The organism is Pseudomonas sp. XWY-1 (assembly GCF_002953115.1).
Lineage (GTDB): Bacteria > Pseudomonadota > Gammaproteobacteria > Pseudomonadales > Pseudomonadaceae > Aquipseudomonas > Aquipseudomonas alloputida.
Genome location: NZ_CP026332.1, coordinates 1,644,343 through 1,700,457, shown reverse-complemented (window position 1 = coordinate 1,700,457; position 56,115 = coordinate 1,644,343). Strand labels below are relative to the sequence as shown.

General features: G+C 62.3%; 55 protein-coding genes and 4 pseudogenes (2 of these 59 cut by a window edge). 22 read left to right on the top strand and 37 right to left on the bottom strand.

Features of this window, described 5'->3' with window-relative positions; translation table 11 throughout:
- From PRJ_RS08240 to PRJ_RS08220, 5 genes are all read left to right on the top strand, one after another.
- Positions 1–210 carry the 3' portion of an ureidoglycolate lyase gene (locus PRJ_RS08240; protein WP_003254333.1) on the top strand. It extends 294 nt beyond the left edge of the window, so the window shows 210 of its 504 coding nt (coding positions 295–504); its start codon lies beyond the left edge, outside the window; it ends in the stop codon at positions 208–210.
- Positions 211–254: 44 nt separating this feature from the next.
- Positions 255–1,583, top strand: a complete 1,329-nt coding sequence (locus PRJ_RS08235; protein WP_104961075.1) for a urate hydroxylase PuuD — start codon at positions 255–257, stop codon at positions 1,581–1,583.
- A gap of 185 nt (positions 1,584–1,768) precedes the next feature.
- Entirely contained in the window at positions 1,769–3,124 is a 1,356-nt protein-coding gene (locus tag PRJ_RS08230) for a nucleobase:cation symporter-2 family protein (RefSeq protein WP_010955033.1), read from the top strand.
- Positions 3,125–3,263: 139 nt separating this feature from the next.
- Positions 3,264–4,049, top strand: coding sequence for an outer membrane protein OmpK (locus PRJ_RS08225; RefSeq protein ID WP_003254337.1), 786 nt, complete (start codon positions 3,264–3,266; stop codon positions 4,047–4,049).
- A gap of 352 nt (positions 4,050–4,401) precedes the next feature.
- Positions 4,402–5,184 (top strand): outer membrane protein OmpK, encoded by a 783-nt coding sequence (locus tag PRJ_RS08220; protein ID WP_003254339.1) that lies wholly within the window; start codon positions 4,402–4,404, stop codon positions 5,182–5,184.
- Between the two features lie 137 nt (positions 5,185–5,321).
- Here the strand turns inward: PRJ_RS08220 and PRJ_RS08215 are convergent, their stop codons facing one another.
- A complete protein-coding gene (locus PRJ_RS08215; RefSeq protein WP_020192148.1) occupies positions 5,322–6,236 on the bottom strand; it encodes a DUF808 domain-containing protein in 915 nt (304 codons plus the stop codon).
- Between the two features lie 132 nt (positions 6,237–6,368).
- Here PRJ_RS08215 and PRJ_RS08210 point away from each other — a divergent pair, with 132 nt between their 5' ends.
- Positions 6,369–6,980, top strand: a complete 612-nt coding sequence (locus tag PRJ_RS08210; protein ID WP_010955036.1) for a TetR/AcrR family transcriptional regulator — start codon at positions 6,369–6,371, stop codon at positions 6,978–6,980.
- 120 nt (positions 6,981–7,100) lie between these two features.
- Here the strand turns inward: PRJ_RS08210 and PRJ_RS08205 are convergent, their stop codons facing one another.
- Positions 7,101–7,541, bottom strand: a complete 441-nt coding sequence (locus PRJ_RS08205) for a heme-binding protein (protein ID WP_010955037.1) — start codon at positions 7,539–7,541, stop codon at positions 7,101–7,103.
- Positions 7,542–7,798: 257 nt separating this feature from the next.
- Between PRJ_RS08205 and gcl the strand changes: the two genes are divergently transcribed.
- From gcl to PRJ_RS08170, 6 genes are all read left to right on the top strand, one after another.
- Complete coding sequence (gcl, locus tag PRJ_RS08200) at positions 7,799–9,574, top strand: glyoxylate carboligase (protein WP_014590196.1); 1,776 nt, start codon at positions 7,799–7,801, stop codon at positions 9,572–9,574.
- A 54-nt stretch (positions 9,575–9,628) separates the two neighbouring features.
- Positions 9,629–10,411 (top strand): hydroxypyruvate isomerase, encoded by a 783-nt coding sequence (hyi, locus tag PRJ_RS08195; RefSeq protein ID WP_010955039.1) that lies wholly within the window; start codon positions 9,629–9,631, stop codon positions 10,409–10,411.
- 152 nt (positions 10,412–10,563) lie between these two features.
- On the top strand, positions 10,564–11,457 hold the full coding sequence (locus PRJ_RS08185) for a 2-hydroxy-3-oxopropionate reductase (RefSeq protein WP_010955040.1): 894 nt from the start codon (positions 10,564–10,566) through the stop codon (positions 11,455–11,457).
- Positions 11,458–11,700: 243 nt separating this feature from the next.
- Complete coding sequence (locus PRJ_RS08180; RefSeq protein WP_003254348.1) at positions 11,701–12,975, top strand: glycerate kinase; 1,275 nt, start codon at positions 11,701–11,703, stop codon at positions 12,973–12,975.
- Positions 12,972–14,387 (top strand): pyruvate kinase, encoded by a 1,416-nt coding sequence (gene pyk / locus PRJ_RS08175; protein WP_104961073.1) that lies wholly within the window; start codon positions 12,972–12,974, stop codon positions 14,385–14,387. Before PRJ_RS08180 ends, pyk begins: the two co-directional genes overlap by 4 nt.
- A gap of 206 nt (positions 14,388–14,593) precedes the next feature.
- Positions 14,594–15,469, top strand: a complete 876-nt coding sequence (locus PRJ_RS08170) for an urea transporter (protein WP_104961072.1) — start codon at positions 14,594–14,596, stop codon at positions 15,467–15,469.
- A 433-nt stretch (positions 15,470–15,902) separates the two neighbouring features.
- Here the strand turns inward: PRJ_RS08170 and PRJ_RS30320 are convergent.
- Positions 15,903–16,196 (bottom strand): annotated as a pseudogene (locus PRJ_RS30320) (RHS repeat-associated core domain-containing protein); the annotation flags it as partial.
- Between the two features lie 140 nt (positions 16,197–16,336).
- Between PRJ_RS30320 and PRJ_RS08160 the strand changes: the two are divergent.
- Together PRJ_RS08160 and PRJ_RS08155 are read left to right on the top strand one after the other, a co-directional pair.
- A pseudogene (locus PRJ_RS08160) lies at positions 16,337–16,592 on the top strand (hypothetical protein); the annotation flags it as partial.
- Between the two features lie 217 nt (positions 16,593–16,809).
- Positions 16,810–16,965, top strand: a pseudogene (locus PRJ_RS08155) (urea transporter); the annotation flags it as partial.
- A 564-nt stretch (positions 16,966–17,529) separates the two neighbouring features.
- Here PRJ_RS08155 and PRJ_RS30315 read toward each other — a convergent pair.
- A pseudogene (locus PRJ_RS30315) lies at positions 17,530–17,823 on the bottom strand (RHS repeat-associated core domain-containing protein); the annotation flags it as partial.
- A 154-nt stretch (positions 17,824–17,977) separates the two neighbouring features.
- Here PRJ_RS30315 and PRJ_RS08145 point away from each other — a divergent pair.
- Both PRJ_RS08145 and PRJ_RS08140 read left to right on the top strand, forming a co-directional pair.
- Positions 17,978–18,799, top strand: a complete 822-nt coding sequence (locus PRJ_RS08145; RefSeq protein WP_104961071.1) for an ion transporter — start codon at positions 17,978–17,980, stop codon at positions 18,797–18,799.
- A gap of 210 nt (positions 18,800–19,009) precedes the next feature.
- Complete coding sequence (locus tag PRJ_RS08140) at positions 19,010–20,008, top strand: sulfate ABC transporter substrate-binding protein (RefSeq protein WP_020193435.1); 999 nt, start codon at positions 19,010–19,012, stop codon at positions 20,006–20,008.
- A gap of 13 nt (positions 20,009–20,021) precedes the next feature.
- Here PRJ_RS08140 and PRJ_RS08135 read toward each other — a convergent pair whose 3' ends face one another.
- Both PRJ_RS08135 and PRJ_RS08130 read right to left on the bottom strand, forming a co-directional pair.
- Complete coding sequence (locus PRJ_RS08135; protein WP_371928137.1) at positions 20,022–20,948, bottom strand: class I SAM-dependent methyltransferase; 927 nt, start codon at positions 20,946–20,948, stop codon at positions 20,022–20,024.
- Between the two features lie 31 nt (positions 20,949–20,979).
- Positions 20,980–21,903 (bottom strand): DMT family transporter, encoded by a 924-nt coding sequence (locus tag PRJ_RS08130; RefSeq protein ID WP_104961070.1) that lies wholly within the window; start codon positions 21,901–21,903, stop codon positions 20,980–20,982.
- A 133-nt stretch (positions 21,904–22,036) separates the two neighbouring features.
- Here PRJ_RS08130 and PRJ_RS08125 point away from each other — a divergent pair, with 133 nt between their 5' ends.
- From PRJ_RS08125 to PRJ_RS08115, 3 genes are all read left to right on the top strand, one after another.
- Positions 22,037–22,474, top strand: a complete 438-nt coding sequence (locus PRJ_RS08125; protein ID WP_064493259.1) for an Lrp/AsnC family transcriptional regulator — start codon at positions 22,037–22,039, stop codon at positions 22,472–22,474.
- Positions 22,475–22,970: 496 nt separating this feature from the next.
- Positions 22,971–24,503, top strand: a complete 1,533-nt coding sequence (locus PRJ_RS08120) for an NCS1 family nucleobase:cation symporter-1 (RefSeq protein WP_047604158.1) — start codon at positions 22,971–22,973, stop codon at positions 24,501–24,503.
- 16 nt (positions 24,504–24,519) lie between these two features.
- Positions 24,520–25,248: an aspartate/glutamate racemase family protein gene (locus PRJ_RS08115; RefSeq protein ID WP_010955048.1), complete on the top strand. Its 729-nt coding sequence runs from the start codon at positions 24,520–24,522 to the stop codon at positions 25,246–25,248.
- A gap of 118 nt (positions 25,249–25,366) precedes the next feature.
- Here PRJ_RS08115 and PRJ_RS08110 read toward each other — a convergent pair whose 3' ends face one another.
- The 17 genes from PRJ_RS08110 to ccmA form a co-directional block, all read right to left on the bottom strand.
- Entirely contained in the window at positions 25,367–26,560 is a 1,194-nt protein-coding gene (locus tag PRJ_RS08110; RefSeq protein ID WP_104961069.1) for a D-amino acid dehydrogenase, read from the bottom strand.
- 44 nt (positions 26,561–26,604) lie between these two features.
- Entirely contained in the window at positions 26,605–27,267 is a 663-nt protein-coding gene (locus PRJ_RS08105) for a histidine phosphatase family protein (RefSeq protein WP_010955050.1), read from the bottom strand.
- 234 nt (positions 27,268–27,501) lie between these two features.
- Complete coding sequence (locus PRJ_RS08100; RefSeq protein ID WP_104961068.1) at positions 27,502–27,840, bottom strand: FKBP-type peptidyl-prolyl cis-trans isomerase; 339 nt, start codon at positions 27,838–27,840, stop codon at positions 27,502–27,504.
- Between the two features lie 127 nt (positions 27,841–27,967).
- Positions 27,968–28,375 (bottom strand): GFA family protein, encoded by a 408-nt coding sequence (locus PRJ_RS08095; RefSeq protein ID WP_004577113.1) that lies wholly within the window; start codon positions 28,373–28,375, stop codon positions 27,968–27,970.
- 67 nt (positions 28,376–28,442) lie between these two features.
- Positions 28,443–29,231, bottom strand: a complete 789-nt coding sequence (locus tag PRJ_RS08090) for a PhzF family phenazine biosynthesis protein (protein WP_104961067.1) — start codon at positions 29,229–29,231, stop codon at positions 28,443–28,445.
- A gap of 50 nt (positions 29,232–29,281) precedes the next feature.
- A complete protein-coding gene (locus PRJ_RS08085; RefSeq protein ID WP_104961066.1) occupies positions 29,282–30,220 on the bottom strand; it encodes a 2-hydroxyacid dehydrogenase in 939 nt (312 codons plus the stop codon).
- A 38-nt stretch (positions 30,221–30,258) separates the two neighbouring features.
- Positions 30,259–30,453: a hypothetical protein gene (locus PRJ_RS30310; RefSeq protein ID WP_256597945.1), complete on the bottom strand. Its 195-nt coding sequence runs from the start codon at positions 30,451–30,453 to the stop codon at positions 30,259–30,261.
- 654 nt (positions 30,454–31,107) lie between these two features.
- Positions 31,108–31,524, bottom strand: coding sequence for a hypothetical protein (locus PRJ_RS08070; RefSeq protein WP_104961065.1), 417 nt, complete (start codon positions 31,522–31,524; stop codon positions 31,108–31,110).
- A 12-nt stretch (positions 31,525–31,536) separates the two neighbouring features.
- Positions 31,537–32,733, bottom strand: coding sequence for a c-type cytochrome biogenesis protein CcmI (gene ccmI / locus PRJ_RS08065; RefSeq protein ID WP_104961064.1), 1,197 nt, complete (start codon positions 32,731–32,733; stop codon positions 31,537–31,539).
- Positions 32,726–33,202: a cytochrome c-type biogenesis protein gene (locus PRJ_RS08060; RefSeq protein ID WP_003254376.1), complete on the bottom strand. Its 477-nt coding sequence runs from the start codon at positions 33,200–33,202 to the stop codon at positions 32,726–32,728. The genes ccmI and PRJ_RS08060 overlap by 8 nt, the downstream gene beginning before the upstream one ends.
- Entirely contained in the window at positions 33,199–33,735 is a 537-nt protein-coding gene (locus PRJ_RS08055) for a DsbE family thiol:disulfide interchange protein (protein WP_014590171.1), read from the bottom strand. Before PRJ_RS08055 ends, PRJ_RS08060 begins: the two co-directional genes overlap by 4 nt.
- On the bottom strand, positions 33,732–35,720 hold the full coding sequence (locus PRJ_RS08050; RefSeq protein ID WP_104961063.1) for a heme lyase CcmF/NrfE family subunit: 1,989 nt from the start codon (positions 35,718–35,720) through the stop codon (positions 33,732–33,734). Before PRJ_RS08050 ends, PRJ_RS08055 begins: the two co-directional genes overlap by 4 nt.
- Positions 35,717–36,172, bottom strand: a complete 456-nt coding sequence (gene ccmE / locus PRJ_RS08045; RefSeq protein WP_014590169.1) for a cytochrome c maturation protein CcmE — start codon at positions 36,170–36,172, stop codon at positions 35,717–35,719. Before ccmE ends, PRJ_RS08050 begins: the two co-directional genes overlap by 4 nt.
- A complete protein-coding gene (gene ccmD, locus PRJ_RS08040; RefSeq protein ID WP_003254380.1) occupies positions 36,169–36,345 on the bottom strand; it encodes a heme exporter protein CcmD in 177 nt (58 codons plus the stop codon). Before ccmD ends, ccmE begins: the two co-directional genes overlap by 4 nt.
- On the bottom strand, positions 36,342–37,109 hold the full coding sequence (locus PRJ_RS08035; RefSeq protein WP_010955058.1) for a heme ABC transporter permease: 768 nt from the start codon (positions 37,107–37,109) through the stop codon (positions 36,342–36,344). The genes ccmD and PRJ_RS08035 overlap by 4 nt, the downstream gene beginning before the upstream one ends.
- A gap of 46 nt (positions 37,110–37,155) precedes the next feature.
- Entirely contained in the window at positions 37,156–37,824 is a 669-nt protein-coding gene (gene ccmB, locus PRJ_RS08030; RefSeq protein WP_012051653.1) for a heme exporter protein CcmB, read from the bottom strand.
- On the bottom strand, positions 37,821–38,453 hold the full coding sequence (gene ccmA / locus PRJ_RS08025; RefSeq protein ID WP_104961062.1) for a cytochrome c biogenesis heme-transporting ATPase CcmA: 633 nt from the start codon (positions 38,451–38,453) through the stop codon (positions 37,821–37,823). The genes ccmB and ccmA overlap by 4 nt, the downstream gene beginning before the upstream one ends.
- Positions 38,454–38,689: 236 nt before the next feature.
- On the opposite strand from ccmA, the gene PRJ_RS08020 reads away from it, so the two are divergent.
- From PRJ_RS08020 to PRJ_RS08010, 3 genes are all read left to right on the top strand, one after another.
- A complete protein-coding gene (locus PRJ_RS08020; protein WP_064491602.1) occupies positions 38,690–40,246 on the top strand; it encodes a flagellar hook-length control protein FliK in 1,557 nt (518 codons plus the stop codon).
- Positions 40,243–40,581 (top strand): EscU/YscU/HrcU family type III secretion system export apparatus switch protein, encoded by a 339-nt coding sequence (locus PRJ_RS08015; RefSeq protein ID WP_020190265.1) that lies wholly within the window; start codon positions 40,243–40,245, stop codon positions 40,579–40,581. Before PRJ_RS08020 ends, PRJ_RS08015 begins: the two co-directional genes overlap by 4 nt.
- Before the next feature lie 68 nt (positions 40,582–40,649).
- The gene (locus tag PRJ_RS08010) at positions 40,650–43,361 is read left to right on the top strand and encodes a dermonecrotic toxin domain-containing protein (protein WP_104961061.1); all 2,712 of its coding nucleotides are present in this window, start codon (positions 40,650–40,652) and stop codon (positions 43,359–43,361) included.
- A 106-nt stretch (positions 43,362–43,467) separates the two neighbouring features.
- Here the strand turns inward: PRJ_RS08010 and PRJ_RS08005 are convergent, their stop codons facing one another.
- The 14 genes from PRJ_RS08005 to flhA form a co-directional block, all read right to left on the bottom strand.
- A complete protein-coding gene (locus tag PRJ_RS08005) occupies positions 43,468–43,863 on the bottom strand; it encodes a DUF2802 domain-containing protein (RefSeq protein ID WP_010955062.1) in 396 nt (131 codons plus the stop codon).
- Between the two features lies 1 nt (position 43,864).
- Positions 43,865–44,344: a chemotaxis protein CheW gene (locus PRJ_RS08000; RefSeq protein ID WP_003254393.1), complete on the bottom strand. Its 480-nt coding sequence runs from the start codon at positions 44,342–44,344 to the stop codon at positions 43,865–43,867.
- A 41-nt stretch (positions 44,345–44,385) separates the two neighbouring features.
- Positions 44,386–45,279 carry a CheW domain-containing protein gene (locus tag PRJ_RS07995; protein ID WP_020191816.1) on the bottom strand — a complete coding sequence of 298 codons (894 nt, stop codon included), beginning with the start codon at positions 45,277–45,279 and terminating at the stop codon, positions 44,386–44,388.
- A complete protein-coding gene (locus PRJ_RS07990) occupies positions 45,279–46,067 on the bottom strand; it encodes a ParA family protein (protein WP_104961060.1) in 789 nt (262 codons plus the stop codon). The genes PRJ_RS07995 and PRJ_RS07990 overlap by 1 nt, the downstream gene beginning before the upstream one ends.
- Positions 46,068–46,290: 223 nt before the next feature.
- A complete protein-coding gene (motD, locus tag PRJ_RS07980; protein WP_104886510.1) occupies positions 46,291–47,148 on the bottom strand; it encodes a flagellar motor protein MotD in 858 nt (285 codons plus the stop codon).
- A 3-nt stretch (positions 47,149–47,151) separates the two neighbouring features.
- Complete coding sequence (locus PRJ_RS07975) at positions 47,152–47,892, bottom strand: flagellar motor protein (protein WP_104961059.1); 741 nt, start codon at positions 47,890–47,892, stop codon at positions 47,152–47,154.
- A complete protein-coding gene (locus tag PRJ_RS07970; protein WP_010955067.1) occupies positions 47,892–49,004 on the bottom strand; it encodes a chemotaxis response regulator protein-glutamate methylesterase in 1,113 nt (370 codons plus the stop codon). Before PRJ_RS07970 ends, PRJ_RS07975 begins: the two co-directional genes overlap by 1 nt.
- A gap of 46 nt (positions 49,005–49,050) precedes the next feature.
- Positions 49,051–51,294 carry a chemotaxis protein CheA gene (locus PRJ_RS07965; RefSeq protein WP_104961058.1) on the bottom strand — a complete coding sequence of 748 codons (2,244 nt, stop codon included), beginning with the start codon at positions 51,292–51,294 and terminating at the stop codon, positions 49,051–49,053.
- 12 nt (positions 51,295–51,306) lie between these two features.
- Entirely contained in the window at positions 51,307–52,095 is a 789-nt protein-coding gene (locus tag PRJ_RS07960) for a protein phosphatase CheZ (protein WP_010955069.1), read from the bottom strand.
- A 23-nt stretch (positions 52,096–52,118) separates the two neighbouring features.
- On the bottom strand, positions 52,119–52,493 hold the full coding sequence (locus tag PRJ_RS07955; protein ID WP_010955070.1) for a chemotaxis response regulator CheY: 375 nt from the start codon (positions 52,491–52,493) through the stop codon (positions 52,119–52,121).
- 106 nt (positions 52,494–52,599) lie between these two features.
- Positions 52,600–53,340, bottom strand: coding sequence for an RNA polymerase sigma factor FliA (gene fliA, locus PRJ_RS07950; protein WP_003254406.1), 741 nt, complete (start codon positions 53,338–53,340; stop codon positions 52,600–52,602).
- Positions 53,337–54,170, bottom strand: coding sequence for a flagellar synthesis regulator FleN (fleN, locus tag PRJ_RS07945; RefSeq protein ID WP_003254408.1), 834 nt, complete (start codon positions 54,168–54,170; stop codon positions 53,337–53,339). The genes fliA and fleN overlap by 4 nt, the downstream gene beginning before the upstream one ends.
- 93 nt (positions 54,171–54,263) lie before the next feature.
- Positions 54,264–55,571, bottom strand: a complete 1,308-nt coding sequence (gene flhF / locus PRJ_RS07940; RefSeq protein ID WP_104961057.1) for a flagellar biosynthesis protein FlhF — start codon at positions 55,569–55,571, stop codon at positions 54,264–54,266.
- Between the two features lie 11 nt (positions 55,572–55,582).
- On the bottom strand, positions 55,583–56,115 hold the final stretch of the coding sequence (flhA, locus tag PRJ_RS07935; RefSeq protein ID WP_104961056.1) for a flagellar biosynthesis protein FlhA. It continues 1,597 nt past the right edge of the window; the window shows 533 of its 2,130 coding nt (coding positions 1,598–2,130); its start codon lies off the right edge, out of view; it ends in the stop codon at positions 55,583–55,585.

The window sequence follows — 56,115 nt, the reverse complement described above, 5'->3', positions numbered from 1 at the left end:
GGCGATGCACCTGTATCAGGCTTGGTCCGAGCCTTCCGCAGTAATGGCAGGCAGGGCGTTAATTACCATCGCGGCGTCTGGCACCACCCGGTGCTGACGATCGAAAAGCGGGATGATTTCCTGGTGGTTGATCGCAGTGGTTCTGGCAACAACTGCGATGAGCATTACTTCACCGAGGAACAGATGCTGATCCTCAATCCCCACCAATAAGAAAAGGTCAGTCATCTTCTCGGTGACTGGCAGAGGTACATACTGTGGAAGCACACCTTCACGAATGGCTGAACCTGAGCATTCGCTGGGTTCACATGATCACCGGCGTCGCCTGGATCGGTGCATCGTTCTACTTCGTCTGGCTGGAGAACCACCTGAACCGAAGCAACCCGCGCGATGGGTTGTCAGGTGATCTCTGGGCGATTCACGGCGGTGGTATCTACCACCTGGAGAAATACAAGCTCGCCCCCCCGAAAATGCCCGAGAACCTGCACTGGTTCAAATGGGAAGCCTACTTCACCTGGATGTCCGGTATCGCCCTGCTGTGCGTGGTGTTCTACTGGAACCCGACCCTGTACCTGCTGGCACCGGGCAGCACCCTGAGCGGTGCCGAAGGCGTGGCCATCGGTATCGGCTCGCTGATCGCGGGCTGGTTCATCTACGACTTCCTGTGCGACTCGCCCCTGGGCAAGAAGCCAGCGCTGCTCGGTGGTGTGCTGTTCGTGCTGATCATCGCTGCCTGCTGGGGCTTCAGCCTGGTGTTCAGCGGCCGTGGTGCCTACCTGCACACCGGCGCGATCATCGGCACCATCATGGTCGGTAACGTGTTCCGCATCATCATGCCGGCCCAACGCCAGCTGGTGGCGGCGATCGAGAACAACCAGACGCCCGACCCGGTCCTGCCGGCCAAGGGCCTGCTGCGCTCGCGTCACAACAACTACTTCACCCTGCCGGTGCTGTTCATCATGATCAGCAACCATTTCCCGAGCACCTACGGTAGCCAGTACAACTGGCTGATCCTGGCCGGTATCGCAGTAGCCGCGGTTCTGATCCGCCACTACTTCAACACCCGCCACGACAGCAACAAGTACGCCTGGACCCTGCCCGTCGGCGCTCTGGCGATGATCTGCCTGGCCTACGTTACCGGCCCGAAACCGATGGCCGTAAGCCCTGAGCAAGCCGCAGCGAAGATCGAGTACCAACCGCTGCCGGCAACTGCGGTAGGCGGCAAGACCGCTGCCGAGCAGCGTGCCGAGGACGCCGCCAAGGCTGCCGAAGCACCCACCGCACCAGCGCAAGCACCGGCCCAGGCCGCTGCCCAGGCCAATGGTGGCGACTTCGACAAGATCCATAATGTCATCCAGGAACGCTGCACAGTGTGCCACTCGTCCAAGCCGACCAGCCCACTGTTCAGCACCGCCCCTGCCGGCGTGATGTTCGACACTCCGCAGCAGATCCAGGCCCAGGCCGCGCGCATTCAGGCGCAAGCGGTTGCCAGCCAGATCATGCCGCTGGGCAACATCACCCAGATGACCACCGAAGAGCGCAAGCTCGTCGGCGAATGGATCGCCAAAGGCGCCCAAGTCAACTGACAGCACCTCGCCAGGCAACCCGCCCCCAAGGGAATCACCTTCCCCTGTAGGAGCGGGCTTGCCCGCGAAGAGGCCGATAGCCCCAGCCTCAAGCTCCATGTGTTACGCAACAAGCAAGCATCGAGCGTGCAGGCATGAAGCCTGCCGCTTGGATCCGAGAATAAAAACAAAACTCGAGGTGCTGCATGTCCGAGTCACGCAAGGCGTATATCCCCATTGCGCCGCCGCGCGAACCCTTGCCCCTGTTCCAACTGATCCTGGTTGGCCTGCAACACGTTCTGCTGATGTACGGTGGCGCGATCGCCGTGCCGTTGATCATTGGCCAGGCCGCCGGGTTGTCCCGTGAAGAAGTCGCTTTCCTGATCAACGCCGACCTGCTGGTCGCTGGCGTCGCTACCATCATCCAGTCGTTCGGTATCGGCCCGGTGGGCATCCGCATGCCGGTGATGATGGGTGCCAGTTTCGCTGCCGTCGGCAGCATGGTGGCCATGGCCGGCATGCCCGGCGTGGGCCTGCAGGGGATCTTCGGCGCGACCATCGCTGCCGGGTTCTTCGGCATGCTGATCGCGCCGTTCATGTCCAAGGTTGTCCGCTTCTTCCCACCGCTGGTCACCGGTACGGTGATCACCTCGATTGGCCTGTCGCTGTTCCCGGTGGCTGTCAACTGGGCCGGTGGCGGCCATGAAGCAGAAACGTTCGGCTCGCCGATCTACCTGCTGGTGGCCGGCCTGGTACTGGCCGTGATCCTGCTGATCAACCGTTTCATGCGCGGTTTCTGGGTCAACGTGTCGGTACTGGTAGGCATGGGCCTTGGCTACATCCTGGCCGGTTCCATCGGCATGGTCGACCTGTCGGGCCTGAATGAAGCACCGTGGTTGCAGGTGGTCACCCCACTGCACTTCGGCATGCCGACTTTCAGCCTGGCGCCGATCCTGTCCATGTGCCTGGTAGTGGTGATTATCTTCGTCGAGTCCACCGGCATGTTCCTGGCCTTGGGCAAGGTGACTGATCGTGAAGTAACCCCTGGCATGCTGCGTCGCGGCCTGCTGTGCGATGCCGGTGCGTCGTTCATTGCGGGCTTCTTCAACACCTTCACCCACTCCTCGTTCGCCCAGAACATCGGCCTGGTGCAAATGACCGGGGTGCGCTGCCGCTACGTCACCATCGTGGCTGGTGCACTGCTGATCCTGCTCAGCCTGCTGCCCAAGGCGGCCTTCCTGATTGCCTCGATCCCGCCCGCAGTACTGGGCGGCGCGTCCATCGCCATGTTCGGCATGGTCACTGCCACCGGGATCAAGATTCTTCAGGAGGCGGACATCGGCGACCGCCGCAACCAGCTGTTGGTTGCCGTGAGCGTCGGCTTCGGGTTGATCCCCGTGGTGCGTCCGGAGTTCTTTGCCCAGATGCCACAGTGGATGGAGCCCATCACCCACAGCGGTATCGCCATGGCCACGGTCTGTGCCCTGGTGTTGAACGTACTGTTCAACATCCTTGGCGGTGCCGACCGCGCAATGCACAACGACGTCTGTCACCAGCATTGAGCCAAGGGGGGCGGTGCATGGCTGCCCCTCGTTCACCTCTGCAGTAACCGCTACGCCGTCGACCCGCCGGAATGGGTCGCCCGGGGCGCCTGCGCGCCAAAAAAACGCCAACAAAAACAATAAGTCCGGGAATCACAACATGAAGCGCATCACCACGTCCCTGTTGTTGGGCAGCAGCCTGCTGGCCACCCTACCCTCGCACGCAGGCGAATGGCTGCAATGGCACGGCGAAAGCCTGACCTACCTGTACGGCAAGGACTTCAAGGTCAACCCTGATATCCAGCAGACCATCACCTTCGAGCACGCCAACAAATGGAAGTACGGCGACACCTTCATGTTCGTCGACAAGATCTTCTACAACGGCAAGGCCGACCCCGGCAAAGGTGTGACCACCTACTACGGCGAGTTCAGCCCACGCCTGTCATTGGGCAAGATCTTCGACCGCAAGCTTGCCTTCGGTCCGATCAAGGACGTGCTGCTGGCCATGACCTACGAGCGCGGTGAAGGCGACAACGAGGCCTACCTGATCGGCCCCGGCTTCGACTTGAACATCCCCGGCTTCAACTATTTCACCCTCAATTTCTACGTGCGTAACACCGAAGGCAGCCGCCCCGGTGACAACGTCTGGCAGATTACCCCCGGCTGGTCGTACACCCTCCCCGTAGGCCGGTCAGACATTCTGATCGACGGTTACATGGACTGGGTTACCGACAACGACCAGACCCGTCGTGGCACCTATCACGCCAACCTGCACTTCAACCCGCAGGTCAAATACGACCTGGGCAAGGCGCTGAACCTGGGCGCCAAGCAGCTCTACGTCGGCTTTGAATACAGCTACTGGAAAGACAAGTACGGCATTGACAGCCGCGGCAACCTGGACAGCAACCAGAGCGTCGCCAGTGCGCTGATCAAGGTGCACTTCTAGGAAGTTGACCAAACGCACAAGTTTGAATCACCCCGCTCCAGGACGGAGCACTTGAGGCGCGGCGCGCAAGCCAGTAATCTGCGCGCCCCCTCGATCAGGGCAGAACGGATTCTGCCTGCGTTTACTGACCGCTCAGTCAATGAATTCGGGCGGTTGGCCAACGTGTTGCCAGCCTGAAATACCCTTTTCATCCGTTCAGAACGAAGTCGAGCAGGAAGGTTTTGCCAACCCGGAAAAGTTGGCCCAACCCTTGCCAAACAGCTGTGGCCTATCGAAAAAAGCTGACTCAAAAGACAAAAAAGCGCCGACACCGAGCGCTGACAACAGATCAATCAAGGGAGCGACACTCGCAATGCGTACTATCAAGAGCCTGATCCTTGCCGGCGGCCTGCTGGCCTGCGGCACCACCTTCGGCGGCGACCTGCTGCAATGGCAGAACAACAGCCTGACCTACCTATGGGGCAAGAACTTCAAGGTCAACCCGGCGATTCAGCAAACCGTCACCTTCGAGCACGCCGATGGCTGGAAGTACGGCGACAACTTCATTTTCGTCGACAAGATCTTCTACCAGGGCCAGAAAGACGCCGGCAACGGCCCGAACACCTACTACGGTGAGATCAGCCCACGCCTGTCGTTCGGCAAGATTTTCGACCAGAAGATCGAGTTTGGCCCGGTCAAGGACGTGCTGCTGGCAATGACCTACGAGTTTGGCGAGGGTGACACCGAGTCCTACCTGATCGGCCCGGGCTTCGACCTGGCCATCCCGGGCTTCGACTACTTCCAGCTGAACTTCTACAACCGCACCACCGACGGCAGCCGCGCCGGCGACAACGTGTGGCAGATCACCCCGGTGTGGTCGTACACCATTCCGGTCGGCGATTCCGACGTGCTGATCGACGGCTTCATGGACTGGGTGGTGGACAACGACGAGAACCGCCGCGGCACCTACCAGGCCAACCTGCACTTCAACCCGCAGATCAAGTACGACCTGGGCAAGGCATTGCACCTGGGTGAGAAACAGCTGTACGTGGGTGTGGAGTATGACTACTGGAAGAACAAGTACGGCATCAAGGACAGCGATGCCTTCACTACCGACCAGAACACCATGAGCTTCTTGGTCAAGGTTCACTTCTGACCTGAGTTAGCGGGGCCGCTTTGCGGCCCATTCGCGGGTAAACCCGCTCCTACAGGGGACGCGCCGGGTTCAAGGCAAACGCGGTACCTGGGGGGCGGGTTCACGCGCGAACCGGGGCAAAGCCCCGGCCAGGCGCCTCAATTGGCAGGTCTGAGCGCCCGCCACAACTTCCCCGCAGCACTGACCACCGCCAGCACCATGGCACCGGCCACAACCCCGACCCCAGCGTTGAGCAACGCCCCGGTAAGCGCCCCGCCACGCCCTTCGCTGAACGCCTCGATGGCATGATGCAGCGGCTCGATGCCATGCACCAGGATCCCACCGCCAACCAGGAACATCGCCGCAGTACCAATCACCGACAGGCTTTTCATCATGTACGGCGCCGCCCGCAGGATGCCGTTACCCACTGCCTGAGTCAGCCTGGAGGTTTTGCGGGCCATCCACAGCCCAAGGTCGTCAAGCTTGACGATCCCGCCTACCAACCCATACACACCAATGGTCATCACCACCGCAATGCCCGACAGCACGATGATCTGCTGGGTCAGCGGCGAGTCAGCCACGATACCCAAGGTAATGGCGATGATTTCCGCCGACAGGATGAAGTCGGTACGCACCGCCCCCTTGATCTTGGCTTTTTCAAAAGCCACCAGGTCAACGCTGGCATCGGCAACGGCCTCCTTGCGCGCCTCGTGCTGTGCCTCATCCTCTTCCTTGCTGTGCAAGAACTTGTGCGCCAGCTTCTCGAAACCCTCGAAGCACAGGAACGCGCCACCCAACATCAACAACGGCGTAACCGCCCAGGGTATGAACGCACTGATCAGCAACGCGGCCGGTACCAGGATCGCCTTGTTGACGAACGACCCCTTGGCCACCGCCCAGACGACCGGAAGTTCGCGATCGGCGCGCACGCCGGTGACCTGCTGGGCATTCAGCGCCAGGTCGTCACCCAGCACACCCGCTGTCTTTTTCGCCGCGACTTTGGTCATTAGCGAGACGTCATCCAGCAGCGTGGCGATGTCGTCGATCAGTACCAGTAGACTGCTTCCTGCCATGTTTGCTTGTATCCAAATAAGTCAATGTGCCGGATTCTAGCCCAAAGCCGCTGCCTTGAGCGCCCGTCGAGGCCGGTGCTACCATGCCCGATCCCCCTTAGAGGTGGCCAGACACGAGGAAGATCCCTGACCATGAGCACCATTCGCGAGCGCAACAAGGAATTGATCCTGCGCGCGGCCAGCGAGGAATTCGCCGACAAGGGCTTCGCCGCCACCAAGACCAGCGATATCGCGGCCAAGGCCGGCCTGCCCAAGCCGAACGTGTATTACTACTTCAAGTCCAAGGACAATCTCTACCGCGAGGTTCTGGAAAGCATCATCGCGCCGATCATGCAGGCATCCACGCCGTTCAATGCAGACGGCGACCCGAAGGAAGTGCTGAGTGCGTACATTCGTTCGAAGATTCGCATTTCGCGTGATCTGCCCCATGCGTCCAAGGTGTTCGCCAGCGAGATCATGCATGGCGCGCCGCACCTGTCTCCGAACCAGGTCGAGCAGTTGAACGAACAGGCCCGACACAACATCGAGTGCATCCAGCGCTGGATCGACCGCGGGCAGATCGCCCATGTGGACGCGCATCACCTGATGTTCAGCATCTGGGCAGCGACCCAGACCTATGCCGACTTCGACTGGCAGATTTCTGCGGTGACCGGCAAGGCCAAGTTGGCCGACAGTGATTATGACGCGGCGGCCGAGACCATCATTCGTATGGTCTTGAAAGGTTGTGAGCCTGAGGCAGCCTGAACCATCTCGAAGGGCCATTCGCGGGCAAGCCCGCTCCCAGAGGATCCACATGCCTGAAGGTTGTGGAGTCCCTGTAGGAGCGGGCTTGCCCGCGAATGGGCCAGAACAGGCAATAGAGATTTAGGCCGCTACCCCAGCATCTGCCCGCAACCCCACCTCCTCGATCGCACTGATCGCACACTGCTCGTCGATATCCGACGTATCGCCGCTGATCCCCACGGCACCCAGCACCTTGCCGTCCTGATCACGAATCAGCACCCCACCCGGCGCCGGCACCACCGGCCGCTCACCCATCCCGTTCAACGCGGCAAAAAAAGCCGGCCGCTGCTGCGCATCCAGCGCCAGCAAGCGCGAGCCCTTGCCCAGGGCAATCGCACCCCAGGCTTTGCCAGTGGCCACTTCAGGCCGAATCAGGCTCGCGCCATCCTCGCGCTGCAGCGCCAGCAGGTGCCCGCCGGCATCCAGCACCGCCACGGTCAGCGGCGCGGCATTGATCTTGCGGCCCGCCACCAGCGCGGCATTCACCAGGCTGACGGCGACTTTCAGGTTAAGAACGTTCATGGAAAGGTCCTCTTCTTGTTGTGAGAAGCCCTAAGGGCAGTTGAAAACCGATCGAACAAATAGAACACAACGAGAGATATTTTTGTATACAATATTTTGAAACGATCGTATGCGATGGCGCAAACCCTCGTTTTCACGGGCGCTCTGACGAAAGCCAGCTTAGCCGATGAAAACCCATTGACCTAAGCCGTCAGGCGTGAATACACTCTGTCGCAAAGCAAGTTGTATACAATTACAAAATCGATGAGGCACAAACCATGAGCAAAATGAGAGCAATCGATGCAGCCGTTCTGGTCATGCGCCGTGAAGGTGTAGATACCGCGTTCGGCATCCCGGGGGCTGCCATCAACCCGTTGTATTCGGCCCTGAAGAAAGTCGGTGGCATCGATCACGTCCTCGCTCGTCACGTCGAAGGTGCCTCGCACATGGCCGAGGGCTACACCCGCGCCAACCCGGGCAACATCGGTGTGTGCATCGGCACTTCCGGCCCTGCCGGCACCGACATGGTCACCGGCCTGTACAGTGCCTCGGCCGACTCCATCCCGATTCTGTGCATCACTGGCCAGGCGCCACGTGCCCGCCTGCACAAGGAAGACTTCCAGGCTGTCGACATCACCAACATCGTCAAGCCAGTAACCAAGTGGGCGACCACCGTTCTGGAGCCAGGCCAGGTGCCTTACGCCTTCCAGAAGGCCTTCTATGAAATGCGTACAGGCCGCCCAGGCCCGGTGCTGATCGACCTGCCGTTCGACGTGCAGATGGCCGAAATCGAATTCGACATCGACGCCTACGAACCGCTGCCCGTGCACAAACCGTCCGCCACACGCGTACAGGCCGAAAAAGCCCTGGCCCTGCTCAATGACGCCGAGCGCCCACTGCTGGTAGCCGGTGGCGGCATCATCAACGCCGACGCCAGCGACAAGCTGGTCGAATTCGCCGAACTGACCGGCGTACCCGTGATCCCGACCCTGATGGGCTGGGGCACCATCCCGGACGACCACGCCCAGATGGTCGGCATGGTCGGCCTGCAGACCTCGCACCGCTATGGCAACGCAACCCTGCTGAAATCCGACCTGGTATTCGGTATCGGTAACCGCTGGGCCAACCGCCACACCGGTTCCGTCGATGTCTACACCGAAGGCCGCAAGTTCGTGCACGTCGACATCGAACCGACCCAGATCGGCCGCGTGTTCACCCCGGACCTGGGCATCGTTTCCGATGCTGGCAAGGCACTGGACGTGTTCCTGGAAGTGGCCCGCGAGTGGAAAGCCGCCGGCAAGCTCAAGTGCCGCAAGGCCTGGCTGGAAGAGTGCCAGGAGCGCAAGTCGAGCCTGCAGCGCAAGACCCACTTCGACAACGTGCCGGTCAAGCCGCAGCGCGTCTACGAAGAAATGAACCAGGTGTTCGGCAAGGACACCTGCTACGTCAGCACCATCGGCCTGTCGCAGATTGCCGGCGCGCAGTTCCTGCATGTGTACAAGCCTCGCCACTGGATCAACTGCGGCCAGGCCGGCCCGCTGGGCTGGACCATCCCTGCTGCGCTGGGCGTGGTCAAAGCCGATCCGAAGCGCAAGGTTGTGGCGCTGTCGGGTGACTACGACTTCCAGTTCATGATCGAAGAGCTGGCGGTAGGCGCACAGTTCAACCTGCCGTACGTCCACGTGCTGGTGAACAACGCCTACCTGGGCCTGATCCGCCAGGCGCAGCGTGGCTTCGACATGGATTACTGTGTACAACTGGCGTTCGAGAACATCAACTCGACCGACGCTGCCACCTACGGTGTCGACCACGTCGCTGTGGTCGAAGGCCTGGGTTGCAAGGCCATCCGTGTGTTCGAGCCAGCAGAAATCGCCCCTGCCCTGCTCAAGGCTCAGAAGATGGCCGAAGAGTTCCGCGTGCCGGTGGTGGTTGAAGTGATTCTCGAGCGTGTGACCAACATTTCCATGGGCACCGAGATCAACGCGGTCAACGAGTTCGAAGACCTGGCCCTGGTCGGCAACGACGCGCCAACCGCCATCTCGCTGCTGGACTGATCGCCTGACGCCCCCAGGCACGCCCTGGGGGCCTTCATCGCAAGGAGACAACTCATGCCTCGCTTCGCTGCCAACCTGTCCATGCTGTTCACCGAACAGGACTTCCTGGCCCGCTTCAAGGCTGCCGCCGATGCTGGTTTCAGCGGCGTCGAATACCTGTTCCCGTACGACTTCAGCGCTGCCGACATCAAGCAGCAGCTGGAGGCCAACGGCCTGACCCAGGTGCTGTTCAACCTACCGGCCGGCGACTGGGCCAAAGGTGAGCGCGGTATCACCTGCCACCCCGACCGCATCGAAGAGTTCCGTGCCGGTGTCGACAAGGCCATCGAATACGCCAAGGTGCTGGGCAACACCCAGGTCAACGCCCTGGCCGGCATTCGCCCACAAGGCCCGGACTGCGCCACCGTGCGCAAGACCTTCGTCGAGAACCTGCGCTACGCCGCTGACAAGCTCAAGGGCGCCGGGATCCGCCTGGTCATGGAAATGATCAACACCCGCGACATCCCCGGCTTCTACCTGAACACCACCCAGCAGGCCCTGGAAATCCAGGCCGAAGTGGGCAGCGACAACCTGTTCCTGCAATACGACATCTACCACATGCAGATCATGGAAGGTGACCTGGCTCGCACCATGGAAGCCAACCTGAAGCTGATCAACCACATCCAGCTGGCCGACAACCCAGGCCGCAATGAACCAGGCACCGGCGAGATCAACTACCGCTTCCTGTTCGAACACCTGGACCGCATTGGCTACCAGGGCTGGGTGGGCGCGGAGTACAAGCCGCTGACCACCACCGAAGCGGGCCTGGGCTGGCTGAAAACCCACAACGCAATCTGAGGAACAACTCGGGACCCTGTGGGAGCGGGCTCGCCCGCGAACACCGGCAAAGCCGGTGCCATCCACCGAGTTGTCTGCTTCGCGGGCGAGCCCGCTCCCACAGGGGGCCAAAGCTTGCTTGAGATATCACAATTACAAAGAGGTAATTTCTCATGGCTAAAATCGGTTTCATCGGCACCGGCATCATGGGCAAGCCCATGGCTCAGAACCTGCAAAAGGCAGGTCACAGCCTGTTCATTTCCACCCACCACGACGCCGCGCCAGCCGACCTGATCGCTGCCGGTGCCGTGGCCCTGGCCAACCCGAAAGAGGTTGCCCAGGAAGCCGAATTCATCATCGTCATGGTCCCCGACACCCCGCAGGTCGAAAGCGTCCTGTTCGGTGAAAACGGCGTGGCCGAAGGCGTTGGCCCGAACAAGGTGGTGATCGACATGAGCTCGATCTCGCCAACCGCCACCAAAGCCTTCGCCGAGAAGATCAAGGCCACCGGCGCCGCCTACCTGGACGCCCCGGTGTCCGGTGGTGAAGTCGGTGCCAAGGCGGCGACCCTGAGCATCATGGTCGGTGGCTGCCCGAACGCCTTCGAGCGCACCCTGCCGCTGTTCGAAGCCATGGGCAAGAACATCACCCGCGTCGGTGGCAACGGTGACGGCCAGACCGCCAAGGTCGCCAACCAGATCATTGTCGCCCTGAACATCCAGGCCGTGGCCGAAGCCCTGCTGTTCGCCGCCAAGAACGGCGCCGACCCTGCCAAGGTGCGCGAAGCACTGATGGGCGGCTTTGCTTCGTCGAAAATCCTCGAAGTGCACGCCGAGCGCATGATCAAGGGCACCTTCGACCCAGGCTTCCGCATCAACCTGCACCAGAAGGACCTGAACCTGGCCCTGCAAGGCGCCAAGGAACTGGGCATCAACCTGCCCAACACCTCCAATGCCCAGCAAGTGTTCAACACCTGCCAGGCACTGGGCGGCGGCAACTGGGACCACTCGGCGCTGATCAAAGGCCTGGAGCACATGGCCAACTTCTCGATCCGCGACGACAAATAAGTTAAGTCGTTTTTAGCCTCACTGGCCTCTTCGCGGGTAAACCCGCTCCTACCAACGACCGCACAATCGCTCAGAGCTGTGCATTTAGGAGCGGGCTTGCCCGCGAAGAAGCCAACGCCGTTGAACCTGCGACCACAGGCCCAATGGTGGCATCGAGCAACACCCGCCCCTGGTTCGGCCTGCACGGAGGCAGTTCCAGGGGCGTTTTTGATTCTGCAGAACAACAATAATTGGGAGCCTGCCATGTCGGTCGATCCGCAAAAACTTCTCCGCGAGCTGTTCGACACAGCCATCGCCGCCGCCCACCCCCGTCAAGTCCTCGAACCCTACCTGCCCGCCGATCGCAGCGGCCGGGTTATCGTCATCGGCGCCGGCAAGGCCGCAGCCGCCATGGCCGAAGTGGTCGAGAAAAGCTGGCAGGGCGAAGTCTCCGGCCTGGTCGTGACCCGTTACGGCCACGGCGCCAACTGCCAGAAGATCGAGGTGGTCGAAGCCGCCCACCCGGTCCCGGACGCTGCCGGCCTGGCTGTGGCCAAGCGCGTGCTGGAACTGGTCAGCAACCTCAACGAAGAAGACCGCGTCATCTTCCTGCTGTCTGGCGGTGGCTCGGCGCTGCTGGCCCTGCCTGCCGAAGGCCTGACCCTGGCCGACAAGCAGCAGATCAACAAGGCACTGCTGAAATCCGGCGCCACCATCGGCGAGATGAACTGCGTGCGCAAGCACCTCTCGGCGATCAAGGGCGGGCGCCTGGCCAAGGCCTGCTGGCCGGCCACGGTCTACACCTATGCCATTTCCGATGTACCGGGCGACCTCGCCACGGTAATCGCCTCCGGCCCCACCGTGGCCGACCCGAGCACCTCGGCCGACGCCCTGGCCATCCTCAAACGCTACAACATCGAAGCGCCCAAAGCGGTCATCGACTGGCTGAACAACCCGGCCTCGGAAACCGTCAAGGCCGATGACCCGGCCCTGGCCCGCAGCCACTTCCAGTTGATCGCCAAACCCCAGCAGTCGCTGGAGGCTGCCGCGGTCAAAGCCCGTCAGGCCGGTTTCAGCCCGCTGATCCTCGGCGACCTGGAAGGTGAATCGCGCGAAGTGGCCAAGGTGCATGCCGGTATCGCCCGGCAAATCGTTCAGCACGGCCAGCCGCTCAAAGCGCCCTGCGTGATCCTGTCGGGTGGCGAAACCACCGTGACCGTGCGCGGCAATGGCCGTGGCGGGCGTAACGCCGAGTTCCTGCTCAGCCTCACCGAAAGCCTGAAAGGCCTGCCGGGCGTGTACGCCCTGGCCGGTGACACCGACGGCATCGATGGCTCGGAAGAAAACGCCGGTGCCTTCATGACCCCGGCCAGCTACGCCAGCGCCGAAGCCTTGGGCCTGTCGGCCAGCGACGAGCTGGACAACAACAACGGCTACGGCTACTTCGCCGCGCTGGATGCGCTGATCGTCACCGAACCGACCCGCACCAACGTCAACGACTTCCGCGCCATCCTGATCCTCGAGACTGCCCAATCATGACGCCTGATAAAAAAGTAAAGATCCTCGCCACCCTTGGCCCTGCGATCAACGGCATCGACGATATCCGCCAGCTGGTCGAAGCCGGGGTGAACATCTTCCGCCTCAACTTCAGCCATGGCGAGCATGCCGACCACGCCCTGCGCTACCAGTGGATCCGCGAAGTCGAGCAACAGCTGAACTACCCGCTGGGCATCCTCATGGACCTGCAAGGACCGAAGCTGCGCGTTGGCCGCTTCGCCGAAGGCAAGGTGCAGTTGCAGCGCGGGCAGTCCCTGCGCCTGGACCTGGACAAAACCCCGGGCGACAGCCGCCGGGTCAACCTGCCGCACCCCGAAATCATTGCCGCCCTCGAACCCGGCATGGACCTGCTGCTGGACGACGGCAAGCTGCGCCTGCGCGTGACCGCCAAGCACAGCGACGCCATCGACACCGAGGTGCTGAACGGTGGCGAGCTTTCCGACCGCAAGGGCGTCAACGTACCGCAAGCGGTGCTCGACCTCTCCCCGCTCACCGAAAAAGACCGCCGCGACCTGGCCTTTGGCCTGGAGCTTGGCGTGGACTGGGTCGCCCTGTCGTTCGTCCAGCGCCCTGAAGATATCGTCGAAGCGCGCCAGCTGATCGGTGACCGCGCCTACCTGATGGCCAAGATCGAGAAGCCATCGGCCGTCGAGCAACTGCAAGCCATCGCCGAACTGGCAGACGCGATCATGGTGGCCCGTGGTGACCTAGGCGTGGAAGTACCGGCCGAAAGCGTGCCGCAGATCCAGAAGCGCATCATCGGCACCTGCCGCCAGCTGGGCAAACCCGTGGTGGTGGCCACGCAGATGCTCGAGTCGATGCGTTTCTCGCCAGCGCCAACCCGTGCCGAAGTCACCGACGTGGCCAACGCGGTGGCCGAAGGTGCCGATGCAGTGATGCTGTCGGCCGAAACCGCCTCGGGTGATTACCCGCTCGAAGCCGTGCAGATGATGAGCAAGATCATCCGCCAGGTGGAGAACGGCCCGGACTACCAGGCCCAGCTCGACGTCGGCCGGCCAAAGGCCGAAGCGACCGTGTCGGATGCCATCAGCTGCGCCATCCGCCGCATCAGCGGCATCCTGCCGGTGGCGGTGCTGGTCAACTACAGCGAGTCGGGTGCCTCGACCCTGCGCGCGGCACGCGAGCGGCCACGGGCACCGATCCTCAACCTGACGCCGAACCTGAACACCGCACGCCGCCTGAGCGTGGCTTGGGGTGTGCATTCGGTGGTCAACGACCGCCTGCGTCAGGTCGACGAGGTGGTTTCCACCGCCCTGGAGATTGCCCAGGCGCAAGGCATGGCCAGCCGTGGCGACACGCTGCTGATCACCGCTGGCGTGCCTTTCGGCAAGCCGGGTACGACTAACACGCTGCGGATCGAGACTTTGATCTGAGATTGCCAGGGGCGCGTTGCGCCCCTTTCGCGACACAAGGCCGCTCCCACAGGGCCGCGCTGGCACAAGGGAATGGGATCCCTGTGGGAGCGGCCTTGTGTCGCGATTGGAGGGCAAAGCCCTCCCCGAATACCGCTCTACCTGACCGCGGAAAACCGAGGCCCAAAGAGGCCCACCGCTCCCCCATCAACCTCACTGACTGCCCCATGTACACCAAAAATTTCGTCAACCCGTGCCCCGACTGGGCCACGGCGTTACTCAACGGCTTCAGCCAGGTGCTGCTGCTGCGCAACCCCCTGTGCGGCCTGTGCTGCCTGCTGGCCATCCTGCTGACCGCACCCAACCTGGTCGGCGGCGCGCTGCTTGGCGCCCTGGCCGGCCTGCTCACCGCCCAGGCACGCGGCTATGACCGTGCCGACCGCCAGGCCGGGCTGTACTGCTACAACGGCGTACTGATCGGCATCCTGATCAGCGCCGTGCTGCCCTGGTCGGCCATATTGCCCCCCCTGATCATCGCCGCCGGCGGCTTGTCCAGCATCATCACGCACCAGTGGCGCAAGCGTGGCGGCAAGTTGCTGGTCGCCTACACCGCCCCCTTCGTCATGCTCGGCTGGGCCACACTGCTAATCGCCAGCCCCTCGCCCAGCGCCTTCGTCGAAGCTGACCCGCTGTATGCGTTGGCCCGCGGCATAGGCCAGATCTTCCTGCTCGACCAGCCCTTGGCCGGGTTGCTGATCATCGTCGGCATGTTCATCGCCAACCCCTATGCGGCGCTGTGGGCGGTGATCGGTTCGGCTATTGGCGGCGGGGTGGCGCTGCTCGCCGATCAACCGCAAGCTGCCTGGTTGGGGCTATACGGTTTCAACGCAGCCCTGGCGGCACTGGCCTTCAGCAGGCGAGGTGAAAAACCCTGGGTGACCCTGCTGGCGATTGCCTTGGCCTTGCTGCTGCAACCGCTGTTCAAGCTGATGCCTGTGCCCGGCCTGACCGCGCCCTTTGTCGCCGCCTGCTGGCTGATGCATGTAGCTGATCACCTAGGTCATAGGACACAGAAAGACAGCTCACATCGATTACCGAACTAACGGGGGGTGCAGATATCCACTCCGCCTCTGGCAGCCTAATGGGAGCTGGATCGGGTGCCGAGGAAATACCCTTTGGCGGGCGCGGGGGCGGAGACGGAGGTAGAGGACGAAGAGGCTTCGGAAGAGAGCGTAGCGCTAGCTGCTCATCTAGCCTGCTCTGCAGCACTTGATTCTGTTCTTGAAGGAGAACGTTGTCTGCTTGAGAGCGCTCCAACTGTTTCCGAGTAGCGCCCAGACCATCAACCTTGACCACCGTAAACCGACCATCCTTACCTCTGGAAATTTCGTATCCAGCACTACCAATACCCAAGCTGTAAGCTTCAGAGCTGTTCGCGAAATGATTCTTCACTCCCCTTTTGAAAATTTTCGGTATGCCAAAGCGCTTAAACTCAGCAGTTAGCCCAGTTTTCACACGTTTCATCTGACCTGACGGGTCAGAGCTGTTTATCGGATCACCCTCACAATAACAGTAAGCATTCAGCCCACCATTCCCAAAAGGGCTTAAACCATCCGGGCTGTAAAAACGCATAAAAATGGGGCTATAGAATCGGTGACCATTGCCCAGCGCATAGGCTTGCAAGATGCCATCGTGCCGTTCGCCATTGAAACCCAATGAAGGAATCGGCCAATTCAGTGAATACCCATAAGCTGCGTATGACCGTATCCACTTCGTCTGAGCACGCTCAACAGCAATTTGCTCGGGTAACTGTCCACTCTGCAGTTTCATGCTCGCCTCCCCCCTGACCCTACGGGATTCTGCCCCAGCCAATCCGATCCGGAGAACTAGCAATTTTAACAGTTCATTCGTTGCAGCCTTGGGCAAAGACCCTCTAGGCTTTCCGCTTTGCCTTCGGAACCCGCTACATCATGGTCTTCCAGACCGACACCCTAGCCGGTCGCCGCTTCGACAAGATCCTGCTGTTGATCATCCTGGCCAGCCTGGTCACGGTGATCCTCGACAGCATCGACGAAGTGCACCAGAGCTAAGCCGGCTTACTGGCCGCCATCTGTACTCAAGCTCAGCCCGCACCTCAAGCAGGCCCATTACCTGATGGAGGCGCTGCGCGGCAGCAAGCAGAAGAACATCGTGTTCCTGGTGAGGCGGCGTTCTGTTCTCGCTGTGGGAATGGGTTGTTTCCCAAAGCGTGATAGCGCCTGCGCCGCCTATTCGCGGGCCGCTCCGACAGGGCCGCGCTGGCACAAGGAAATGCAATCCCTGTGGGAGCGGCCTTGTGTCGCGATTGGAGGGCAAAGCCCTCCCCGAATACCGCTCTACCCGACCGCGGAAAACCGAGGCCCAAAGAGGCCCACCGCCCCCCATCAACCTCACTGACTGCCCCATGTACACCAAACATTTCGTCAACCCGTGCCCCGATCGAGCCACGGCGTTACTCAACGGCTTCAGCCAGGTGCTGCTGCACACCCCCCTGGCCATCCTGCTGACCGCGCCCAACCTGATCGGCGGCGCCCTGTTTGTTGCCCTAGCCGGTCTGCTGGCGAACGCCCTGGCCTTGCTGCCGCAACCGCTGTCCGGCCTTCTACCTATGGCAGCGCTGATCGCACCATTTGTAGTTGCCTGCTGGTTAATGCATGTAGGTGACAGTGCGTTTACTCAGCTAAGCCTCAGAAGAATCAATCGTCGCGTCGATAGGCAAGTTAGCTCTTAAATTCGCCCCTGCAGCCGGTAGTTGAGGGTGTTGTGGAGTAATCGGTGGCATTGCGCTGGTTTTTTCTTTAGGAACAAGATCCATTGTTGATGAAAAACCCCTGCCAACCGGCATCATAGGAACATGGTCGAGACTCACTTCAATGCCATTTTTTTGGTATTTAGCAGGATTCGACAGCAAATCGAAACTGGTTCTAGACGCATAAGAGAAGCTCCCGTCCACTACATTCACCTCAATATAAGATGAACCTACCTTTACCGTAAATCTAAACGTTCCTTTCTGCTCGGCAATCGCCTGCATCGGCTCGCGTAAGAACTTCTTGGCTCTCGTCCGCTGCGCCAAGTTCACATTCTTCTGCTTCATGAACTTACCGAAACCGGTTTTTACTCCTGCGTTGCCTGAGGGGTCGGTATGGTTCACAGGATCTCCACCGCAATACATGTATGCATTCACGCCACCTCTGCCAAAGGGGCTCAAACTGTCTGGACTGGAAAAACGCATAAGTGCAGGATTGAACAGCCGCTTCCCACTGCCCAGCAGATACCCCTGCGTTCCTCTCTCCAACCACTGCCCATTGAACGCCAAGCGCGTTGCGCTCTCGATGCACTGTAAAAAACCAAATGGTGTGTAAGCTAACAAAGTGTGCCCCAAACGCTGCCGGCTTACTGCTTTTGACTGGTCGTTCATTTCCCGCCTCGCTGTCAATGAAATACCCAGTCTTATACTGAGGCCTCGACGAGAACCTTAGTACTGGCATTTTTAGCAGGTGACATGATTCACCTTTCCGTAGCAGGCCCTGTGCATCTAGTCTTGCATCTCAAGCTTTCGGAACCTGCACTTCATGACCGCACCTCTGCCTTTACGCGAACGCCTCTACATCATGGTCTTCCAGACCGACACCGTAGCAGGCCGCCGCTTCGACAAGATCCTCCTGCTGATCATCCTGGCCAGCCTGGTCACCGTCATTCTCGACAGCATCGACGAGGTGCACCAAGGCTACGCCGGCCTGCTGGCCGGCATCGAGTGGGGCTTTACCGCGATCTTCCTGGCCGAATACATCACCCGCCTGTACTGCTCGCCCAAGCCGTTGCGCTATGCCTTCAGTTTCTACGGTCTGGTCGATTTACTGGCGATCGTGCCGGGGATCCTCGCGCTGTACTACAGCGACGCCCAGTACCTGCTCATCATCCGGGTCATCCGGATGCTGCGGATCTTCCGTGTACTCAAGCTCAGCCCGTACCTAAAGCAGGCCAACTACCTGATGGAGGCACTGCGCGGCAGCAAGCAGAAGATCATCGTGTTCTTGGTCAGCGTATCGACCCTGGTAACGGTGTTCGGCACGCTGATGTACGTGATCGAAGGGCCTGAGCATGGCTTTACCAGCATCCCCAAAGGCATCTACTGGGCCATCGTTACCCTGACCACAGTGGGCTTTGGCGACATCGTGCCGAAGACCCCGCTGGGGCAGGTGCTGTCGTCGCTGGTGATGATTACCGGTTACTCGATCATTGCCGTGCCGACCGGCATCTTTACCGCCGAGCTGGCCAATGCCATGCGTGGGGAGCAGCTGCAGCATGATTGCCCGACCTGCCACAAGAAGACCCACGAGCATGGGGCGGCGTTCTGTTCTCGCTGTGGGAATGGGTTGTTTCCCAAAGCGTGATAGCGCCTGCGCCGGCCTCTTCGCGGGTAAACCCGCTCCTACAACAGGCGCGGACCGTGCGCGGTCCCCCGTAGGAGCGGGTTTACCCGCGAAGAGGCCGGCACAGGCAGAAGCATAACCAAAGCATTTTTTGTTCTTTAACCCGTATAAACCCACCCGTTATAGTCGCTGGCAATCTGCCCCAACATCCTTCAAGAACAAGGAAGCAACGTGAAAAAACTCTTCACCGCCTCGCTGCTCGCCGCAGGCCTGGCCCTGGGCAACCTCGCCCAGGCCGCCCCTACCCTGCTCAACGTTTCCTACGACGTGATGCGCGACTTCTACAAGGACTACAACCCGGCCTTCCAGAAGCACTGGGAAGCCGAGCACAACGAGAAGGTCAACGTGCAGATGTCCTTCGGCGGCTCGAGCAAGCAGGCCCGTGCAGTGATCGATGGCCTGCCGGCCGATGTCATCACCATGAACATGGCCACCGACATCAACGCCCTGGCCGACAATGGCAAGCTGGTACCCGACAACTGGGTAACCCGCCTGCCGAACAACAGCGCGCCGTTCACCTCGGCCACTGTGTTCATCGTGCGCAAGGGCAACCCGAAAGCCCTGAAAGACTGGCCCGACCTGCTCAAGGACGGTGTACAGGTGATCGTGCCCAACCCGAAAACCTCGGGTAATGGCCGCTATACCTACCTGTCGGCCTGGGGCTACGTACTCAAGCAAGGCGGCGATGAAAGCAAAGCCCGTGACTTCGTCGGCAAGCTGTTCAAGCAGGCACCCGTGCTGGACACCGGTGGCCGTGCCGCCACCACCACGTTCATGACCAACCAGATCGGTGACGTGCTGGTCACCTTCGAGAACGAAGCCGAGATGATCGCCCGCGAGTTCGGCCGCGATCAGTTCGAAGTGGTCTACCCAAGCGTATCGGCCGAAGCCGAGCCACCGGTGACGGTGGTCGACAAGGTGGTGGCCAGGAAAGGCACCCAGGCCGTGGCCGAGGAATACCTGAAGTACCTGTGGTCACCAGCAGCCCAGGAGATCGCCGCCAACAACTACCTGCGCCCGCGTGATGCAACGGTACTGGCCAAGTACACCGACCGCTTCCCGAAAGTGGACTTCCTGTCGGTGGAGAAAACCTTCGGTGACTGGCGTACCGTGCAGAAGACCCACTTCAATGATGGTGGGGTGTTTGACCAGATCTATACCGGTCAGTAACGCACAAGCAACATCAAACCCGGCGGAACACCAAGGCCTTCAGCCCCCCCGCCGGGTCAACATCCGGAAACTCCGGCGGGTTTTCCAGGCGCTCGACATAAGCCAACGAAGGCGCCTGCTCCGCCATGCCTTCAATCAGAAACTCAGGCCCGATCCCCGGGTCGTTGACACACGCCAGCACCGTCCCGCCTTCGCTCAACAACTCCGGCAAACGCCGCAGGATCTTTGCGTAATCCTGGGTCAGCACAAAGCTGCCACGCTGGAAGGTCGGCGGGTCGATGATGATCAGGTCATAAGGCCCGTACTTGCGCACCTTGCCCCACGACTTGAACAGTTCATGCCCCAGGTACGCCACCCGTGATGCATCGTGGCCATTGAGGCGATGGTTGTCCCGGCCCCGCGACAGGGCCGATTTGGCCATGTCCAGGTTCACCACCTGCTCAGCGCCACCGGCAATCGCTGCCACGGAAAAGCCGCAGGTATAAGCGAACAGGTTCAGCACGCGCTTGCCCGCCGCCTGCTCGCGCACCCAGCGGCGGCCATAGCGCATGTCGAGAAACAGGCCATTGTTTTGCCGCACGCCCAAGTCCAGCAGGTAGGTCAGGCCGTCCTCAATCACTTCGCGTTGCTGGCAGGGCTCACCCAGCAGCCACTGGCCCGGGCTGTCGGGCAGGTAGCGGTGCTGGATGATGACTGCCTGACCCGTCCACTGCGGGCGCTCGGCCAAGCTGCGCAGCATGGCTTCCAGTTCGGCGAGCTGGCCCTCGGGCGGCTCACGGAACAAGGCGACCGACAGCACGCCCTGCAGCCAGTCGACGGTAACCTGCTCCAGGCCCTGCCAGCAGCGGCCGCGGCCGTGAAACAGGCGGCGGGTTTCCCGTGGTGCAGGGTCAAGGGCGGCAAGCAGGTGTTGCTCAAGGGTGTCGATGGGCGAGGTCATGGCGGATCGCAGGCTGGCAAAAAGCGGCATTCTACCTTGCGGGCCTCTTCGCGGGTAAACCCGCGCCTACAGGATGCTGCGCCGATCGGAACCACCACCCCTGCTGCATGCCCGCTGCCGCCAGCAGGATCAACCCCACGCCCAGCCACTGCAGCGGCACCAGGCGGTGCCCGAACGCCACCCAGTCCACCAGAATTGCCGCAATCGGGTAAATGAACGACAGCGCACCGGTCAAGGCCGTGGGCAAACGCTGGATGGCGCTGTACAACAGCACATACATCAGGCCGGTGTGCACCATCCCCAATGTCAACAAGCTGGCCAAGGCCGGCACTTCGACCGGCAACCCGCCAAGCGTGCCCCATGGCGCCAGCAGCAACACACCCGTGGTTACCTGAATCAACGCAATCAGGTGCGGGGGCGTGCCACTCAGGCGCTTGATGATCAAGGCCGCGATTGCATACAGAAACGCCGCCCCCAGCGCCAGGGCAATCCCCAGCAGATAGTCCTCGCCATTACTTTGCCCTGCGCCGTGGGCACTGACGATGGCCAGCATGCCGAGGAACGCCACACTCAGCCAGGTCACCTTGGCCAACGTGATCTTTTCGCCCAGAAACAGCGCCGCCAGCCCCACCAGAATGAATGGCTGCACGTTGTAAACCGCCGTGCCGATGGCAATCGACGCCCGTGCGTACGAGGCGAACAACAGCAGCCAGTTGCCGACAATGGCCACCCCGCTGGCAATCGCCAGCAAAAATGCCGTGCGGCTGATCACGCCCGGTCGCAGAAAGCCAAACGCGGCGCAAATCGCCAGCAAGGTCACGGCACCGAACACGCAGCGCCAGAACACCACATCCAGCACCGGCTGGCCGGACACCAGCACGAACCAGCCAATGGTCCCGGAAATCAGCATGGCGGCGACCATTTCCAGCGAGCCACGGCGCAATGAACTGTCCATCTCAAACCTCCCTTTGATAATGGCAACAGTATGCAAAGGCTGCAGGCGGGCCATCCAGCGGATAACCAAGGCATTTTCGCCAACCTACCTTTACTATCAAGGCAGATAACACGAATTACCTGATGAGGTGAGCATGACCGATGCCATTGACCAATTATTGATCAACGCACTGATGGAGGACTCGCGCCGCTCGCTCAAGGCTCTGGCGCAGGTCAGCGGGCTGTCCGCACCCAGCGTCAGCGAGCGCCTGCGCCGGCTGGAAGAGCGTGGCGTGCTGCGCGGCTACACCGTGGAGGTCGACCCACGCGCCTTTGGCTACCAGTTGCAGGCGATCGTGCGTATCCGTCCGTTGCCGGGGAAGCTGCAAGAAGTGGAGCGCCAGATCATTGCCATCCCTGAGTTCACCGAATGCGACAAGGTCATTGGCGAGGACTGCTTCATAGCCCGACTGCATGTGCGCTCGATGGAGCAGTTGGACACGCTGCTCGACCTCATGAATGTGCTGGCTGAGACCAATACCGCAATCATCAAGAAGACCCCGGTCAAGCGGCGGTTGCCGCCAATGGATTGATCGGCCCCTGTACTGGCCTCCTCGCAGGCGTGCTCGCGAAGAGGCCAGCACAGGAAAAGCTGACTATTTTTTGTACACAAAAACGTAACCATAGGTGCCATTTTTGTGTGCACTTTCTTCAGTAGCGCCCCAATTCGTTACACACTTTCCTCCCGTTATTTTGACCAAATGATCAACTAATCAATCTTTCAAAAATTTAAACTTGTTCATACGGTCAACTTATATTCTCTGTATTTCATTAACTTACCTTTTAACAAGATAAGTTCGAAATCATCGCCTGTTGAAACCTGCTCTTCCCTTGGCATGGAACTCGCTTTTGTGTGTTCGTGTTTTGTATACAACTTAAACAAAACATAGATACACAAGAATCCGCGACGCCGACCCAATGTCAGCCGCCGCGCCCACAACCCTGTGATGCCAACGCTGCACCGACGAGATGGCGAGCCCGTGCGCATGCCCGCTCATCGCAGTCCAAGTGCATCAGGAGCCCGCCGGAATGAGTAGCAGCCTCGACCTTGCCCCTGAACTATCCGTCGCCAGCACACACCCCGCGTCCACGCTTGCCGGCCACCAGCCGGACCTTGTTCTCAGCCCGCGCCTGCATAACCGCGACCTGGCGCCAACGCGTATGGAAGGCCGTCGCTGGGGCGGCTACAGCATCTTCGCGCTGTGGACAAACGATGTGCACAATATCGCCAACTATTCGTTCGCCATGGGCTTGTTCGCCCTCGGCCTGGGCGGCTGGCAAATTCTGCTGTCGCTGGCCATCGGCGCGGCACTGGTGTACTTCTTCATGAACCTGTCGGGTTACATGGGGCAGAAAACCGGGGTACCGTTCCCGGTCATCAGCCGCATTGCCTTCGGCATCCACGGCGCGCAGATCCCGGCGCTGATCCGTGCCGTCATCGCCATCGCCTGGTTCGGCATCCAGACCTACCTGGCATCGGTGGTGCTGCGCGTGCTGCTCACCGCCGTGTGGCCGCAACTGGCAGCCTACGACCACGACAGCATCCTCGGCCTGTCGAGCCTGGGCTGGGTGTGTTTCGTGTCGATCTGGCTGGTGCAGCTGGTGATCCTGGCCTATGGCATGGAGATGGTGCGCCGTTACGAGGCCTTTGCCGGGCCTGTGATCCTGCTGACCGTCGCCGCACTGGCGGTGTTCATGTACTTCAAGGCCGATGCGCGCATTGCCTGGTCGGTGGCAACCCCGCTGACCGGCTACGAGATGTGGCGCAACATCTTTGCCGGCGGCGCACTGTGGCTGGCGATCTACGGCACCCTGGTGCTGAACTTCTGTGACTTCGCCCGCTCCTCGCCTTGCCGCAAGACCATCCGCGTGGGCAACTTCTGGGGCCTGCCGGTAAACATCCTGGTATTCGCCGTGATCACCGTGGTGCTGTGCGGCGCGCAATTCCAGATCAACGGTCAGATCATCGACAGCCCGACGCAGATCGTTGCCGCCATACCCAGCACGCCATTCCTGGTGCTCGGCTGCCTGGCCTTCCTGATCGTCACCGTGGCGGTGAACATCATGGCCAACTTCGTCGCCCCGGCCTTCGTACTCAGCAACCTGGCGCCGCGCCACCTGAACTTCCGCCGTGCCGGGCTGATCAGCGCCACCCTGGCGGTGCTGATCCTGCCCTGGAACCTGTACAACAGCCCGCTGGTGATCGTGTACTTCCTGTCGGGCCTGGGCGCCCTGCTCGGCCCGCTGTACGGCGTGATCATGTCCGACTACTGGTTGCTGCGCAAAGGCTGCATCAACGTGCCGGAGCTGTATACCGAGCACCCGGCCGGCGCCTATCACTACAGCAAGGGCATCAACCTGCGCGCCGTGGCCGCCTTCGTGCCGGCCGCACTGCTGGCCATCGTGCTGGCCCTGGTGCCCAACTTCCAGGGCATCGCGCCGTTCTCCTGGCTGATTGGTGCCGGCATCGCCGCCGCCCTGTACCTGCTTATCGCGCCACGTAACCGCCATTACCACGACGTCAGCGGCGAGTGCATCGCCGTCGACCACAGCGGCCATTGATCAAGGAGGACTGCCCATGCGTATTCTGATCGCCAACGTCAACACTACCGAAGCCATCACCCACGCCATTGCCGAACAGGCCCGTGCGGTGGCCGCACCCGGTACCGAAATCGTCGGCCTGACACCCTGGTTTGGCGCCGAATCGGTGGAGGGCAATTTCGAGAGCTACCTCGCGGCCATCGCGGTGATGGACCGGGTACTGGCCTTTGAAGGGCCTTACGATGCCGTGATCCAGGCCGGTTATGGCGAGCATGGCCGCGAAGGCCTGCAGGAACTGCTCAACGTGCCTGTGGTGGACATTACCGACGCCGCCGCCAGCACGGCAATGTACCTGGGCCACGCCTATTCCGTAGTAACCACGCTCGACCGCACCGTGCCACTGATCGAGGACCGCCTGAAGCTCTCGGGCCTGTATGACCGCTGCGCCTCGGTGCGAGCCAGCGGGCTGGCGGTGCTGGAACTGGAAGCCGACCCGCTGCGGGCCGTGGAGGCGATTGTCGAGCAGGCCGAACGCGCCGTGCGCGACGACAAGGCCGAGGTGATCTGCCTGGGTTGTGGCGGCATGGCCGGGCTGGACGAGCAGATTCGCCAACGCACCGGCGTGCCGGTGGTGGATGGTGTGAGTGCAGCGGTGACCATTGCCGAATCGCTGGTGCGCATGGGTTTGAGCACGTCCAAAGTGCGCACCTATGCGACGCCACGGGCGAAGAAAGTGGTGGGATGGCCGATGCGCTTCGGCCGCTAGACATCCTTCGCCTGTACCGGCCTCTTCGCGGCTGAAGCCGCTCCTACCGGACCAGCACAAGCCTGAATACCGTGGGGTCCTCGTAGGAGCGGCTTTAGCCGCGAAGAGGCCGGCCCGCTTAACGCATCATCCTGGCCAGACGCTGCGCACTGCCACAGGCCAAGGTGAATCCCAACGCCCCATGCCCCAGGTTCAGCCACAGGTTGCGGTACACCGTCCCACCTATGATCGGCACCCCGGTCGGTGTCGCGGGTCGCATCCCCGCCCACTCCACCGCCTGGCCATAATCCGCCGCCCTTGGCAGCGTCTCCAGCGCCAGCCGCCGCATGCTCTGCAAACGGCGCATGTCCACCGACTCGTTGAAGCCGACAATGTCCACCATCGCCGCTACCCGCAGCTGCTGCCCCAGGCGTGCATAGACAATCTTGCGCTCATAGTCGGTAAGGCTCACCTCCGGGGGCAGGTGCCCGGCGCTGATCGGTGCGGTCAGGCTGTAGCCCTTCAACGGGTAAACCGGTATCTGCACCCCCGGTAATGCCAAGCCTGGGCCGCGATGCCCGGCACACAGCACCAACTGCTCCACGTCCAGCTGCTGATCGCCCAGTTGCAGTGCCACGACCTGGCCCTGGCGCTGAACCAATTGCGTCACCGGCCGGCCAAGCAGGAAACGGCACTGGCCCGACGCGCGCAACAGCGCTTCCAGCCGCAAGCAAAACACGTGGCAATCGCCAACCTCTTCGCCCGCCGTGAACACGCCACCCACAAACGGTGCGCCATCCAGGGCAGGCTCCAGCCCGCGCAGCTCGGCAGCCGCCAGCACCTGCTGACTGGCCGGGTCCGTCAACTGTTCCCGGCCTTGGGCAAAGGCCCGTTCACTGCGAAAAGCCACCAGCTTGCCATTGCGCCGCCAGGCGAAATCCCCAAGGTTCTGGTCTTCGCGCCACTGCGCCAGAACGGCCTGGCTGTACAGCGCCAGCTCAAGCAATTGCCCGGCATTACGGCGATTGACGCTACGCCGGCAAGCCAGGGTGAATGCCAGCAGCCAGCGCCACTGGGCCGGGTCCATGCGCAAGCGCAGGCGCAATGGCGACTCGCCCTGCAACAGCCAGCCCAGCGCCTGCCACGGCACCCCGGCATCAGCCAGCGGCGCCACATAGCGATAGGACAATTGCCCGCCATTGGCGAAGCTGGTGGCCGACGCCAGGCTGTCGCGGGCCTCGATCAGGTCAACCGACCACCCTTCCCGCACCAGCGCGTAAGCCGTCGCCAGGCCCACCACTCCACCACCGATCACTGTTACCCGCTGCTTCATCGCTCATCCCTGTTCCGGCTTCCTTGCCAAACAGTACCAGCGGATCAGGTCGGGCAGCTATGCGCACCGTCATTCAGGCCCTGGCGCACATTGCGGCTCAGCAGGCTGGCTTTGCCATCGCGCCAGGTCAGGGTCAATACGTAGAGGGTGTCGAAGTCTTCGCCGCTCCAGTCCTCGGTGATCACCCGCTCCTCCCCCAGGGCCTTGCCGGCCACGGTGTTGATCAGTTCCGGCAGGTAGCCGTGGGACCAGGCCGTGTAGATGGTCGCATTGCGGTATTTGTCGCTCAGCAACTCATCGGCCAGTTCAGCGGTGTCGTTGGCGCCGTAGTCGATATTCACCGGCAAGCCGAGGCGGATGGCACTGGGGGTGATGGTCATCAATGGGCGGATATAGCTGTAGCTTTCGTCCCGGCTGCCTTCCTCGACATGCCGCGTGGGGTTGGCGGCAAACACGTAGTCGGCCTTGCCAAAGCGCTCGGGCAGTACACTGGCCAGGTCCAGCGCACGGTTGAGGCCTTGGCAGTTCAACTGCCCGAGCCCCTCGCCCGGCTTCTCGCCATGACGCAGAAACACCAGGGTCTGGGTGCCATCCACCGGTTGTGCCCGGCTTTCGACAGCCTCCAGCGCCAACGGCGCGGCGATGGCAGTGAGCACCAGGCTCAGCAGCAAGTGACGGCGACGGCGAAAGAATGTTGGCAACTTCATCAAGGCAGGCTCGTGTGGCAGAGAATATCGGGTTTACCCGCCACATCGCCCGGCCAGTTGCAGGGCGCCCGTGCAGTGAATGCCATCCTTGGCAACGCGTGAGGGTCAGAGTGCCCCGAACCCGTTTGGTTCCTCCCTGGAGGTGATTGCCGTTCCCTAGGCAAGGCCTAGGTTAGGGGCTAGGTGTTGCGCAATTGTGTAAGGTGCAAGAACCTCGGGTTGCAACGTGACCACTCAATCATCCCGCGTGAGCACTTCCAGCAGTTCGATCTCGAAGGTCAGGTCCGAATTCGGCGGGATCTTCCCTACGCTGCGTTCGCCATACCCCAGGTGTGCCGGTACCTGCAGCTTGCGCTTGCCGCCAACGCGCATGCCCATCAGGCCTAGGTCCCAGCCTTTGATTACCCTGCCGGTACCGATCACGCACTGAAACGGCTTACCGCGCGACCAGGACGAGTCGAACTCGCTGCCATCGGCCAGCCAGCCGGTGTACTGGGTGGTGATCAGGGCACCCTTGACGGCGGCTTTGCCGTCTCCCTCGACCAGGTCGATGATCTGCAGTTCTTGGCTCACGGGTACACTCCAAACGCTGAAAAACAAAACCGCCCTTTTCTCAGGAATGCACCGGTTTGACAAGTTCACGCAGAATTGTACGGAGGCATTCGCCGACGGAATGCCTCCGTACAGACATGACGTTGAATCAGCTGTTCTGCTCGAACACCTCTTGGCCGGACAGCTCCTTGGTCTGATTGGCGAAGCAGTACCACGCGGGTTTCTCTTCGACGAAGATCTGCAGGTCGAAATCCCAGGCTTGGTCGCCATCGAGTAGGCCGACCGGCACGGCATGGAAGTCGTTGGCCTTGAGCCGGTAGTACAGGTGCGTACCACAGCGGCCACAGAAAGCACGCTGGGCCCAGTCGGACGAATCATAGACGCTCGGCGCACGCCCCTCGATCAGCGGAGGCTTGCTGCAGTGGACCACCAGCAGCGGGCCGCCGGTCCACTTGCGGCACATGCTGCAATGACAAGCGCTGATATGGGTATTGTCGACGGTGACCGTCAGCCGCGTGTCGCCGCACAGGCAGGTGCCGTGTTTTTCCAGGGCCATGGGTGGCTCCTTGAACGGAAAGATGGGCCTGCAATTATAGAAGCCCCCCAGGGCATCGCACGCCGTACTAGATGTACACATTGCCCCGCAGGTACAACGCCGCCCGCCCACTGATGATTACGCGGCCATTGCCCGGCACTTCGCACTGCAACTGCCCTTTGCGTGCCCCGCCCTGCTCGCAGCTCAGCACGTTCTTGCCCAGCCTTTGGGCCCATAACGGCGCCAGCGAGGTGTGTGCCGAACCGGTTACCGGGTCTTCATTCACACCAACCCGCGGGCCGAACCAGCGGGTGACGAAGTCAAAGCCACGCCCTGCCGCGGTCACGGCAATGCCACGGACGTCAAAGGCCGACAGCGCAACAAAGTCTGGTTTCAACGTATCGAGCAGCAAGGCGTCGTCGATCACCACCACATAATCGTCGCTACGGTACACCACCTGTGCCTGGCTCAAGCCCAGCGCCTGCAGCAGACCCGCCGGTATGTCCACCTCTACGGGTTGCTTGGCCGGGAAGTCCATGGCCAGCAGGCCATCAGTGCCACGGCTGACGCGCAACTCGCCACTGCGGGTGTTGAAGCGCAGCACTTGCGCCTGCTCCCCTAGTTGCTCGAACAACACATAGGCCGAAGCCAAAGTAGCGTGGCCGCACAGGTCGACTTCCACGGCGGGGGTGAACCAACGCAAGTCGAACGTTTCGCCGTTGCGCACGAAGTAGGCTGTTTCTGACAGGTTGTTTTCTTCGGCAATGCGCTGCAGCACATCGTCCGGCAGCCAGCTTTCCAGCGGGATTACTGCGGCAGGGTTGCCACCGAACGGTTCAGTGGAAAAGGCATCGACCTGGAATATTTCGAGTTGCATGCACACACTCCTTGTTGCCCGGGCGCTGCCGGGCAGATATCTGGAAAAGGTTACGGGCGTACCGGGGTCAAAACTGGCTCACCGGCAAAGAACGCCTGCAGGTTGCGCAGCACCAAGTCCACCGTGTCGCGCGCGGCTTCTGGCGATTGGCCAGCCACGTGGGGTGTGAGCACGGTGTTGGGCAAGGCCTTGAGTGCATCGGGCACTGCTGGCTCGTCATCGAAAACATCCAGCGCAGCGCCAGCCAGCTGGCCACGCTGCAATGCAGCAATCAGGGCCTGGGTGTCGACCACGCTGGCACGGGCGATGTTCACCAGATAGCCGTCAGCGCCCAGGGCCTGAAGGACGTGGGCATCGACCAGATGCCGGGTGTTGGCGCCACCGGGGGTGGCCACCACCAGAATGTCGACGGCTTCAGCCAAGTGTCGGGGGCTGTCGTACCAGGCATAGGGCACATCCTGGCGTGCTGTGCGGCTGTGGTAGCTGACGTGCATGTCGAAGCCCAAGTGGGCCCGCTTGGCGATTGCCAGCCCCACTGCGCCGAGGCCGAGAATGCCCAGGCGCTTGCCACTCACCGAGGGGCTGATAACCCGGTTCCATTCACCGCGCCGCGTGCTGGCATCGGCACGGGGGATGTCGCGCAGCAGCGCCAGCAGCAGGGCCAGGGTGTGGTCGGCGACGGCCGCGGCATTGGCCCCGGCGCCATTGGTGACGGTTATGCCGCGTGCGGCGGCGGCGGCCAGGTCGACCTGCTCGTAGCCTGCGCCGATCACGCAGATGATCTGCAATCTGGGTAATGCGTCAATTTCGGCGGCGGATAGCCCCAACGGCCCACGGGTGAGTACCGCATCGATTTCTTCGGCGTGGCGATGAATGGCATCGGCGCGCAGTTGCGGCGAAGGGGCACGGATCAGGTGGTAACCGGCCTGCTCCAGCATGGGCAGGTAATCGTCGACGGTTTCCACCAGTACCAGGACTGTCTTGCTCATGCCACCTCCGGGTGAATTAGAGGCGTCATTATGCGGAGTCACCGGCCAGTACAGTCAATGGAAATAACAAGGCAAAACTGTACTGTGCTGTTGCTGTTGCTGTTGCTGTTGCTGTTGCTGTTGCTGTTGCTGTTGCTGTTGATCTTGATCTTGATCTTGATCTTGATCTTGATCTTGATCTTCGCGACTTCAGGAGGCCGAACGCAGGCCTTGCGGAGGGAGGTGACGGGCATGGATGCCCGTCAAGCGCTGAGGCCCCAGGATGGGGCCTTCGGCGCGGTCCTGCCGGGAGCAAGGCCGGAGTGAGGGGACCCCGGAGCGCAGCGCAGGGGCCGGATGATGGGAGCGCAGCGTTTTTTGGTTACTTTTTGTCGCGTTTGACAAAAAGTGACTCGCCGTAAGGGCGAAAAGGTGAGTCAGCGTCGCCATCGCAAACGGACGGTTCGCTGAGTCAAAACAGACGAGTTCGCATCTTGCTTCTTGCTTCTTGCTTCTTGCTTCTTGCTTCTTGGATGTGGGCACTCACATCGAGTAGGTATTCATTCACGCAGGTGGCGCATAGTCACCTTTCCGCCCTTACGGCGGGTCACTTTTTGTCAAACGCGACAAAAAGTAACCAAAAAACGCTGGCTCCTATCATCCGGCCCCTGCGCTACGCTCCGGGGTCCCCTCGCTACGGTCTTGCTCCCGGGAGTACGCGCTGCAGGCCCCATCCATGGGGCCTCAGCGCTTGACGGGCATCCATGCCCGTCACCTCCCTTCGCAAGCCCTGCGCTCGGCCTCCTGAAGTCGCAATCTGCGTCGCCTGATCTATCGCGCGCTTACAAGCAAAATCAAAATCAAGAGCAGAAACAGAAACAGAAACAGAAGCGAATACAGAAATAGCGTTACTGTGCGAACGCCCGCCCTAACCCACCTGGTACACCACTGCTGTCAGTTTCCTGCCAAGGCCCATTCGGGCTCAACGACCAGCTCCAGCCGTTATCAAACCGATAGTAGGTACGCTGCCGGTAGAAGGTATTGGGCTGCTTCTCCAATACATATACACCCAGCTTGGGATCCCAGTGGCTTGCCCCGCCAGGCGGTGGCGCAAAGCTGGCCGAGGTGCGCGGCATGGGCTTGGGTATCGCCGCCGGCTTGCTCGGCTGAGTGGCAGGCTGCCTGCCCGGCAAGGGCTTGACCACCGGCCCCGACGGCGGCAAACGCTCGATCGGTGGCGCGGGCTGCTCGTACGGCTCATGCACCGTACACGCAGACAAACCCAAGGCCAGGGTAATCAGGGTCAGGCGGACGGTGCTGTGCATGGCATTGCTCTCTTACTGGTCTGGAGTGTCGATGGTCAGGCGCTGGGTAGCCTGGGTGGCGCTAGACAACGGAGCACCCCGGCCAACCCACTCACCCTGGGTAGGCTGACCCGCGCGTGAAACACGTGCAACCAGTTGGACTTCGGCATACTGCGACAGTTTCATCTGCGGCATCATCGCATCAGCATCAGACAATTCCACCTCGATCGGCAACTGCGCCACGGTCACCCGCTTGGCCGCCAGCGGCATCGGCGGGCCATTGCTGGCGCGAGCGAAGATAAACACCGTGTCGTCCGGCTTGACCTTGTCCTTCAAGGAAGCCGCCAGTTCCACCCGCACTTTCAGGCGAGCCGCCACAGGTGCAGGCTCGGTCGCCTCTGCTGGCACCCCACCCAGGCGCTCGGCGGCGCGGTCGATACCACCCTGCAGGGCCGCTCGCGATGCATCACCTTCTGGCAACTGCGCCAGCAAGCGCTTCCAGTAGTCGATGGCTTCCTGATAACGCTCGCCTTCAAACGCAGCAATACCGCGCAGGCCCAGGCTGGTCACCTCGTTGGGGTCAGCCTTCAACGCTTCGTCAGTCAGCGCCTGCAATTGCGGGCTCCACTGCTTGTTGGCGGCAAAGTACTGGGCCTGAGCCCACTGCCCCAGCAGCTCGGGCTGGCGGCCAGCCAAGGCCACGGCCCGTTCGAACGTACGCGCGGCATCGGCCGGGCGCTGCTCGGCCATGTAGGCCCGGCCAAGGAAATACATGGCCTCGGCCGAATCCGGCTGGGCCTGCACCACGCGCTCAAGGCGCGTAGTCATTTCTTCCATCGACTTGGGTGCCTCGGCAAACTCCTGGGTCAGCGCCACCTTGTCGGCCGCCCCAAAATGCAAGTACAGCCCCAGCGCCATCAGCGGCACCAGTCCCGCAGCCAGCAGCGGCAGGGCCTTGCCCAAATGCCCCTGGCGCGGGGCCTCGGCGCCTTCGGTATCGGCCAGCAGCTCGCGGGCAGCCTCGTCCCGGCCCTTGGCCATCTGCGCCTCATCAAGCACACCGGCGGCTTGCTGGGCCGCCAGTTCGGCGACACGTTCCTGATAAAGGGCCACGTTCAAGGCCGTGCGGTCTTCTTCCTGCTGGCGACGGCGGCCACGCAGGATCGGGAGCAGCAAAAAGCTGAGGGCAGCGAGCAGCAGAAGGCCCGCGCTAAGCCAGAATTCAATCATGGGTCTGTTCTTTTTCCAGCAGTTTGGCGAGACGCTCGCGTTCTTCGGCAGACAACTCATCGGCGCCCTGCACGGCCGTAGCACGGCGCCGGCGTACGATCACCGCCAGCACCACGAAGCCACCGGCCAGCAAGATCCCCGGGCCAAACCACAGCAGCCAGGTACGCCCGCTGAGCGCCGGCTTGTAGCGCACGAAGTCGCCATAGCGGTCGACCATGAAGTCGATGATCTGCTGGTTGCTCTGGCCTTCGCCGAGCATGCGGAAGATTTCTCGGCGCAGGTCGGCAGCAATCGGCGCGTTGGAGTCGGCAATATCCTGGTTCTGGCACTTGGGGCAGCGCAGTTCCTTGGTCAACTGTTGGTAACGCTCGCGCTCGGCCTCGTCGCGAAACTGATAGGTGTCGATCGCCGCCTTGGCCACACCGGCCAGGCTCATGCCCAGCACCGCAGCTGCCAGCCAGCGCCTCATGGCTTGGCCTCGTCGATCAGGCCCTGGTACAACGGCGCCAGCTGTTCACGCCAGACCGTGGCATCGACGATGCCTACGTGCTTGTAGCGGATGATGCCCTTGGCATCGATCAGGAAGGTTTCCGGCGCCCCATACACCCCAAGGTCCAGGCCCAGGCTGCCCTGCTCGTCACGAATATCCAGCTGATAGGGGTTGTGGAACTCGGCCAACCACTTCTGCGCGGCGGCGTTGTCATCCTTGTAGTTGACCCCATGGATCACCACACCCTGCTGTGCCAGCTGGTTCAGGTACGGGTGCTCGACCTTGCACGACGGGCACCAGGTGGCCCACACGTTGACCAGTGCCGGGCGCCCCTGCAAATCGGCCTGAGTCAGGGTGCGGTCCCCCTGTGTCGACGCCAGGGAAAACGCCGGGAACGGTTTGCCGATCATTGCCGAAGGCAGCTCGTCGGGCTTGAGGAAAAGCCCCTTGTAGAGGAACACCGCCACCAGCAGGAACACTGCAAGGGGCACTACCATGATCCAACGCTTCATGCAGCTGCTCCAGACACGCCCAGGACATCACGCACCCGGGTCTTGACCTTGACGCGGTAGCGCCGGTCGAGGGCCGCCAGCAACCCGCCCAGGCCGGTCAGCAGACCGCCCAGCCAGATCCAGCGGACGTAAGGCTTAATATGTACGCGCACAGCCCAGGCGCCATTCTCCAGTGGCTCGCCAAGCGCGACGTACAGGTCGCGGGTAAAGCCGGCGTCGATGCCCGCTTCGGTCATCATCGACTGTTGCACGGTGTACAGGCGCTTCTCCGGGTAAAGTGTGGTCACTTCACGGCCATCGCGGCTGACCACGATGGTGCCCTTGTCAGAGATGAAGTTCGGCCCCTCGAAGTGCTTGGCGCCCTGGAACAGGAAGTGGTAGCCACCCAGCTCCACGCTTTCGCCCGGCGCCATGCGCAGGTCGCGCTCGGCGCTGTTGTTGCTGGACAGCACCACGCCCAGCGCACACACCGCCAGGCCCAGGTGCGCCAGTTGCATGCCCCAGTAGCTGCGGCCCAAGCCCGGCAGGCCTTTGATCAGGCCCTTGTGGCGGGTCTTGTCGAAAATGTCACGCAGCCCGCCAAGCACTACCCAAGAAGCCAGGGCGAAGGCCGTCAGCGTCGGCCAATCGAAGTCGTCGACGATAAAGCCGGCAACCGGAGCAAGGATGGCACTGCCGATCAACACTGGGGTCATCATGCTGGCCAGCCATTTGCCCGGGGTGTCCTTCCAGCGCACCACCACGCCCACGCTCATCACCACCATCAGCAGCGCCATCAACGGCAGGAACAAGGCGTCGAAGTAGGGCGGGCCGACCGATAGCTTGGCACCGGTCAGGGCATCGAGCACCAGCGGGTACAGGGTACCGAGCAGAATCATCGAAGCCGCCACCACCAGCACCAGGTTGTTGGCCAGCAGCAGCGTTTCACGCGACCACAGGGCGAAACCGACCTGGCTCTTGACCACCGGTGCACGCAGTGCGAACAGCGTGAGCGACCCGCCGACCACGAACAGCAGGAAAAACAGGATGAAAATACCGCGCGACGGGTCGGCGGCAAACGCGTGCACCGAGGTCAGCACGCCGGAACGCACCAGGAAGGTACCCAGCAGGCTCAGCGAGAATGCGGCAATTGCCAGCAGCACGGTCCAGCTCTTGAACACCCCGCGTTTCTCGGTCACCGCCAGCGAGTGGATCAGTGCCGTGCCCACCAGCCAAGGCATGAACGAGGCATTTTCCACCGGGTCCCAGAACCACCAGCCACCCCAGCCCAGTTCGTAATAGGCCCACCACGACCCCAAGGTGATGCCAATACCCAGAAAAGCCCAGGCGACGATGGTCCACGGCCGCGACCAGCGCGCCCAGGCAGCGTCCAGCCGGCCGCCCAGCAAGGCGGCGATGGCGAAGGCGAAGGCCACCGAAAAGCCCACGTAGCCCATGTAGAGCATGGGTGGGTGAACGATCAGGCCAAAGTCCTGCAGCAGCGGGTTGAGGTCACGGCCATCGGTCGGCACCTGCGGCAGCAGGCGCTGGAACGGGTTGGAAGTAATGATCAGGAAGCTCAGGAAGCCCACGCTGATCATGCCCATTACCGCCAGCACGCGGGCCAGCATCACCTGCGGCAACTGCCGGGAGAACACCGACACGGCAAAGGTCCAGCCGCCGAGGATCAGCGCCCAAAGCAGCAACGAACCCTCATGGGCGCCCCACACCGCACTGAACTTGTAGTACCAGGGCAAGGCGCTGTTGGAGTTGCTGGCCACATAGGCGACCGAGAAATTGTCTGTCATGAAGGCATGGGTCAGGCAGGCAAAGGCAAACGCCAAGAAGGCGAACTGCCCCCAGGCTGCCGGCCGCGCCAGGCTCATCCACAGGCTGTCGCCACGCCACGCGCCAAGCAGCGGCACACTGGCCTGCACGACGGCAAAGCAGATGGCCAGAATCATCGCCAACTGGCCCAGTTCGGGGACTACCAGTGCTGCGTTCATGGCTTCGTCTCCCCGCCGGTAGCGGCCTGGCCGCTTTCCTTCAGGGCCTTGGTGACTTCGGGCGGCATGTATTTCTCGTCGTGCTTGGCCAGCACCTCATCGGCTACCACCACACCTTCGGTGTTGAGCTTGCCAAGGGCGACGATACCCTGCCCTTCGCGGAACAGGTCGGGAAGGATGCCGCGGTAGGTGATGGGTACCGACTTGTTGAAGTCGGTTACCACGAAACGCACGTCCAGCGAGTCGGCCGAGCGCTGCACCGAGCCTTTCTCGACCATGCCGCCAGCGCGGATGCGCGTGTCCAGCGGGGCTTCGCCGTTGGCGATCTGGGTCGGTGTATAGAACAGGTTGATGTTTTGCTGCAATGCGCTCAAGGCAAAGCCGACGGCAACCCCGACGCCGACCAGCAGGCCGACGATGAGCAACAGGCGTTTCTTGCGCTGCGGATTCACTGGTTGTTCTCCCGGCGCAAACGGCGCGCCTCTTCTTGCAAATAGCGACGACGGGCCAGCAGTGGCGCACCAACGTTCAGCGCCAGCACCGCCAGGCAGATGCCATAGGCCGACCACACGTACAGGCCATGGTGGCCCATGGCGAGAAAGTCACCGAAGGTGGCAAAGCTCATTGTGCGGCCCTCCGCCCCAGGCTGTTCAATACTTCGTCCCTGACCCAACTGGCGCGCGCTTCGCGCTTGAGCACTTCAAGGCGCATGCGCAGCAGCAGTACGGCGCCGAAGAAACAGTAGAAACCCAGCGCCGTGCACAACAGCGGCAGCCACATTTCGGCCGGCATCGCCGGCTTTTCGGTAAGGGTGAAGGTGGCCCCCTGGTGCAGGGTGTTCCACCACTCCACCGAATACTTGATGATCGGGATATTCACCACACCGACAATCGCAAGCACCGCACAGGCCTTGGCCGCACTGTCACGATTACTGATCGCCTGGCCCAGCGCAATAATGCCGAAGTACAGGAACAGCAGGATGAGCATGGACGTAAGGCGGGCATCCCACACCCACCAGCTGCCCCAGGTCGGCTTGCCCCAGATGGCGCCGGTAACCAGCGCCACGGCGGTCATCCAGGCGCCAATGGGCGCGGCACACTGCAGGGCGACGTCGGCCAGTTTCATCTTCCACACCAGCCCCACCACCCCGGCCACCGCCAGCAGCACATAGCAGGACTGCGCCAGCATCGCCGCCGGCACATGGATATAGATGATGCGGAAGCTGTTGCCCTGCTGGTAGTCCTGGGGGGCGAAGGCCAGGCCCCAGGTGATGCCGACCAGCAGCAGGAGCACGGCAGCACCGGCCAGCCACGGCAGCATGCGGCCGCTGATGGCATAGAACCATTTCGGGGAGCCCAGCTTGTGGAACCACGTCCAGCTTATTTTCATCAGGGTACATCCAGGGTATTTGCCGGGCTTGAGAGCCCGGGACTCGTTATTCGCCGACGCTGATCTTCAGGCCGGCCGCTATCGCAAAGGGTGCCAGGGTAACGGCCAGGGCCGTCAGGCTGGCGAGCCAGAGCAGATGGCCGGTTGCCGGCATATTTTGCAACGCCGCTTGCAACGCACCACTGCCCAGGATCAATACAGGGATATACAACGGCAGAATCAGCAACGCCAGTAACAAACCTCCGCGTTTAAGGCCGACTGTCAGCGCCGCACCTACCGCGCCCAGCAAGCTCAATACCGGCGTACCCAGCAGCAGCGAACCGAGCAGCACCGGCAGGCAATGGCTTGGCAGCCCCAGCATCAGTGCCAGCAGTGGCGCCAACAATACCAGCGCCAGCCCGGAAAAGATCCAGTGCGCCAGCACCTTGGCCAGCACCAGCAGTGCCAGTGGGTGCGGCGACAGCACCCATTGCTCCAGCGAGCCGTCTTCGAAATCGCTGCGGAACAGGCCGTCCAGCGACAACAACACGGCCAGCAACGCTGCCACCCAGACCAGGCCCGGCGACAAGGTTTGCAACAATTGGCTTTCCGGGCCGACCGCCAGCGGGAACATGGCCACGACAATGGCGAAGAACACCAACGGGTTGGCCAGTTCGGCGGGGCGACGGAACAGCAGGCGCGCTTCGCGGCGCAGCAACAAAATGAATACGCTCATGCAGTCCATTGCCCCAGGTTCAGTTCTCGATAACCGGAGGGCTTGCGTTCCAGTGTGTGATGAGTCGTCAGCACCACCGTGCCGCCCTGCTCGCAGTGGGCTGCCAGGTGCGCTTCAAGCTGCGCCACGCCTTGCTTGTCGAGCGCGGTGAACGGCTCGTCGAGAATCCATAGCGGCGGACAAGCCAGGTGCAGCCGGGCCAGGGCCACACGGCGCTGCTGACCGGCTGACAGGGTATGGCAGGGGACGTCTTCGAAACCGCGCAGGCCGACAGCCTCCAGCGCCGCCCAGATTGCCTCGCGGCTGGCCGGCTGGTGCAGGGCGCACAGCCAGGTGAGATTCTCCTCGGCGGTGAGCAAGTCCTTGATGCCGGCGGCGTGGCCAATCCACAGCAGGGCGCTGGCCAAGGCATGACGCTGTTCTGCCAGGGGCTTGCCACCCAGCAGAATCTGCCCGGCCGTCGGCTGCATCAGCCCGGCCAGCAGGCGCAACAGGCTGGTCTTGCCGCTGCCGTTGGGGCCACTGATCTGCAGCATGTCGCCGGCGCCCAGCTCGAAATCGAGCTGTTCGAACAGCAGGCGCCAGTCGCGCTCGCAGGCCAGGCCCGCGGCTTGGAGGTGAAGGGTCACGGTTTCGCCTTATCTTTAGTAGGGCATTGGGGCGGCGTCGCCTGCTTCGCAGGTGAACCCGCTCCTACAACCCTGTAGGAGCGGGTTCACCCGCGAAGCAGCCAAAACCGCTCCAAAGCCCTTGTGTCTCAAGTCGCCCCGCGCGCTGCCGTTATACTGGCAACCACAGGCGCGCGGCATTATTACACGCGCCGCCGCGCTGCCAAGAGGCCGGGCTCGACAGGTTGTATACAATCATGACTGAAATCAATAGTCTCGGCGCACAAACCGCGATCAACAGCCAAGCCATGAAGGCGGGCATGACCGGCGATCTGCTGCGCCTGATCCAGGCGCAGCCTGGGTTGCTGGCTCCTGGCGAAACCGCGCAAGCCGAGGTTTTATCGTTGCGCCAGACGGGCCAGGACTTTCAGCTGGTGCTACGGCTGATGCAGGCCAACGGCGTGCAGACCCAGCTTCAGGCCAACGCCAGCCAGCCGCTGCCACAAGGCAGCCAGATCACCGTCAGCCAGACCGAAAGCAACCGCCTGGCGATCATGCTGCAACAGGCCAGCGCCAGCCAGGTCGCCACCCTCACCCAGCTGGACACCAGCAAGGTGCCGGTCGGCACCTTGCTGCAAGGCAAGGTCCTGACCAACCAGCTGCTGGCCCAGGCACCCGGCCAACCGGCCGTGTACCGGGCGCTGGTCAGCCTGCTCAACAGCAACCAGGCCGGCGCCACACTGAGCATCGACAGCCCGCGCCCGCTGGCCATTGGCAGCCTGCTCAGCGCCCTGGTGCAGGGTGATCAGTCATTGCGCTTCGTGCCGCTCAGCGGCAGGCAGGACCAACTCAGCATTGCCCAACAGCTGCTGACCCAGCAAAACCGCCAAGCCTCGCTACCCGGCCTGCTCAACGCCCTGCAACAGCTCACCCGCGACCCAGGCGTCGATGGCGACCTGCGCGCCAGCGCCGAACGCCTGCTGGCCGGCCTGCCGGACGCCCGACAACTGGGCGACGCCAAGGCAGTGGCCCAGGCCCTGAACAACAGCGGCAGCTTTCTCGAAGCGAAGCTGCTGAGCGGGTCCACCGCCAGCGTCGCCACCGACCTCAAGGCGCATTTGCTGCGGCTGATGGCCCAGGCCCCTGCCCTCCCGGCAAGCGCTGCCAATCTCAACCCCGCCAGCCTGGCCGTGACCATGCCGGCTTTGGCGCGCAGCGCACTGGGCATGCTCGAGCGGGTCAGCCCCAAGCCGCAGCCGGGCGCGTTCCCATTACCGTCGCGCCTGCTCAAGGCCCTGGAAGAGGAAGGCGACCTGCAACAGCTGCTGCGCCTGGCTGCCGCTGCCGTTTCACGCTTGCAGAGCCACGCCATGAGCAGCCTGCAACAAACCGGCACGCTGGAAAACGGCAACCTGCAGACCACCTGGCAAACTGAAGTGCCGATCCGCCACGGCCAGGACTTCATCCCGCTGCAAGTCAAACTGCAGCGCGAAGAAACCCCACAACAACAGGCCGACCGCCAACATGAAGCCCAAGACCCTCGACAAGCCCTGTGGCGCATCGAGCTGGCCTTCGACCTGTCCCCACTCGGCCCCATGCAAGTGCAGGCACAACTGAGCGAGGGCCGCCTGAGCGGGCAGCTATGGGCGGAGCGCGAGCAGACCGCGCGGTTGATCGACACCCAGCTTGGCGCGCTGCGCGCGCGCCTGCTGGCCCGGGGCCTGGAAGTCGGCGACCTAGAGTGCCACCCGGGCATCCCGCCGCAGGGGCCACGCACACGGATGGAACAACGCTGGGTGGACGAAACCGCATGAACGATACGACACCACGCCAAGCCATAGCGCTGAACTACGACGGCCATCAGGCACCGACCCTCACCGCCAAGGGCGACGAGGACCTGGCCGAGGCCATCCTTGCGCTCGCCCGCGAACACGAAGTTCCGATCTACGAAAACGCCGAGCTGGTGCGGCTGCTGGCGCGGCTGGAGCTGGGCGATCAAATACCCGAGGCGCTGTACCTGACCATTGCCGAGATCATCGCCTTCGCCTGGCACCTGCGCGGCAAGGTACCCGCCGGCTTCGATGATCCGCGCCCGGCAGAACGCGATATCACCCCACCATTGCCCCCGCTGCCCGGCACTGGCCAGTAACTATCTACCACCCCCTCCCTCTCCATGCGCCCAACCTTGTCGGCCTCCCACGTACAAGGTGTACCGTCATGATCGACAGCAGAATCAACGCCAAAGGCGTGCAGTTCGTAGTAGACCATCTGGCCAACATCCCACGCCCGGACCGCGAAGCCCATCGCTTGATCCGGCAGTGGCTTGCCGGGCAAGGTGTGCATATCGACCCCGATCGCGTCGATGTGGTCACCCTGCACTACCGGCCGGATGACCAAGGGTATGTGGCAGCGGTCCAGCAGACCCAGAGCATGACCCAGGCGCTGCTGGGCAACTGGCAAGGGGAGTCCGATAACAACCTCATCGGCGCACTGTTCGCCAACCCTTGGGCAGGCACCTTCCCCCAAGGGCCGTTGAAGCTGGTCGATCGCCTGCCAACGCTGGGCTTTGGCCATCAGGGCGCCGCCTTCGAGGTGTATAACGGCCTGTTCCAGCGATCGTCCCCCGCCCGTTACGATGCCTCGACCCACATTCAGGTTCCGGCTGAAGCCTTCCAGCGGTTCATCGAAGCGCTGGACTTTCACCAGCCGTTCAAAGCCATGCTCGACGCTTACTGGCAGGAGCATCAGGACACTCACCGCCTGGCCAGCAAGCTCAATTTCATCGCCGCCTGCAACGCCCAGGTCAGCCAGGGGCGCCTGAGCGATGCCGCCAGGGAGCTGGCATGGCAAGCCGCCGGCATGATGCCGCAGCGCTTCAAGATACGGGTCAGCACGCTGAGCATCTATGGCTATGCGGCCACCGACCTGCTGTACATCAATGCCCCCCACAGCGATCTGACCCTGCTGTACATGCCAGGTAACAGCTCGCCCTTGCTCGAATTCGCCAGCGAGAACCTGCTCAAGGACTGGGTGGGCGATCAGTGCAAGGACCCCGCCCGACGCGAAGCGCTAAAGCAACACTTCAGGCTCGCCGACCGCCCCCAGGGCCTCGATTTCAGTGGCCTGGACACCGCGCTCGAGGGCCTTGGCGACTATCCGGACCGGCACCGGCTGCCGCCTGAACACGGTTATTTCAACGATGATGGCGTCTGGCCCCCCAGAACCTACGTGAACTACAAACCTGGCAAATACAACCCCAAACTGACCGGGGATATGTTCGCAGCCCTGACCGAGCGCCAGCGCCAGCGCAGCTACGACGACGCCGATTTTGTCATCACCACCGATAGCCAGGTTACCAAAGCCAAATGGCGTGGCTACCTCGCCAACACGCTCAACCTGCTGGCGCCACTGTGCCTGGTGGTGCCGGGGCTGGCGCCACTGCTGGCGGTCGGTGGCATTGCCCAGTTGGGCCTGGGCCTGGATCAGGTGATCAACGGCCACAGCCTGAAAGCCAAACAGGACGGGGTTGGCGACATCGCCTGGGGGTTGTTCAACGCCGTACCGCTGGCAACGGAGGGCAGCGCAGGCATCAAGGCCCTGTTCGAGTTCAAAAGCGATGGTTTTGTCATGCCGCGCGAGGTCAACGAGCAGCTCGGCTATCCGTTGAGCCCGACCAGTCCACCGCGGCTTCCAGAGCCAGAAGGCGCGGAGTACTTCCACCACCACGAGCCGATTACACCGCTTGACGAAGGCGACCCGGCTGTTGCCGGCGCGGTGATACGCTTGCCACACTACGATGGCGAACTGGACGACCTGGAATGCAGCATCGAAACCTACAATGCACGCGTGGTCTATGACCTGGAGCACGACGCATTCATCATCAGGGAAACCGTCAACGAGGTCGAGCCGCAAGCCTACATCGCAGTGCCTGGGAGCCGTGACCTTGTGGCGCTCGACAGGCAGCGCCCAGTCACCGACGCCATGCGCACCCGCACCTTGCGCGCGCTGGGTGTCGACCTGCCACTGCCAGTCACCATTCCGACACCGGCCCCGGACAGCGCCCCCATCCCCAAACTTATCTCCAGCCTCTGGGTCGGCGACAAAGTCATAAGCGAGCCATTGCTGGCCAACCTTGCCGCCAACGCCGCGCGCCTGAGCGACAGTGAATACAGCATGCGCCTGTTTCTGTCGAAGGCTTCGCCTACCGCTTACGAACAGAACGCAAGGCTATTGGCAGCCCGGGCGCCAGGGCTGCAGGTATTGCCGCTTGAAGAGCAAGGCTTCTTCCGGGCCTTCCGCCAGAGCCGCTATTACGCGCAGTACGAGGCAGCGCTGGATGGCAACGGTGGCATCGCCACCAATTACGCGTCTGCGACCGATGTGCTGCGCTACCGGATGCTGCACCATGAGGGTGGGCTGTACATGGACGTGGACGACTTCCTGCTGCCGGACGGCAAGGGCGAAACGATCGATCAGGTCGAACTGCGCACCCCACCCGATGGGCTGCTGCTGCCACCGCCGATGTCCAACGAGAAAATGAGCATGAATTGCCTGTACAACACCAGCCTCATTGGTAGCCACCCAGGCAACCCGCTGCTGGATGCGATCTCCGATGAAATGCTCGCACGTTACCAGACCCATGCAGACTTCTACGAAAGCCGACCGAGCCTGGAGCAGGACCCGAGCGGTTTCTACCGCTATGCCAACACGCTCAGCTACCTCACCGGGCCGGCACTGCTCACTGAAGTGGTCGATCGCCATCTACCCGGGTTGCGGACCCTGCGCCAGATCATCAACCTGCACACCATGCCACGCGTCAACACCTATCCATTCATCAACCCTTCGCAAGCCAATACAGCCCTGAAGCAACTGCTGCCCCTGAACCGGTTCGCCGGCGTGGGCGGCAATCACTCCTGGGTTCGCAATTGAAATGAACAGCGGGTACTGAACGGGCCTGGCGACACCTTTCAGATCGAGCGGAGCATGGGCGCCGCTCGATTTCCCAAGCGACGAACCTGCTGCCGAGGGTACCCCGTCAAGGAGCCCGGTACACCTTGCTCATCAACTCCGCCTCGGCCTGGGTCAAGCCGCAGCTCTGGGTCAACTCATCGATACTCGCCCCCATCCCCACCAGCTTGGCCGCCTGGCTGAAAGTAACGTTGCTGGGGTCGCGCTGCTCGAGGCGCTCCAGCCGGTCCGGCAGGGTGGCCACCGCCGCACGCAGCTCATGGATGGCCTCACCCATGCGCACCGTGCCGTTCTGGTAGTCATCCAGACGCTTGGCCAAGTCCTTGATGCGCTGGTCACGCAGCGCATCGCCCTCGGCCTGCTGCGCAGCCAGCTCGCGCTGGCGCTTGCTGTAGTTGAGGAAAAACCACAGGCTCAGCGCCCAGGCCAGCGCCAGGAAGATGACAGCAACCTCTAGGATCAACTCAGATGTTCTCCAGCTCGGACCACTCTTCCTCGGTCATCATCTTGTCCAGTTCGACCAGGATCAGCAGTTCGCCATTCTTGTTGCACACGCCCTGAATGAACTTGGCCGACTCTTCGTTACCCACGTTCGGCGCGGTTTCGATTTCGGACTGGCGCAGGTAAACCACTTCGGCCACGCTGTCGACCAGAATGCCGACCACTTGCTTGTCGGCTTCGATGATGACGATACGGGTGTTGTCGGTCACTTCGGTCGGCATCAGGCCAAAACGCTGACGCGTGTCGATCACCGTCACCACGTTACCGCGCAAGTTGATGATGCCCAGCACGTAGCTCGGTGCACCCGGCACCGGGGCAATCTCGGTGTAGCGCAGGACTTCCTGCACCTGCATCACATTGATGCCGTAGGACTCGTTGTCCAGACGGAAGGTAACCCACTGCAGGATCGGATCTTCGGAACCTTGTGCAGACGACTTTTTCATTCCCCTACCCTCAAAATCCGCCGTTGGCGGTATGTTCTGTGTCATTTCTGTTTGGCGTGCATCTGCTTGACCGCACCGCTGGCGATCAGCTCGGCCAGTGCGGCGACGTCGAGCAGTGCGCACATGTGTTCGATTACGGTGCCGGCCAGCCACGGGCGCTGGCCACGCTGGCTGCGCCACTTGATCTCCGACGGGTCCAGGCGCAGCGAGCGGCTGACCTGATGCACCGCCAGCCCCCATTCATAGCCCTGCACCGAAATCACGTATTGCAGGCCCTGGCGAAAATCATCGCGGTAGCGGTCGGGCATTACCCAACGCGCAGTGTCCAGCACCTTCAGGTTGCCGGCCTGGCAGGTCAGGATGCCGAGGAACCAGTCGGGCTGGCCGAACAGTGGTGTCAGCTCCTGGCCAGCCAGGGTGTAGATCGAGCCCAGGCACACCAGCGGCACCGCCAGGGTCAGGCCGGCAACGTCGAACAGCAGGCATTCGAACGGCTCGGCCGCCCACACCGGACGACCGTCGACAGTGGCCGGGGGTACGGGCAGGTTGGGCGCCGGCAGATGCACATCGACCAGTGGCACAGCCGGTTCCACGGTTTGTTCTTCGATCAGTACCGGGATGCTGGCTTCGGCCACGATCTCCTGCTCGACCACCGTCACCACCGGGGCTTCCACCGGCATCACGCTGGGCAGTACCGCCAGCCGGGGTTCGGCGAATGGCCGCGGGGCAAAGCTGGCGGCGGCTTCGGCGGGCTCAGGCCGGGCTGGCTGTCGGGCATCGCGTGCCTGCTCCTCGCGCACCGCCTCGGCGAATTCATCCGCCACTGCTGGCTGCTCGCTCAGGTCTTCGGCCTCGGTGGCCTCCTGCAGCAAGCCGTCCAGGTACGATTGCAGGGCCATCTGGGGCCGGGTGCTGGTTTGCCGGGTTTGAGTCATCAGGCTACCTGCACTGCGTTCTTGTAGGTGAGCAGGTGCTTGAGCAGCGCCCTGTAGGCAACCAACCCGCGGCTCTTGCTGTCGAACTGCGAAGGCGTGACGCCCTTGCGACTGGCATCGCGCAGGCGCGTATCCACCGGAATGTAGCCCTGCCATACATGCTGCCCGTAGGTGTCACGCAGCAGCTTGAGGGTGCCCAGCGACGCCTGGGTACGACGGTCGAACAGGGTCGGTACGATCTGGTACGGCAGCGCCTGCTTGCGCGAACGGTTGACCATGGCCAGGGTGCCGACCATGCGTTCCAGGCCCTTCACCGCAAGGAATTCGGTTTGCACCGGGATCACCAGCTGCTGGCTGGCGGCCAGGGCATTGACCATCAGCACACCCAGCAAGGGTGGGCTGTCGATCAGGGCATAGTCGAAATCCTGCCACAGCTGCGCCAGACTCTTGGCGATTACCAGGCCCAGGCCATTCTGCCCTGGCGACTGGCGCTCCAGCACCGCCAGCGCGGTACTCGACGGCAACAGCGAAATGCGCTCATCGCTGGTGGGCAGCAGCAGTTGCCCGGGCAAGCCTTCGGGCACCGTGCCCTTGTGCAGGAACAGGTCGTAGCAGCTGTGCTCCAGGGCATCCGGGTTGTGCCCGAAGTAGCTGGTCATCGAGCCGTGCGGGTCGAGGTCGACGACGACCACGCGCTTGCCGGCCTCGGCCAGCAGGCCGGCCAGGGCAATGGTAGTGGTGGTCTTGCCGACGCCACCTTTTTGATTGGCTACTGCCCAGACTCTCATCAAGCAAACTCTATCTATTGATTTGGCAGGGACACTGTAGAAACAACCGTCATGCGCAAAACTTCAAAGCTCGCACGCCCCTCTGTGGGAGCGGGCAAGCCCGCGAACACCGGCGTAGCCGGTGCCATTCACCGAGTCGCTGGCTTCGCGGGCATGCCCGCTGCCACAGGGGACGGCGGCACATTCAAAATCGTGTTCGTATCAGCGACGGGGAATTGACGTATCACGGCTTCGCTACCGTTGCTTGTATTGCCGGTGCACTTTGTGTGCCAGCCCGGCGCAATGCGGCATCCGGTGTGGCATTGGCGCTGCCCGAGCCGGTCAGGCTGCGGCGCACTTCCAGGTTACGGGAAATCACCAGCACCACCCGGCGGTTGCGTGCGCGCCCTTCGGCGGTATCGTTGCTGGCCACCGGCTGGTACTCGCCATAGCCCACCGAAGCCATGCGTGCCGGGTTGACGCCCTCCATGGCCAGCAGCCGCACGATGCTGGCCGCGCGCGCCGAGGACAACTCCCAGTTGGTAGGGTACTGCGCGGTGCGGATTGGCAGGTTGTCGGTGAAGCCTTCGACGTGCACCGGGTTGGCGAACGGCTTGAGGATGCTGGCCACCTTCTCGATGATCGCAAACGCCTTGTCACTGGGCATCGCGTCACCACTGCCAAACAGCAGCGACGAGTTGAGCTCGATCTCGATCCACAGCTCGTTGCCGCGCACGGTCATCTGGTCGCTGTTGATCAGGTCGCCGAAGGCATCGCGCACGTCATCGCTGATGGTTTTCAACGGGTCGACATTGGTCGCCGCCAGGCCCGCTTCGGTCTGCTCGCTGTCTTTGACCAGCGGTTCGGCCGGGCGCACGCTCAGCGGCTGCTCATCGCCAATCGGGATCGGCTTCATGCTGCGCTCGGGGTCGTTGAATACCCCGAGCAAGGCCTGGGAAATAACCTTGTACTTGCCCTCGTTGATCGAGGAAATGGAATACATCACCACGAAGAAGGCGAACAGCAACGTGATGAAGTCGGCGTACGACACCAGCCAGCGCTCGTGGTTTTCGTGTTCCTCGGTATGACGACGGCGACGCATGGGTTACTCCATGAAGCCTTGCAGCTTCAGCTCGATCGAGCGCGGGTTCTCACCTTCGGCAATCGACAGCAGGCCTTCGAGCAGCATTTCGCGGTATCGCGACTGGCGCATGACGAGGGCCTTGAGCTTGCTGGCGACCGGCAATAGCACAAGGTTGGCACTGGCCACACCGTAAATGGTCGCGACAAAAGCCACGGCAATGCCATTGCCCAGTTGCGACGGGTCGGCCAGATTGCCCATCACATGGATAAGGCCCATGACCGCACCGATGATGCCGATGGTCGGCGCATAGCCGCCCATGCTTTCGAATACCTTGGCTGCCTGGATGTCACGGCCCTCCTGGGTAAGGAGGTCGACCTCAAGGATGCTGCGGATGGCTTCCGGCTCGGCGCCATCCACCAGCAGTTGCAGGCCCTTGCGCGCATAAGGGTCGGGCTCGCTGTCCGCTACCCCTTCCAGGCCCAGCAGGCCTTCTTTGCGAGCGGTCAGGCTCCAGTTCACCACGCGGTCGATGCCGCCCGCCAGGTCGACCCGCGGAGGAAACAGGATCCAACGCAAAATCTGCAAGGCGCGCTTGAACGACGACAGCGGCGACTGCAACAACGCCGCCGCCAGGGTGCCTCCCAGCACGATCAGAGCCGCCGGGCCATTGACCAGTGCACCGACATGACCGCCTTCAAGGAAGTTGCCACCGACGATGGCAACGAAAGCCAGGATCAGACCGATCAGGCTGAGGACGTCCATCAGACGCACGCCTCCACCAGGTGCTTGCCGATTTCGTCCAGGCTGTACACGGCATCCGCCAGGTTCGCCTTGACGATGGCCATGGGCATGCCATAAATCACGCAGCTGGCTTCATCCTGGGCCCACACCGTGCTGCCCCCCTGCTTGAGCAGGCGCGCGCCCTCGCGGCCATCGGCGCCCATGCCGGTGAGCACCACCGACAACACCTTGTCACCGTACGACTTGGCCGCCGAACCGAAGGTGATGTCCACGCACGGTTTGTAGTTCAGGCGCTCGTCGCCGGGCAGGATCTTCACCGTGCCACGGCCATCGATCATCATCTGCTTGCCACCGGGGGCCAGCAGGGCCAGGCCCGGGCGCAGCATGTCGCCGTCTTCGGCTTCCTTGACGCTGATGCGGCACAGCTTGTCCAGGCGTTCGGCAAACGCTTTGGTGAAGGCCGCCGGCATGTGCTGGATCAACACGATCGGTGCCGGGAAATTGGCCGGCAGCTGGGTCAGTACCCGCTGCAGCGCCACCGGCCCTCCCGTGGATGTACCGATGGCCACCAGTTTGTAGGGTTTGCGCTTGGGTGCCGGCGACTGCGAGGCCGCCGGCGTCGGGGCCGCTGCACGGGCAGGCGCTGCCGGGCGCGTCTGCGCCTGGCTGGTAAAGGTGCTGGCCGGCGCTGGCGCGGCGACCGGCGCCGTTCTGGCATAGCTGCCGATCCGGCGGTTACTGCGCGAAATGGTGTGCACCTTCTCGCACAGCAACTGCTTGACCTTGTCAGGGTTGCGCGAGATGTCCTCGAAGTTTTTCGGCAGGTAGTCCACTGCGCCGGCATCCAGCGCGTCGAGGGTGACGCGGGCGCCTTCATGGGTCAGCGACGAGAACATCAACACGGGCGTCGGGCAGCGCTGCATGATGTGCCGCACGGCGGTAATGCCATCCATCATGGGCATTTCGTAGTCCATGGTGATCACATCGGGCTTGAGCGCCAGCGCCTGGTCGATTGCTTCCTTGCCGTTGGTCGCGGTACCCACTACCTGGATCGTTGGATCCGCCGAGAGGATTTCCGAGACACGGCGGCGGAAGAAACCAGAATCATCCACCACCAGGACCTTGACTGCCATAAACACTCCATTAGGCGGCGCAACCCGCCAGGGCGCGCCACCGAAATCAAATACGCCGCGCGGCGTAACGCTTGAGCATGCTCGGGACGTCGAGAATCAACGCGATGCGACCGTCGCCGGTAATGGTGGCCCCGGACATGCCCGGGGTGCCTTGCAGCATCTTGCCCAGCGGCTTGATGACCACTTCTTCCTGGCCCACCAGCTGATCAACGACAAAACCGATGCGCTGGGTGCCGACCGACAGAATCACCACGTGGCCCTCGTGCTGCTCTTCGTGCACCTGGCCCTGGACCAGCCAGCGCTTGAGGTAGAACAGCGGCAGCGCCTTGTCGCGCACGATCACCACTTCCTGGCCGTCGACCACGTTGGTACGCGACAGGTCGAGGTGGAAGATCTCGTTGACGTTGACCAGCGGGAAGGCAAACGCCTGGTTGCCCAGCATCACCATCAGGGTGGGCATGATCGCCAGGGTCAGCGGCACCTTGATGACGATCTTGGAGCCTTGGCCCTTGGCCGAGAAAATGTTGATCGAGCCGTTGAGCTGGGAGATCTTGGTTTTCACCACGTCCATGCCCACGCCACGCCCGGACACATCGGAAATCTCGGTCTTGGTCGAGAAGCCAGGGGCGAAGATCAGGTTGTAGCAGTCCGACTCGCTCAGGCGCTCGGCGGCGTCCTTGTCCATCAGGCCCTTTTCCACGGCCTTGGCACGCAGGATGTTCGGGTCCATGCCCTTGCCGTCGTCCGAGATCGACAGCAGGATGTGGTCGCCTTCCTGTTCGGCCGACAGCACTACGCGGCCGGTACGCGCCTTGCCAGACGCTTCACGCTCGTCGGGCATCTCGATACCGTGGTCGACCGCATTGCGCACCAAGTGCACCAGCGGGTCGGCCAAGGCTTCTACGAGGTTCTTGTCAAGGTCGGTCTCTTCGCCGACCAGCTCCAGATTGATCTCTTTCTTCAACTGGCGCGCCAAGTCGCGGACCAGGCGCGGGAAGCGGCCGAAGACCTTCTTGATCGGCTGCATACGGGTTTTCATCACCGCGGTCTGCAGGTCGGCGGTGACCACGTCAAGGTTGGACACGGCCTTGGACATGGCCTCGTCGCCGCTGTTCAGGCCCAGGCGCACCAGGCGGTTACGCACCAGCACCAGTTCGCCGACCATGTTCATGATCTCGTCCAGGCGCGCGGTGTCGACGCGCACGGTGGTTTCCGCTTCGCTGGCGGCGTGCTTTTCGGCGGCCGGGGCCGGCGCGCGAGGCGCCGCGGCAGGTTTGCTGGCCGGCGAAGGCGCTGGCGCGGCAGCGGGCTTGGCCACCGGCTGGCTTTCGGCCTTGGCGGCAGCAGGCGCTTGCGCCTGGACAGCAGCCGGGGCTTCTACAGCGGCAACATCGCCACCGAACTTGCCCTTGCCGTGCAACTGGTCCAGCAGGGCTTCGAACTCGTGCTCGCTGATTTCATCGCTGGCGGCACTGTTGTCGGGTGCGGCAGGCGCTGGTGCCTGGGCGGCTGGCAAGGCGCCAGCCTGGAAGGTGCCCTTGCCATGCAACTGGTCGAGCAGCGATTCGAATTCGGCGTCGGTGATCTCATCACTGACCGCTTCGCTGCTGATCGCAACCGGCGGCGCGGCGACCTCGGCATTGAACTGGCCCTTGCCGTGCAACTGGTCGAGCAGCGATTCGAACTCGGCGTCGGTGATTTCATCACCAGCACCGCTGACAGTCTCGCCCTGCATCTGCTCGTCGGCCGCCGCTTGCGCCTTGATCGCATCGAGCGAATCGAGCAACTGCTCGAACTCACTGTCAGTGATGTCCTGGTGTTGCTCCTCGGCCTCGGCCGGCGCTGCAGCCACCACGTCGGCAACCGGTGCCGGTGCGGGCGCTGCAACAGCTTCAGCTGCGCCAGGTTCGGCCAGGCGCGACAGCGCTGCCAGCAGTGCGGGGGTGGCCGGTGTCACTTCGGCACGCTCGCGCACCTGGCCGAACATGCTGTTGACCGTATCCAGTGCCTCGAGCACCACATCCATCAGTTCCGCATCGACCCGGCGCTCACCTTTGCGCAGGACGTCGAACACGTTCTCGGCGATATGGCAGCACTCCACCAGCTCGTTCAGCTGAAGGAAGCCGGCGCCCCCTTTTACAGTGTGGAAACCGCGAAAGATCGCATTGAGCAGGTCGGCATCGTCAGGTCGGCTTTCCAGCTCGACCAGTTGCTCGGACAATTGCTCAAGTATTTCGCCGGCCTCTACCAGGAAATCCTGGAGGATTTCTTCATCGGCGCCGAAGCTCATCAAACGTGCTCCTTAAAAACCAAGGCTGGACAGCAGATCATCGACATCGTCCTGACCGGACACGACGTCTTCACGCTTATCGGCATGAATCTGCGGACCTTCACCCCGAGTCGGATGTTTTTCTCGATCTTTTTCTGCACGCAATTGATCGTGGTCATGTTTTATACCGGCAAAGCGGTCGACCTGGCTGGCCATCAGCACCAGTTTGAGCAGGTTGCTTTCCACCTCGGTCACCAGTGTGGTGACGCGCTTGATCACCTGGCCGGTCAGGTCCTGATAGTCCTGGGCCAGCAAAATGTCGTTGAGGTGCCCGGAAACCTTGCGGTTACCCTCGGCGCTGTGCGTCAGGAAACTGTCGACTCGCTTGACCAGATCACGAAATTCCGGCGCAGCCACTTCGCGGCGCATGAAGCGCTGCCAGTCGGTGCTCAGGGCCTTGGCCTCGTTGGCCAGCTCATTGAGCACCGGTGTGCTTTCCTCGACCAGGTCCATGGTGCGGTTGGCCGCGCCCTCGGTCAGCTTGACCACATACGACAGGCGCTCGGTGGCGTCGGTAATCTGCGACACCTCTTCTGCCTGCGGCATGGTGGGGTCGATCTGGAAACTGACGATGGCACTGTGCAGCTCGCGAGTCAGCTTGCCGACTTCCTGGTACAGGCCGCGGTCGCGGGTCTGGTTCAGTTCGTGAATCAACTGCACCGCCTCGCCGAAACGGCCCCGCTCCAGGCTTTCGACCAACTCCTGGGCATGCTTCTTCAGGGTCGACTCGAACTCGCCCAAAGACGTTTGTGATGAATCCATGACGCGCCCCCCCCTGACGTGACTCAGCCGTTGACGCGTTCGAAGATCTTCTCGATCTTCTCTTTGAGCACCTGAGCGGTGAACGGCTTGACCACGTAACCATTGACGCCGGCCTGGGCCGCTTCAATGATCTGGTCGCGCTTGGCTTCAGCGGTCACCATCAAGACCGGCATGCTTTTCAGCTTGTCGCTGGCACGCACTTTACGCAGCAGGTCGATGCCGGACATGCCCGGCATGTTCCAGTCGGTCACCAGGAAGTCGTAGTGACCGTTTTCCAGCATCGGCAACGCCGTGGTGCCGTCATCGGCTTCGTCGGTGTTGGTGAAACCCAGGTCACGCAACAGGTTCTTGATGATCCGCCGCATCGTCGAAAAGTCGTCAACGATGAGGATTTTCATGTTCTTGTCCAATTAGACCTCCAAGCAGTCTCAAACGCGCTCGGCCTACCGAGCACGCACTCATTCAATTCGGTACAACGTGGAAAACGACTGCAACGACAGTGGGCTAACGCGCCCGCCATTCCCCCAGGCGGCTGCGCAGGCGCGCGGCACATTGGCTGTGCAACTGGCTGACCCGCGACTCGCTGACACCCAGCACCTCACCGATTTCCTTGAGGTTCAGCTCTTCGTCGTAGTACAGCGCCAGCACCAGGCGCTCACGCTCCGGCAGGTTGGCGATAGCCTCGGTCAGGGCAGCCTGGAAGCGCTCCTCCTCCAGGCCGCGCGCAGGTTCGACCTGGCCACTGGCGCCATCCTCATGCAGCCCTTCGTGCTCGCCGTCCTGCAACAGGTCGTCAAAGCTGAACAGGCGGCTGCCCAGGGTATCGTTCAAGATCCCGTAGTAATCATCGAGACTCAATTGGAGTTCGGCAGCAACTTCATGATCTTTAGCGTCACGGCCTGTTCTGGCTTCAACCGCACGCATGGCATCACTGACCATACGGGTGTTGCGGTGTACCGAACGCGGCGCCCAATCGCCTTTGCGCACTTCGTCCAGCATGGCCCCGCGGATGCGGATGCCGGCGTAGGTCTCAAAGCTGGCGCCCTTGCTGGCGTCGTATTTGTTGGCCACTTCCAGCAGGCCGATCATGCCGGCCTGGATCAGGTCCTCGACCTGCACGTTGGCCGGCAAGCGCGCCAACAGGTGGTAGGCGATGCGCTTGACCAGCGGCGCGTAGCGTTCGATCAGCTCGTACTGGGCGTCCTTCGCCGCCCGGCTGTACATCTTGAAGCCGCTGGCGTTCATAGTACGGGTCCCGCGCTGGTGGGTTGCACCAAGCGCTCGACAAAGAACTCCAGATGGCCGCGCGGATTGGCCGGCAACGGCCAGCTGTCGACCTTCTGGGCAATCGCCTTGAAGGCCAGCGCGCACTTGGAGCGAGGGAAGGCTTCGTAGACGGCACGCTGCTTCTGCACCGCCTTGCGCACGCACTCGTCGTACGGCACGGCACCCACGTACTGCAGGGCAACGTCAAGGAAGCGGTCGGTGACCTTGGTCAGCTTGGCAAACAGGTTGCGCCCTTCCTGCGGGCTCTGCGCCATGTTGGCCAACACGCGGAAACGGTTCATGCCATAGTCGCGATTGAGCAGCTTGATCAACGCGTAGGCGTCGGTAATCGAGGTAGGTTCATCACACACCACCAGCAGCACTTCCTGGGCGGCGCGAACGAAGCTGACCACCGAGTCACCGATACCCGCAGCGGTATCGATCACCAACACATCGAGGTTGTCGCCGATCTCGCTGAACGCCTGGATCAACCCGGCATGCTGGGCCGGGGCCAGATGCACCATGCTCTGGGTGCCCGAGGCTGCCGGTACGATACGCACACCGCCGGGGCCCTGCAGCATCACGTCACGCAGCTCGCAACGCCCTTCAATCACATCGGCGAGGGTACGTTTGGGGGTAAGGCCCAGCAACACGTCGACATTGGCCAGGCCCAGGTCGGCGTCCAGCAGCATGACCCTGCGGCCAAGCTCGGCCAGCGCCAGGGACAAGTTCACTGAAACGTTAGTCTTGCCGACGCCACCTTTGCCACCGGTCACGGCGATCACCTGTACGGGATGCATGCTACCCATGTCTGTTCTTTACCTTGTCTCGCTGGGACTCAGGCCACACGTAGGGCAATTCTGCGTGCCCCTTGGCATAGCGACTTTGCACACGCTTCATGGTCAACCCGCTCGCCGTGGGTTGTGATAGAGATCAGCGAACATGTCGGCCATGGCCTCTTCGCTGGGCTCGTCCTGCTGCTGCACATTCACCGCCCGCGTGACCAACTGGTGGCCCCGCGGCAGGTGCAGGTCGTCAGGAATGCGTGGGCCATCGGTAAGATAGGCCACTGGCAGTTCATGACTGATGGCAAGGCTCAACACATCGCCAAGGCTCGCCGTTTCATCGAGTTTGGTCAGGATGCAGCCGGTCAGGCCACAGCGCTTGTAGCTGTGGTAGGCGGCGGTCAGCACCTGCTTCTGGCTGGTGGTGGCCAGCACCAGGTAGTTCTTCGCGGCAATGCCACGCCCGGCCAAGGTTTCCAGTTGCATGCGCAGCGCAGGGTCGCTGGCTTGCAGGCCGGCAGTATCGATCAGCACCACGCGCTTGCGCAGCAGTGGTTCCAGCGCTGCTGCCAGCGACTGGCCCGGGTCGACGTAAGTCACCGGCACGTTGAGGATGCGGCCCAGGGTCTTGAGCTGTTCCTGAGCGCCGATACGGAAGCTGTCCATGCTCACCAGCGCCAGGTTCTGCGCGCCGTACTTGAGCACGTAGCGCGCGGCCAGCTTGGCCAGGGTGGTGGTCTTGCCCATGCCCGCCGGGCCGACCATGGCGATCACCCCGCCCTCTTCGATCGGCTCGACTTCAGGCACTTCGATCATCCGCGCCAAGTGAGCCAACAGCATGCGCCAGGCCTGGCGCGGCTCTTCGATCTCGGCGGTCAGGTCCAGCAGCTCGCGGGCGATCGGCCCGGACAGGCCAATACGCTGCAGGCGGCGCCAAAGGTTGGCCTGCTGCGGCTTGCTGCCCTGCAGCTGATTCCAGGCCAGCGAGCCGAGTTGCACCTCCAGCAGCTCGCGCAGGCCCGACAGCTCGGAGCGCATGGCATCGAACAGGCGTGGGTCAACCGGCGCAGCAGCCGGTACGGCGGCAGCCTCCGGGGCCTCGACGTGCGGCTCGATCAACGGTTCGGCAGCGGTCAAAGATTGCCCGGCGAACAATTGGCGGTTGTTGTCGCTGCTGTCCTGGCGCTGGTCCAGCTCGGCCTGGGCAGTGGCAATGCGCGTATGGGTCTTGCGCAGCTCTTCTTCCAGCTCGGCGTTGGGCACACGCGGGGCCAGGGCGGACAGCTTGTAGTCCAGCGCGGCCGTCAGCTCGACACCACCGGCAATGCGGCGGTTGCCAATGATTGCGGCATCGGCGCCCAGCTCGTCACGGACCAGTTTCATGGCCTGACGCATATCGGCGGCGAAAAATCGCTTAACTTGCATTATCCCCTACCTCAGCCGTTAGGGCCCACGGTGGCAACGATGGTGACTTGCTTGTTGTCAGGTATTTCCTGATACGCCAGAACATGCAAATTCGGTACAGCCAGGCGACCGAAACGCGACAACATGGCGCGGATCGGGCCGGCGACCAGCAGAATGGCCGGCTGACCCTGCATTTCCTGGCGCTGGGCCGCCTCGATCAGCGAACGTTGCAGCTTCTCGGCCATGCTAGGTTCCAGAAGAACACCGTCTTCCTGACCCTGCCCGGCCCTTTGCAGACTATTCAGCAAAATCTGTTCCAACCTTGGCTCCAGGGTAATCACTGGTAGCTCCGACTCAACGCCGACAATGCTTTGCACGATGGCGCGACACAATCCGACGCGCACCACCGCCACCAGCGCGGCGGTATCTTGACTCTTGCCCGCGTTGTTCGCGATGGCCTCGGCAATACTACGAATATCGCGCACTGGCACCTGTTCCGACAACAGGGCTTGCAGCACCTTGAGCAGCCCCGACAAGGAAATGACGCCCGGCACCAGCTCTTCTG

Bases quoted from the DNA above. Each gene is read 5' to 3' on its own strand.
- PRJ_RS07960 (WP_010955069.1), bottom strand. From the start codon at position 52,095: ATGGATTCATCACAAACGTCTTTGGGCGAGTTCGAGTCGACCCTGAAG.
- PRJ_RS08020 (WP_064491602.1), top strand. From the start codon at position 38,690: ATGACTGAAATCAATAGTCTCGGCGCACAAACCGCGATCAACAGCCAA.
- PRJ_RS08110 (WP_104961069.1), bottom strand. From the start codon at position 26,560: ATGAAGCAGCGGGTAACAGTGATCGGTGGTGGAGTGGTGGGCCTGGCG.
- flhF (WP_104961057.1), bottom strand. From the start codon at position 55,571: ATGCAAGTTAAGCGATTTTTCGCCGCCGATATGCGTCAGGCCATGAAA.
- PRJ_RS08010 (WP_104961061.1), top strand. From the start codon at position 40,650: ATGATCGACAGCAGAATCAACGCCAAAGGCGTGCAGTTCGTAGTAGAC.
- PRJ_RS08015 (WP_020190265.1), top strand. From the start codon at position 40,243: ATGAACGATACGACACCACGCCAAGCCATAGCGCTGAACTACGACGGC.
- PRJ_RS08215 (WP_020192148.1), bottom strand. From the start codon at position 6,236: ATGGCAGGAAGCAGTCTACTGGTACTGATCGACGACATCGCCACGCTG.
- PRJ_RS08070 (WP_104961065.1), bottom strand. From the start codon at position 31,524: ATGCACAGCACCGTCCGCCTGACCCTGATTACCCTGGCCTTGGGTTTG.
- PRJ_RS08180 (WP_003254348.1), top strand. From the start codon at position 11,701: ATGTCGGTCGATCCGCAAAAACTTCTCCGCGAGCTGTTCGACACAGCC.
- PRJ_RS08205 (WP_010955037.1), bottom strand. From the start codon at position 7,541: ATGAACGTTCTTAACCTGAAAGTCGCCGTCAGCCTGGTGAATGCCGCG.
- ccmI (WP_104961064.1), bottom strand. From the start codon at position 32,733: ATGATTGAATTCTGGCTTAGCGCGGGCCTTCTGCTGCTCGCTGCCCTC.
- PRJ_RS08105 (WP_010955050.1), bottom strand. From the start codon at position 27,267: ATGAAGTTGCCAACATTCTTTCGCCGTCGCCGTCACTTGCTGCTGAGC.
- PRJ_RS08050 (WP_104961063.1), bottom strand. From the start codon at position 35,720: ATGAACGCAGCACTGGTAGTCCCCGAACTGGGCCAGTTGGCGATGATT.
- PRJ_RS08185 (WP_010955040.1), top strand. From the start codon at position 10,564: ATGGCTAAAATCGGTTTCATCGGCACCGGCATCATGGGCAAGCCCATG.
- PRJ_RS07995 (WP_020191816.1), bottom strand. From the start codon at position 45,279: ATGACTCAAACCCGGCAAACCAGCACCCGGCCCCAGATGGCCCTGCAA.
- PRJ_RS08035 (WP_010955058.1), bottom strand. From the start codon at position 37,109: ATGAAAATAAGCTGGACGTGGTTCCACAAGCTGGGCTCCCCGAAATGG.
- PRJ_RS07970 (WP_010955067.1), bottom strand. From the start codon at position 49,004: ATGGCAGTCAAGGTCCTGGTGGTGGATGATTCTGGTTTCTTCCGCCGC.
- PRJ_RS08095 (WP_004577113.1), bottom strand. From the start codon at position 28,375: ATGGCCCTGGAAAAACACGGCACCTGCCTGTGCGGCGACACGCGGCTG.
- ccmB (WP_012051653.1), bottom strand. From the start codon at position 37,824: ATGAGCGTATTCATTTTGTTGCTGCGCCGCGAAGCGCGCCTGCTGTTC.
- PRJ_RS08135 (WP_371928137.1), bottom strand. From the start codon at position 20,948: ATGACCTCGCCCATCGACACCCTTGAGCAACACCTGCTTGCCGCCCTT.
- ccmD (WP_003254380.1), bottom strand. From the start codon at position 36,345: ATGAGCTTTGCCACCTTCGGTGACTTTCTCGCCATGGGCCACCATGGC.
- hyi (WP_010955039.1), top strand. From the start codon at position 9,629: ATGCCTCGCTTCGCTGCCAACCTGTCCATGCTGTTCACCGAACAGGAC.
- PRJ_RS08210 (WP_010955036.1), top strand. From the start codon at position 6,369: ATGAGCACCATTCGCGAGCGCAACAAGGAATTGATCCTGCGCGCGGCC.
- PRJ_RS08060 (WP_003254376.1), bottom strand. From the start codon at position 33,202: ATGAGGCGCTGGCTGGCAGCTGCGGTGCTGGGCATGAGCCTGGCCGGT.
- PRJ_RS08130 (WP_104961070.1), bottom strand. From the start codon at position 21,903: ATGGACAGTTCATTGCGCCGTGGCTCGCTGGAAATGGTCGCCGCCATG.
- gcl (WP_014590196.1), top strand. From the start codon at position 7,799: ATGAGCAAAATGAGAGCAATCGATGCAGCCGTTCTGGTCATGCGCCGT.
- PRJ_RS08000 (WP_003254393.1), bottom strand. From the start codon at position 44,344: ATGAAAAAGTCGTCTGCACAAGGTTCCGAAGATCCGATCCTGCAGTGG.
- PRJ_RS07975 (WP_104961059.1), bottom strand. From the start codon at position 47,892: ATGGACGTCCTCAGCCTGATCGGTCTGATCCTGGCTTTCGTTGCCATC.
- fliA (WP_003254406.1), bottom strand. From the start codon at position 53,340: ATGAACGCCAGCGGCTTCAAGATGTACAGCCGGGCGGCGAAGGACGCC.
- PRJ_RS08220 (WP_003254339.1), top strand. From the start codon at position 4,402: ATGCGTACTATCAAGAGCCTGATCCTTGCCGGCGGCCTGCTGGCCTGC.
- PRJ_RS08225 (WP_003254337.1), top strand. From the start codon at position 3,264: ATGAAGCGCATCACCACGTCCCTGTTGTTGGGCAGCAGCCTGCTGGCC.
- PRJ_RS08085 (WP_104961066.1), bottom strand. From the start codon at position 30,220: ATGAGCAAGACAGTCCTGGTACTGGTGGAAACCGTCGACGATTACCTG.
- PRJ_RS08120 (WP_047604158.1), top strand. From the start codon at position 22,971: ATGAGTAGCAGCCTCGACCTTGCCCCTGAACTATCCGTCGCCAGCACA.
- PRJ_RS08115 (WP_010955048.1), top strand. From the start codon at position 24,520: ATGCGTATTCTGATCGCCAACGTCAACACTACCGAAGCCATCACCCAC.
- PRJ_RS07965 (WP_104961058.1), bottom strand. From the start codon at position 51,294: ATGAGCTTCGGCGCCGATGAAGAAATCCTCCAGGATTTCCTGGTAGAG.
- pyk (WP_104961073.1), top strand. From the start codon at position 12,972: ATGACGCCTGATAAAAAAGTAAAGATCCTCGCCACCCTTGGCCCTGCG.
- PRJ_RS08125 (WP_064493259.1), top strand. From the start codon at position 22,037: ATGACCGATGCCATTGACCAATTATTGATCAACGCACTGATGGAGGAC.
- motD (WP_104886510.1), bottom strand. From the start codon at position 47,148: ATGCGTCGCCGTCGTCATACCGAGGAACACGAAAACCACGAGCGCTGG.
- PRJ_RS07990 (WP_104961060.1), bottom strand. From the start codon at position 46,067: ATGAGAGTCTGGGCAGTAGCCAATCAAAAAGGTGGCGTCGGCAAGACC.
- PRJ_RS08090 (WP_104961067.1), bottom strand. From the start codon at position 29,231: ATGCAACTCGAAATATTCCAGGTCGATGCCTTTTCCACTGAACCGTTC.
- fleN (WP_003254408.1), bottom strand. From the start codon at position 54,170: ATGGGTAGCATGCATCCCGTACAGGTGATCGCCGTGACCGGTGGCAAA.
- PRJ_RS08055 (WP_014590171.1), bottom strand. From the start codon at position 33,735: ATGAAGCGTTGGATCATGGTAGTGCCCCTTGCAGTGTTCCTGCTGGTG.
- PRJ_RS30310 (WP_256597945.1), bottom strand. From the start codon at position 30,453: ATGCCCGTCACCTCCCTCCGCAAGGCCTGCGTTCGGCCTCCTGAAGTC.
- PRJ_RS08170 (WP_104961072.1), top strand. From the start codon at position 14,594: ATGTACACCAAAAATTTCGTCAACCCGTGCCCCGACTGGGCCACGGCG.
- PRJ_RS07955 (WP_010955070.1), bottom strand. From the start codon at position 52,493: ATGAAAATCCTCATCGTTGACGACTTTTCGACGATGCGGCGGATCATC.
- PRJ_RS08230 (WP_010955033.1), top strand. From the start codon at position 1,769: ATGTCCGAGTCACGCAAGGCGTATATCCCCATTGCGCCGCCGCGCGAA.
- PRJ_RS08145 (WP_104961071.1), top strand. From the start codon at position 17,978: ATGACCGCACCTCTGCCTTTACGCGAACGCCTCTACATCATGGTCTTC.